The sequence below is a fragment of the Dysgonomonas mossii DSM 22836 genome (assembly GCF_000213575.1).
Lineage (GTDB): Bacteria > Bacteroidota > Bacteroidia > Bacteroidales > Dysgonomonadaceae > Dysgonomonas > Dysgonomonas mossii.
Genome location: NZ_GL892009.1, coordinates 1 through 57,671 on the forward strand (window position 1 = coordinate 1; position 57,671 = coordinate 57,671).

Below are 57,671 nucleotides of genomic sequence, written 5' to 3' on the forward strand. Positions count from 1 at the left end.
TTCCATCGAGTAGGTACTTAACAGGTTCTTTCCCTCTCTTTCGTATGTACCCATATAAAAGGTAATCATCCAAGATACGAATACTTCTGATTTTTGACCGTTCTCTGTATGAGAGTTCCTCCAATGAACGATTACAAGTGACTTCCTCCAAAAAGGCCTGACCTACATTAGGATTGTATAAATCAAGATTGTGCTTGGACATATAAGAACGAATTCCTACATTCCACAATACCTCATAATCAGTTATACTACCTGAACGATAACGGTTCTTTTGAAAGAACGAAATACAATTTTCTATCAGACTATCCAAGCCCATAGAATTTAGGTTACTATTTCTGTTCATAAATATGAATTGATAATTATTGGGCATTATTACCCAATTGCAATATATATATTATGCTGAGTTGTTATGCTAAGAAATTGTATTAAATCGCACTTAATTAAATGGTTATACATCAACCTTTAAAACAGCTTTCCATAATGTATAGCTACGCATAATGCTGTTTATGGATAGCTATCCATAAACAACAATCGTCAATGTTCTTTTCGGGTTTGGAGTATTGGAATGAGAACAATACATCTGTTTCTGCCCGTTGGTCTAAATATGCCTTTATATCGTTTTTGAAATGATTTGATGCTTTCATGTTTTTTGGTATTGTGGGGCAGGGTTACTGCCCCGTGTTACTACTTAATCCAATCCGAAATAATAAGCTAACCGTTGTTCCTGTGATTTCGGAAATATCCACCCTGCCAACTTCTTACCATTAAAGGTTAATCGGCTGTTGAAGCGTCCGCCCATTGCTTTGAGTTCGTCTTTAATTGCTTTCGTTTCTCCGAAAACTGCAACTGCTTTGGCTGAATATTCTACTACTGTGCAATTACCCGTACTTGTTCCCTGTGGATTGCTTGGGGGTGTGCTGTCGGTCTTACTGATATGTATATTATCTTCGTTCCCTGCGGTATAGGCAAATTCCTCTATTGTGTTTTCACGTTTCCAAACGCCTACTTTTTCAATTATCCAACCGCTATGCCTATATTCGCCTAAATAATACCCTGCACCCATAGAGTATTTTTCCCTATGTTCGTAATCTTCGTTAAACTCTGATAAATAGGTGGTTTCTTCGAAATTGGATGCGTGTTTACGCATTTCGGAAAAGATGTCCCTCTTATGTTTGGAAAAGCCTAAAATAACGGTGCGTTGGTTACTGCTTGCGTAATAGTCGGTTTGGCTGTCGCTTTCGTTCTGTTTCAGCCGTGCCACTATAACGCCTAAAGCATCTTCGGGAAATATATCGGCAAAGCGTTTACGCCCTATTACCTTAACTTCTTCTACTCTTATTCTCTCTTTTTCGGCTTCGTCCGCTTCCGCTTTGGCTTTTTCTTTCGCTTCCTGAAGGAGTATCGCCACTTCAAAACCGTCCATAAATTCAGGGTTTTCGCTGTCGTAATAGTAACCGATACCGAATTTTTCTTTCAATGGTCTGATTATGTCTGCCGTTTGAAAGATTTTTCCCCGTAGGTTAATCAGCTTGTAATGTACTCCCCAATCGTTTTTAACGATGTCATAGACTACATATCTGTCGTAGCTGTACCCCTCCATTTGGATAACCTGATTGACTTCTACTACTTGTTTAGCCCTGTCAATTTCCTTGTTTGCTCCTAATAAAAATACTTTGCTCATAACTCTAAATTTTAATGGGTTATAAAAAGGTCAGCATTGCGAGAATAAAGAGAATTATAGCACCCATGCCCACGAAGAAGGAGAGGATACCCCGTATAACAGGAAGAAAGAGATACAAGCCCACTAAAGCCCAAATAAACCCTGTTCCCCACACACAGAAGCCCAAAACCGCCAAAACGATTTTTAAAACCAATTTTATGCTAATTGGAAGGTAGGCTGTCGGTCGTTGTTTCCTATTTTTTTCTATATTTCTCATAATTTCTGACTTTTTTTTTATGCCGTATCGGAGCCGGTGAGGTGTGATCGAGTTTCAGGTGCCTTACTCACGTAGTGCTTTTTGGCAGCATCAAGATTTTTCAAAAAAATACACTCGCTTTCCTGTACCTGATAGGGGTACAGGTACATTTCTTTAAGAAAAGAGGCTATAATTATTGCCGGATAATTTCTTAAAATCTATCACAAAAGAGATTTTGAATCGAGGAAGATTTTTTTGAAAACACGTCTGATCTTGTGCAGCCAATAAACATGAGATAAATTCGCGCCTGATACTCGTTCACTCCGAGCCGCTTTCCGCATACATAGCTAAATGAGGAAGAAATTATATCGAGGGAAGTATAGAAAAAAGGAAATCGAGTTGTCTGCTATGCGTTTATCATCATAAAACGCAGAACTTTCCCCACAGAAAGGAAAGCTATATATATAAAAAGCCTGTACCAATATGATACAGGCTCCGTTTGGATTGTGATATATACTTTTTACTTGGCTCTGGTTTTACCGTAGTATTTGCTTCCATCGGGAGATAAGTAAAAATCGAATGTTTCTTCAACGGCTGTTCCACCGGGAGGAACCAATGAATATTTACATCTAACGATTACGGCAAGAACATCTGCCGGATTCCTACTATCATAACCTTTCAAGTTATCGGGAGTAAGATTTCTAAGCGAATCTATGCGATCACTCATAACAGCAATGTCAGTATTGTATTTTTCATGATTATGCTTTGTTGATTGATAAGACTTTAATTCTTTAGTCTTCTCAAGGGCAAGTGCAACACGATCAATGATAAGTTGTTTGTCTTTTCTGAACTCATCAGTTAAATAAGCAATACTGTCGGCAACCGTAACATTGCCGGTTTCGCTAATCTCCACAATTTTGAAGTTGAGATTTTCTTTTGTGTCGCTCCCTTTTAACAGGTTATCAGTAATGATTTTTTCGTAATTACTCGTTGATGAGTTGGAACCGCAGGAAACCATTAAAACAGCGATAAATAAATAAAATACGTGTTTCATATCTGAATGTATTAAACGTTTATTAATTCATTGAAATAGCCGGAAGTTCAGAATGCAGGTTATATACTATCAGAACTTCGGCTGTCTTTTTATTATCATTCCGGGTATATTCGGTTAGTGCTTTCATTACCCATTCTCGAAAAGCCCTTGCTTCAAAAGATGCTACACGGTAGCTGACAAATATCAGTGCTTCCAGATTATACAGTACCGTTTCGCATGGGTGCCCATTGCTCTCAAATTTATGTATTCGGGTAACATCTTCCTCATGGAGTAACCCGGATTTGAATATACTCCGAAAGTTGTTACCAATCGTATTGACGAATACATTTAATAAGTCGGCAATTTGATGTTTCGTTACCCATAGGGTGCAATTTACAAGTTTTGCTTCAACAATCAGTTGATTTTCATTGTTTTCTTTAATATTTATATATCCTCGTTCCATAATTATATTATTCTTCATTGTGTTGAACATTAAAACCAATACGTTTACGGGGTTTATTTTCCAGTTCTTTTTGTGATGCCAGTTCGGTAAGAGCCTGGTAAATATCACTGAACTGCATATTTGTTTCCACCATAAATTCCTCCAGTTTACGATTTAATTCCGCATATCCCAGTGCATATTGTCGTAAGGCGACAAAAGCTCTGATGATAGATATATTAACCTGAATGGCCAGCGTACTGTTAAGAACGCTTGAAAGTTGGGCTATACCTTGTTCTGTAAAACCAAAGGGTAAGTATTTTACGTGTTGTCCTTGACCTTGATTTTCTAAGGTGCCAAAATTGCACCTTAAAAAATCGTACTCATCTTTTGTGAGTTCTATCATAAAATCGGGTGGGAAGCGGTCTATGTTCCGCCGGACAGAACGTTTCAGGTTTTTTGTTTCAACCTGATATAACTCGGAGAGGTCATAATCTAACATGACACGCATACCCCGGATTTCATAAATCTTACTTTGAATAATCTGTAATTCCATGATAAATATATTTAATGGGTTAAACAGCGACCTGGGTTTTAGCTTTCATTGGTTTGAAAGTTAAATTATTCTCACTTTCAAAGGTGTTTGACCAGAGAGAGGATTTTTCTTCTTCCGAAAGGCTGTGCCACATGACGGATATTCGCTTTAATCTTTCGGGATCATCAGACAAAGTGCCGGGAAGATTAAATAAAGCCATTTTTTCACGTAGTGAAAGGCACTCAAAGAGTTGATCTAATTTAGATTTAGATTTGGTTCTCTTTTCTTCCAGTTTTTCAGCAAAAGAAGCCATATCATTGCTGACTTTAACATCAGTAATTCGTGCGTAAATTTGGGTAGTTTTGATATTAGTATGCCCTAACATCTTTGACACGCTTTCGATAGATACACCTTTTGTAAGCGTGAGAGTCGCAAACGTATGTCTTGCAAGATGATAGCTTAAATTTTTATCAATTCCACAGATTGTTCCGATTTCTTTGAGGTATTCATTCATCTTTTGATTACTCATTACCGGAAGTGCTTTATCATCTGGCAATTTACCCGAATATTTCTCTATAATTTGCTTTGGGATATCAAGTAAAGGCACATTATAATTTACGCCTGTTTTTTCTCGTTTGCCCATAATCCACAATCCGTCATCGAAAGAAGTACGAATATTTGACTGGCGCAAATTCTTTACATCTATGTATGCAAGTCCGCTAAAGCAACTGAAAATGAATATATCCCTTACTCGTTCAAGACGTTCGGAAGCGAATTTCTTACACATAATTATATCAATCTCCTGTTGTGTTAAGTAGCCACGATCCGTTTTTTTGAATCGTATCTTGAAATTGGCAAACGGGTCAATATGTATCCAACCGTTGTTTTTCGCCATGATAATAATGGTTCGGAAACGTTGTAGGAATTTTGCAGTCGTATTTTCTTTGCATTTACAGGTAGTCATCAGGTAAATCTCGAAATTATGCAGGAACATATGATTTACTTCTTTCAAAGAAATATCTGATACATTATAATACTCCTTGATGAAGCCAGCCATGCGTCTATAGGCAACTTCATATTTTTGGAGTGTTTCTTTAGATTTACTTATGCCGACTAATTTGGCAAGATCCTCATTGTGGCGTTGGAAAAGTTCGAGAACAGTTTGATGTTTTATTTCAAGACCGAGAAAGATATTTTTTACCCTTTCGGCATTTACATTGTTTTCACGGGTAAGTAATTCGTGATATACATTATAAACACTCGTTTTAATAGCTTCTAAAACAGAATTGATTTCAAGGGCTTCTTTTGTTTTGCCAATGATAGTAGAAGATTTCGTGTCCCATAATTCAGGTTTAATACTATATTTAGTATTAAAACGGCTTGCTTGTCCGTCAATCGTAATCCTCCCAAAAATAGGTATTGAACCATCTGATTTTTCTTTGTCTCTTTTCAAATAGAAAAGAATCTTAAATGTACTTTTCATAAACTCATTTTTTAATGTTACAAAATTACTTATAACTATCTGTAAATGAGTTTTATGCACACTGCCAAATGGCGACAACATACTGCCAATTTAGGACAAATCGTACCCCCTATAAAGTGATTTTTCGTACCCCCTGCACCTTTTTTAAAAAAGGGGTACGAATTGGGTTAGATGCTTTGTCTTTTTTTGTCTTTTTCTTGGCTTTCGACTAAGACAGGATAAAAAGAAAAAGTCCTCCATATTCACTGAATATGAAGGACTTGTCTTACTGTTGGCGCCTCTTGTCTTAGGCTCCCAGCGGTATGGACGGGACTCGAACCCGCGACCCCCTGCGTGACAGGCAGGTATTCTAACCAACTGAACTACCACACCATTTTGTTTTGCTTTTTTATTAGCAGCATTTCCTCTCAAATGCGATGCAAAGATAGGATAAGGATTTGAATCCTGCAATAGATTTACAAAGATTTTTTAGAATAAAATTTAACATCATTGTGTTTCAAAGGATTAAAAATAAAGAAAATTTATAGACTTAAGTATTCAATGAAAATTTAGAAGGAAAAATATAAATAAATAAAAAAGTTTAGGAGAATTGATGTCTAAAAAGCAATAGTTGATATCTACTAAATTTATAACTACACTAAATATTTTTTTGAAATATTTTATACTTTATTTTGATTTATAAAATATTTTGTCATATTTTTGCAAACAAATAAATCAAAAAGAAACTCATAATCCATATATCTAATCAAAATGAAAAGTAAAGATAAATTTTAATATCTTTAAATATTTTGATTATGGAAACTCTAATTTTAGGTAAAAAAGGTTGTCTGGCTATAGTATTATTTGCTTTCCTCTCTACTTTATCCGTAAAATCGCAATCAGTTAATATTGATTTCGGAGCCGATTTAGTAAGTTCCTATGTATGGCGGGGTTATAAGCAAGCCGGAGCCAGTTTTCAACCAACATTAAGTGCTAGTGTAAATGGATTCTCTCTAGGTGCATGGGCATCTACAGATTTTACTAGCGAAAATGGTAAAAAAGAAGTGGATTTTACTGCCGCATACGAAAATAGCGGATTTAAAATTGCTGTTACAGATTACTGGTGGGATGGAGAAGGTCAGTATCGGTATTTGAGTAGTCCCCACGGAAGTAACAATGGACATTACTTAGAAACATCATTAGGTTATACACTGCCCGAATCATTCCCATTAAATGTTACATGGAATACATTTATGCTAGGCAAAGGAAATAAGAAAGAAGATGGTAAAAACTCTTATTCTACTTACATCGAGTTGGCTTATCCATTTTCTGTTGCAGGAATAGATATGGGAATATCAACAGGATTCACGCCTTGGGAAAGTGCTGTTTATGGAACAAATGGATTCAATTTCACTTCTATATCTTTAAAAGCATCCAAAACTTTAAAAGTTACAGATTCATTTTCTTTACCGATATTCGGTCATATCATCTGCAACCCAAATCTTGAAGATATACATTTTGTATTTGGTATGTCTTTTAAGTAAGAACCTCCTTATTATAATAAATAAAACACTTTATCTTTTTTATATGAAAAAAATAGAAGCAATCGTTCGCAAATCAAAATTTAATGAAGTCCGCCGAGCATTACATGAAGCAGATATCGACTTTTTGTCATGGTGGGAAGTCAATGGACAGGGGAGTGCCCGTCAGGGTTTAATATTCAGAGGTATAGCATACGATGTAAATACAATAGAACGCATCTATATCGCTTTTGTTGTAAGAAATATAAATGTAGAAAAATCAATAAATGCCATTTTAGGCTCAGCTTTTACAGGTGAAAGCGGAGATGGTCGAATATTCGTATCTGCAATAGAGCAATCAATCCGTATACGCACCGGAGATCATGGTGACGAGGCCTTGTACGACAAGGATGAAGAGGATGAAGATAGTAAATAAAGATTAGGTTAAAAAAGCTTTAGGTAAAAAATAAAAATATGAAACATCGATTATTCAAATACGTCACTATTATATTGTTTATAGCTATGGTTTTACCCACGGCTGTATGGGCACAGGATTCTCTTACGACTGTTGCTGACTCTTTAAAAACAACAACGGCTATTCCCGTAGAAGCTGTTGCAGCAGCGACGGAAGAACCTACAGTTTTAAATTCAGGGAATACCGCATGGATAATAGTAGCCACTGTGCTTGTTATGATGATGACAATTCCGGGATTGGCATTATTTTATGGAGGTCTTGTTCGTCAAAAAAATATTTTGAGCATCCTTATGCAGTGTCTTATGGCTACCGGTATAATTAGTATTATTTGGGTGGCATTTGGCTACAGTTGGGTATTTGGTACGAGCTTTATGGATTCCGGAAGCCCTCTAGGTGAAGTTATCGGAGGATTTGATAAGGCATTTTTACATGGTATAAAATTAGACACATATATGAGCGGAGTTGGCATTCCTGAGATTTTGTTTGCCTTATTCCAGTGTATGTTTGCAGTTATCACTCCGGCTTTGATTATTGGGGCCTTTGCTGAAAGAATCAAGTTTTCGGGTTATGTGGTTTTTATCATCCTATGGTCAATCATCGTTTACAACCCAATGGCTCACTGGGTATGGGGCGGTGGATGGCTTATGAAAATGGGTGCCATTGACTTTGCCGGAGGAACTGTGGTACATATCAATGCAGGTATATCTGCTCTTGTTATGGCTATTATGTTAGGACGTCGAAAAGGATACAGAACAATAGGTCATCCATTTACACCACATAACATTCCATTTGTATTCATAGGTACATCTCTACTATGGCTCGGATGGTTTGGATTCAATGCTGGTAGTGGACTCGCCGCTGATGGATTGGCCGCGAATGCATTCCTTGTCACTCATTTAGCTACATCTGCAGCCGCTGTGATATGGATGGCTCTAGAATGGATTCTTTATAAAAAGCCAACTATTGTAGGATTTTGTACAGGTGCTGTTGCAGGGCTTGTAGCAATAACTCCCGCAGCAGGAACAGCTGATGTGCTCGGAGCTTTTGCCATAGGAGGAATTTCTGCTTTAGTATGCTTCTTTATGGTTGCTTATGTAAAACCCAAACTTAAATACGACGATTCTTTAGATGCTTTTGGTGTACACGGTATCGGTGGTATAGTTGGATCTATACTTACAGGGGTATTTGCCACACGAGCTATCACAGGCCCTGAGGGCGTTCAAGGAGCATTATACGGAGATTGGAATCAATTATGGATACAGGTTGTTGCAACTGGAGCTTCAGTTGTATACAGTGCTGTTCTAACATTCATACTATTCTTTATTGTTAATAAAACTATTGGACTGAGGGTAAGCAAAGATGATGAGTCTACCGGACTTGACATCTCTCAACATGGAGAAATTGCTTACAGCGAAGAAGAATAACTAGAAATCGCACTATTAAACACAGAAAATGTACCATGCAAAGATAATATCTTTGCATGGCATTTTTTTTCTATAAAGAGGGTAGGGGGGTGCTTCTTTACTCTGCACTCAGATCTACAACTTCAGCATCAGGTGCATTTTTAACAACAGATGCAATGCCGTTATCGCGGCTAGCTACACTTTCATATAATTCGCTCGTTCCTATAATCTGCCCATTTGTAGCTTTTAGATTAAAATATGGTTTGCCATTTTTTGATTCTAGTTTTTCAAAGCGAGATTCAACTTGGCTGTTTTTTCTTACAGATTCAATACCATTCTTGCAGTTTTCCTTTTTTGTGTATCCTTCACTACTTAATATAACTTGTCCATTACCTGCTTTAAGATTAAACTGGAATTCACCGTTCTTTCTCTTCGAAATCTCAAATTTTCCCATTTTGTTGTGTTTTAAAGGTTCATATTAAAGTAGAACACTAGTTTAATATAAAAAGTTTATTATCAATCTATATTCATCTATATAAATACTGATAAAAAAATAGCAGTAGAAAAAATCTACTGCTATATATACTTTCTATTTATAGAACTTTTTAATAGTCTTTTACTTCCCAACCCAAAGCACTTGCACCAAGTACGGCAGCATCACTTTCTTTAAGCTCAGACATTAACAGCTTAATTTTGTTACGGAATATAGGCAACATATTTTCTTCCATATGCTTGCGCACAGGATCAAAAATAAATTTGCTTGATTTGGTTAATCCTCCAAATAGTATAATAGCTTCGGGACTTGAGAATGCTACAAAGTCTGCAAACGCCTCTCCAAGCATCTGACCGGTAAATTCAAAAATTTCTTTTGCCAAAACATCACCCTTTACAGCAGCATCATACACGTCTTTTGATGTTATTTCCTTCGGATCAAGTTCTCTTAATAAACTTGGATCTTTTCTTGTTTCAAGAAACTCTCTCGCAGTGCGTGCTACACCGGTAGCAGAACTATATGTTTCAAGACAACCTTTCTTGCCACAGCCGCACATACGTCCATTACGTTGAATTGTAGTATGACCTAATTCGCCTGCAAATCCATCATGACCATATACCAACTGCCCATTTACTACGATACCGCTACCAACGCCGGTACCTAGTGTAATAACAATAAAATCTTTCATTCCACGAGCTGCTCCATAAGTCATTTCACCTATAGCCGCTGCATTCGCGTCATTGGTTAATGCAACAGGTACATTTAGTTTGTCTGTCAGCATTTGAGCCAATGGAATAACACCTTTCCATGGAAGATTAGGTGCAAATTCGATACAACCTGTAAAGTAATTTCCGTTTGGAGCTCCAACTCCAATACCTTTAATATTGCTTGATCCTCCAACCTGATCTATAATTTCTTGAACTCCGGCTGAGAGATTTGTTACATATTCGTTGATTTCTTTATAAGCACCAGTTTTGATAGAACCCTGATTAATGATGTGTCCACGTTTGTCTACAACACCAAAAACAGAATTGGTTCCACCAATATCAATCCCAATAGCATATGGTTTCTCCATGATTTATATTAATGTTAATTCAACAATGAAATTATTTCTATTAAAGTGTACAAATATAATGATTTCTAAGAAAATATTCGGTTATATATCTGCAATAATATGTGTTTCCTTATCATTTAGATATCTTTTGATAAATGTCTAAGACTTTATTCGCAGCAGCAAATGAGCTTATCTGAGAATTAAGTACTTGTTCTTCACATACCCCTAATTCCTTTTGTATGACAGTATTGTTATAAAAATTATTTTTTAAACGTTCGTTAATAGTTTCATACATCCAATAACGAGATTGATCGTTACGTTTATGCTCAAAATAACCATTTTCTTTGACAAATGCAATATATTCATCAATCATATTCCACACTTCATCTATACCTATCTCATAATATCCGGAATAAGTTAAAACTTTAGGCACCCATCCTGATTCCGGCAAAGGAAATAGATGTAAAGCATTCTTAAAATGTGATTGAGCTAAACGAGACTTCTCTATATTATTGCCATCAGCCTTGTTTATAACAATGCCGTCGGCCATCTCCATTATACCACGCTTGATACCTTGCAATTCATCTCCGGTTCCGGCTAATTGTATAAGTAAAAAGAAATCGACCATAGAGTGTACAGCTGTTTCGGACTGCCCAACACCAACTGTTTCTATTATAATACGGTCAAATCCAGCGGCTTCACAGAGTATAATCGTTTCTCTTGTCTTCCGAGCAACACCACCTAACGATCCGGCAGAAGGGGAGGGGCGTATAAACGCATTTTTTTCTACAGACAAACGTTCCATACGAGTCTTATCACCAAGTATACTTCCTTTAGTCAACTCACTCGATGGATCTATAGCAAGAACGGCTAGTTTATTATTTTTTTTCAGAATATGCATTCCAAATGCATCAATAGAAGTACTTTTTCCAGCTCCCGGTACACCTGTAATACCAATTCGGACAGAATCGCCTGTATATGGCAAACATTTCTCTATAACCTCTTGTGCTATTGACTGATGTTCAGGTTTAGAACTTTCAATAAGGGTGACTGCCTGTCCAAGAATAGATATATTTCCCTTGCGAATACCATCAACATATTCAGACACAGAATACGTTTTGCGTTTAAATTTCTTAAAACTATTTAGATAAGGATTGATAGTAGGTTGTTCTGAAGTGCCTTTATTTACACTTAATCCTTGAAATTGTTCATCGTTCTCAATATGATCCATAAATTCTATTTTTGAATGCTAGTGAATAGATTTTTATAAAATCTAGAATTATAATCAAAGATAACTAAAAAAGAGAGAGGCGATATAACTTGAGTTTGTAATAATAGATTTTAAATATATAATTAAACATAATAGTAATTATATAACAAAAGATAATATTATAAATTTGGGATAGGCTATCAATTGTTATATAATTTTTAAGATTTTATCTAAAGATAATAAGAGCAACATCAGAGTTTATTAAAACCTTTCTAGATATACTCGGTAAAAAAATTCTGCCAAAAAGATTGCGTCGTTTAGTGTTTAACATAACTATATTAATGTTTTCTTTCTTGATAAAATCATTGATCGAATCCGCCATGTTTGGACCATCGATAAGTTGATAGCTAACATTAAGCTCCGGATATTTATCGATAAAATATTTTTTCATTTCAGCAAGCTCAGCTTCAGACCATTTCTCATCTTTTTTGTTTATTACATTAACATGAGTAAGCGTAATTCTTACATTGGGATAAGGTTTTAATATATTAACCAAAAAATCAAAAGCATCCAGATCTCTTTTTTGAAAATTTGTAAGAAAAGCTATATTCTGAAAATCAAGATTACTAATCGTAAAGTTCTCTGGGATAGCCATCACAGGCACATTGGTCATCTCAATTATATCAGCCGTTACATTCCCTACTACATTCCTCCTATTATTACTTAACCCTTTCGTACCTAAAACGAGTAAGAATGGTTTATATTCTTCTACAAAGTTTTCTATTTCTTCACTAATAAGTCCTTCACGTAATGAATATGAATAATTTATAGGGGGAAATTCTTTTTGTGTAATTTTCTCATCTATTTCATTACAAAAATCAAGCATTCTCCGCCTGGCTACACTTAGTACATCACCTTCATCATCTTTATTTAAATTATCAGCAAATGGGAATGTTATCGGAAAGTGTACCCGATATACATGAAGTATTTTAACTTTAGCATTCGTTTGTTGTGCTATTGTAAATGCGGCACGACAAGCCTTTATTGAGTAACTGGAAAAATCTACAGCAACTAGAATGCGTTTCCGCCCGTCATCTATTTTTGAGATCTTCTCATCATCATATCTGAATAGTTTTTTATTTTCAATCACAGATATGGCATTCATCACATCTTCTTTATCTACACGTACAGCCAAACCCTGGCTTGTATCGTCAGTTTTTTGCGAAACATTCACAAGATGTGTGTTAATACCCCTTTCTTCCAAAACCTGCTTTAATATATAAGCTTTCTGAGGAGTGTGTATGGCTATTGTTACTAATTTATCTTCTTTCATGTCTTTAGCTATTTAAAGTTCGCTTCTAACAAATTTACAAAAAACTATCCACAATAGAAATGATAAACAGCCTCAATATTAACAAGAAGCAATAAAGTTTCACCTTATTTAAACTATATACTATAAAACAAAAGCGTCCGGAAGTTTTTAGTTCCGGACGCTTGATCTTATTTTATAGTATAAGTATTAATTATTGTTTATCTGATATACCTAACTCTTTCTGGACTGCTTCATATTCAGTCGATTTATCTATATTCAATAAACTTAAGTTGTAATATACATTTTGTAGTTTCATTAATGCAGGTTTGATATCTAAATCAAAATCAGCACCTCTGGCTTTCAACAAATCTCTATATTTTTCAAGATAAGGCAAAGATTTCTGGTAAAAGTCTGCAGTTTGCTTATCCAACTGTGCTTGTTCACTTCTACTATTTGTTTGACCTGCTTTTTCTTTTACATCTTGGGCTTGAAGTATATACAACACGCCTAAGCCTTCAAGAGCTTTTTCACAGTTAGCATCAGTAGCAATAGCTTGTAGATATGCAGGTTCTGCACTTGCATAATTTTTTTGCTCAGCATATAATGATGCTTTTACTCCCATCAATTCACAAGTATTGCTTGGATCGTTAGCTATTGCTTGATCCAAATAAGCCATAGCTTCAGATGTTTTACCTCCTCTGATGAATTCATTGATCAAGTTTGGTGTGAAATATTTATTACCAGGGAATTTCTTAGCACCATCATTCAATACTTGTACAAACGCAAGACTATCATTTACTTGTTGGTATTCACTTGCTAAAAGTTCATACGCATCACTTTCCTTATAAGTACTATTCTGAACGTACGGTTCAGCGATAATCTTCTTCAAAAGTTTGATAGAACGGTCATGATCTGCCGATTGGATAGAGCTAATAACAGCGTAATACTTGATAGTCTGATAAACACTATCTTGTGTATTGAAGTCACCTTTTGTATCTTCAAACATAGCTAAAGAAGGAAGCTCCCAATATCTTTCAAAAAAGTCAGCAGCTCTTTTAAAGTCTCTTTTCTCATTATAGTACACACCTCCATTTATATAGAATCTGTGTCCGTCTCTCATATTTTTAACGATATCTTTTCTGAACTTGTTCTTTACCTGTCCTTTTTCATTTGGTATCTGACCTAGTTCATCAGCTTTGATATATGGATCATACATATTGTAAAGTCCAATATACATCTTTTCTTCATTCCCTCCTTTACCGGTGATCTCTTTTTGCATTTCTAAAGTTCGTTCATCATCAAACGCTTTGTACTCGATATCACCTGCTATTTTCCAAGTCTCAGGATCATTCGCAGTTTCAGGATTGGTGAGTGCGGGTTTGATTAATTCTCTAGCTTCATCAACGTTCTTCATTGCGGATTTTGCATCTTTCACGGCTTTTTTCTGGGCAAAAGAGAATCCTGCAAATATGCATAATGTTATTACTAATAAACTTCGCTTCATAATTATTGTTTTAGTTCATATATCAGTTATTTATTTCCTCATTTTCATCCAGGCTTGAGTTATTCTGGGTATCTTCATCCAATTCTATTTCGGCAATTTCAATATCCTCTTCATCTTCGGAATCGACCTTACAAACAGATGCTATTTCATCATTTCGTTTTCCTAAATTTATGAGTCTAACACCCTGTGTAGCACGTCCCATAGTGCGAATATCTGAAACTTTTAGACGAATTGTAATACCTGACTTGTTAATTATCATTAAATCGTTATCATCAGTAACACTATTTATAGAAACAAGCTTACCGGTCTTATCTGTTATATTCAATGTTTTAACACCCTTACCTCCCCTACTGGTTATACGATATACAGGAATAATATTGCCATCTTCATCAAAAAGATCATTTCCTTCTTCGTCTTTATCATTCAGATTCGTACGCTTTCCATATCCCTGCTCGGAGACTACCATAATAGTATGGGTTTTCTGATCTTCTTTAGACATAGCTAACATTCCTATCACTTCGTCTTGCCCATCTTCATCAATACGCATACCTCTTACTCCGGTAGCAGTACGTCCCATCTCACGAACATCTGATTCATGGAAACGAATTGCGCGTCCATTACGATTTGCAATCAAAATTTCACTGTCTCCGTCAGTCATCAAAACTTCAATTACCCTGTCATCTTCACGGATAGTAATTGCATTGACACCATTCTGGCGAGGACGAGAATATGCTTCAAGTCTGGTTTTCTTGATAACCCCAGCTTGTGTACAGAATACAAGATAATGGCTATTGATGTAATCAGTATCACTAAATCCTCTGACACGAATAAATGCTGTAACCTTATCGTCCGATTCAATATTCAGCAAGTTTTGTATAGCCCTTCCTTTTGAGTTCTTGGATCCTTCCGGAATATCAAATACACGTAACCAAAAACATTTACCTTTTTGGGTAAATAATAATATATAGTTATGCATTGATGCCGGATAGATATGTTCAATAAAATCTGCGTCACGTGTTTCAGAACCTTTAGCTCCTACTCCACCTCTGTTTTGTGCACGAAACTCGGTAAGAGGTGTACGTTTGATATATCCGAAATGAGATACTGTTATGATCATCTCATCATTTGCATAGAAATCTTCAGGATTGAGTTCTTCAGATGCATATACAATCTCTGTACGACGAGCATCACCATATTTATTCTTTATTTCTATCAGTTCATCTTTGATTACCTGCATCCGAAGATCTTCGTTCGATAAGATTTCGTTCAGGTAAGCAATTAGTTTCTGTATTTCGTCATATTCATTACGAAGTTTATCTTGTTCAAGTCCGGTCAATTGACGCAAACGCATTTCAACGATTGCACGAGACTGTATCTCTGTCAGACTAAATCTATTCATTAAACTTTCAATAGCTTCCTGAGGCGATTTTGAAGCCCTTATAAGAGCTATCACTTCGTCTATATTGTCTGATGCAATAATTAAACCTTCCAGAATATGAGCACGCTCTTCGGCTTTACGCAAATCGTATGTAGTTCTGCGGATAACAACATCTATTCGGTGTTCAACGAATAATGATATCATATCCTTCAGATTCAATGTTCTGGGACGTCCCTTTACCAAAGCAATATTATTGACACTAAATGAAGATTGTAGAGCTGTAAGCTTATACAATTTATTTAGCACAACATTCGCATTAGCATCACGCTTTATATCTACAACAATACGCATTCCTTGGCGGTCAGACTCGTCGTTAACATTACTGATACCATCCAGCCTTTTTTCTCCGACCAGGTCAGCTATATGCTTGATTAATTCAGCTTTATTTACCAGATAAGGTATTTCGGTAATTACTATTTTTTCATGATTACCTTCTGTCTCTATTTCGGCACGACCGCGCATAACCACACGTCCTCGCCCTGTTTCAAAAGCATCTCTGACTCCTTGATAACCATATATAAACCCTCCTGATGGAAAATCAGGCGCTTTGATATATTGCATCAAACCATCGGTATCGATATCTCTATCGTCTATATACGCCACAATAGCATCAATAGACTCTGTCATATTGTGGGGAGCCATATTCGTAGCCATCCCAACAGCGATACCCGAAGCTCCATTTACAAGCAAATTAGGTATACGTGTTGGAAGCACTGTCGGCTCTTGCAACGTATCGTCGAAGTTTAATTGAAAATCAACAGTTTCCTTGTCAATATCTTTTAGCATCTCTTCGGCCAAACGACTTAACCTGGCCTCTGTATAACGCATGGCGGCGGGACTATCACCATCTACACTCCCCATATTACCCTGTCCATCTACCAAAAGGTAACGCATGCTCCATTCTTGGGCCATACGCACCATTGCAAAATAGACAGAAGAGTCTCCATGTGGGTGATACTTACCTAACACTTCCCCTACAATCCTTGCGGATTTCTTGTGCGGTTTGTTTGACGTATTACCTAGCTCACTCATTCCGTAAAGGATACGACGGTGAACAGGCTTAAATCCATCTCTTACATCGGGTAATGCACGGGATACAATTACTGACATAGAATAGTCGATATATGCCGACTTCATTTCGTCTTCAATATTGATCCTGATAATTCTGTCCTCTGTTTCTGCCATTATCTTAAGTTAAAATTTTTATTTTCAAATATTTGTAAAGTACATTTACACTTTGTTTTTCTGACAATTAAAAAACATGCTAAGATACAAATTTTGTTTGTATTAGAAAACATAATAACATAAAAAAAGCCCGACAGAAACTTACTTGTCGGGCTTTTCATTATTATAAATATATCAAGTATTTACTTCCGATTATTCATTTCTTCCATGACAGTTTTTATACTTTTTCCCACTGCCACAAAAACAAGGATCATTGCGCCCCGGCTTTTTGTCTACTTGTATAGGAGCTGTCACTCTAGGTCGTTCCTGGGCTGCTTGCCCTTGACCCGGAGCCGAAGCTCTTTGTTGTCCATCTTCTATATCATTACGTTCGGTACGGTAACGGCTATAGTCTGTCTTTTGTTCCGGTTCAGCCTGACGTACTTGTTCCGGTTCACGAACAGGTATCTGTCCACGCATAAGAATTGTTACAGCTTTACTATTTATGCTATTTAACATACTCTTAAACAGATTGAAAGACTCAAGTTTATAAATCAATAATGGGTCTTTTTGTTCATAGCTGGCATTCTGAACCGATTGGCGCAAATCGTCCATTTCACGAAGATGTTCTTTCCATTCTTCATCGATTGTATGAAGGACTATTGATTTTTCAAAAGATTTGATCACATCTTTAGATTGTGTTTCGTATGCCTCTTTCAGATTACAAGAGATATTATAAACACGTCTGCCATCTGAGATAGGAATAAGAATGTTCTCGAACTTATCACCTTGTTCTTCGTAAACCTGTTTGATTACCGGATTAGCAATTTCAGCTAAACGGTCCATCTTATGTTTGAAGTTCTGGATAGCCTTATCATATATCATATCGGTCAATGTATCAGGCTTGGTAGAACGGAATGTCGCTTCATCAACAGGTGGCTCTGTCGTAAACAAACGTAACATATCAACCGTCAATCCTTCATAATCAAGATTATCGGCATGCTGCTCTGTTAGACTTACAGCCGTATCATATATCATATTCACGATATCGATACCAATACGTTCTCCCATAAGAGCATGACGGCGACGTTTGTACACAACTTCACGTTGAGAATTCATCACATCATCATATTCCAACAAGCGTTTACGAATACCAAAGTTGTTTTCTTCTACTTTCTTCTGAGCTCTTTCTACAGACTTGCTAAGCATATTATGCTCAAGCATTTCTCCTTCTTTAAAGCCCATACGATCCATCATTCCGGCAATACGTTCCGATGCAAACAAACGCATCAAATCATCCTCTAACGAGATATAGAATACAGATGAACCCGGGTCACCCTGACGCCCTGCACGACCTCTCAACTGACGGTCAACGCGACGAGACTCATGCCTTTCTGTACCGATAATCGCCAACCCGCCTGCTTCTTTCACACTTGGCGCAAGCTTGATGTCAGTACCACGACCGGCCATGTTTGTTGCTATAGTAACAGCTCCCGGTTGTCCGGCAAGAGCTACAACTTCAGCTTCACGCTGGTGCAACTTAGCATTCAACACATTATGTTTTATCTTACGCATGGTAAGCATCTTACCCAGCAACTCAGAGATTTCGACAGATGTTGTACCCACAAGTACAGCACGGCCTTCTTCTACTAGTTTTTCTATTTCTTGTATAACCGCTGTATATTTTTCACGTTTTGTTTTATATATACGGTCATTCATATCTTTACGCGCAATCGGTCTATTGGTAGGAATTACAACCACATCTAATTTGTAGATGTTCCACAACTCACCTGCTTCCGTCTCAGCTGTACCGGTCATACCCGAAAGCTTGTGATACATACGGAAATAGTTCTGTAATGTAATAGTTGCAAATGTCTGTGTTGCAGCTTCTACTTTAACACGCTCTTTAGCCTCTATCGCTTGGTGCAATCCGTCCGAATAGCGGCGACCATCCATAATACGTCCTGTTTGCTCATCAACAATCATTACCTTATTATCGATAACCACATACTCATCATCTCTATCGAATAAAGCATAGGCTTTTAGCAACTGATTGACTGTATGTACTCGTTCCGACTTGATAGAATAGTTTTGCATCAACTCGTCTTTCTTTTCTGCTTTTTGGCTGTCAGTAAGCGATTGATTTTCTAAGTCAGATAATAAAGACCCGATATCAGGCAAAACAAAGAACAACGGGTCATCTGAATTACCTGTAAGCAAATCGATACCTTTATCTGTGAGCTCTATACTGTTATTTTTTTCATCTATAGTGAAATAAAGATCATCTGTAACGATATGCATATTACGCATTTGTTCGCTCATATAGTGCTCTTCAGTCTTCAACATAGATGCCTTTATACCAGGTTCACTAAGGAACTTGATAAGAGGTTTGTTCTTTGGTAACCCTTTGAATGAACGATATAACAACAACGATCCTTCTTCTTGCTCTTTCTTATCACTGGAAGCCATTTTTGCTTTTGCTTCAGCTAGTAATTTAGTACAAAGATCTCGTTGTGCTTTTACGATAATCTCTACACGTGGACGAAATTCTTCAAACAACTGTTGTTCACCCCTAGGTACAGGCCCGGAAATAATCAATGGAGTACGAGCATCGTCAATCAATACGGAGTCAACCTCGTCAACAATCGCATAGTTATGCTTGCGTTGAACAAGATCTGACGGATTGATTGCCATATTGTCACGTAGATAATCGAAACCAAACTCATTGTTTGTCCCGAAAGTAATATCTGCTTGATATGCTTTACGACGACCTTCTGAGTTAGGCTGATGTTTATCGATACAATCTACAGAAAGTCCGTTAAACATGTAAATTGGTCCCATCCACTCAGAGTCACGTTTTGCCAGATAATCATTCACCGTAACCACATGCACACCATTACCAGTAAGTGCATTAAGGAATACAGGCAAAGTACCTACCAGGGTTTTACCTTCCCCTGTTGCCATTTCGGCGATTTTACCTTTATGAAGCACAACACCACCAAACAACTGTACATCATAATGGATCATATTCCATTGTATTTCTGTACCTCCTGCTTGCCAGTGATTTTGATATATAGCTTTATCTCCCTCAATACGCACGAAATCATGATCTACAGCCAACTCTCTATCAAACTCTGTGGCTGTAACTATAATCTCTTCATTCTCCGTCAAACGGCGAGCGGTCTCTTTTACAATAGAAAAAGCTTCGGGAAGTACTTCATCTAGTACTTTTTCATACTTGTCTGTTATTTCTTTTTCCAGCTTATCTACTTCTACCCACACATCCTCACGTTGATCAATATCCAGTGATTCGATATTGGCTTTGAGTTCTGCTATTTTATTCTTTTCTGCTGCTACGTACTCCTGAACTTTTTGTCTGATCTCCATTGTCTTTGCACGTAATTCATCGTGTGACAGACGTTCGATAGAAGGATATACAGCTTTGATACGGTCTACATACGGATTGATTTCTTTTAAGTCTCTTTGAGACTTATTTCCGAATAATGATGTTAAAATGTCAGCGAATCCCATATATTTAGTTAGTTTATTTTCTTTTTATTTTGTTTGTTTTATTGTACTACCAAATTAACTCCGGTAAAGGCTCTTCTTTTGCTCCATTAGGAGACCTTATACGCATTATATATGTTACCGAAGGAGCTATTTCTGTAGCTTTAATCGTCCTTCTTATTCTGGCGGGCTTAATATTATTGCCAAAGAAAATTACAGGGCTCACAATCGCATTATTACGAGTCTGTTTTTCTTTAAATGAAGCATCTTGCTCGTTTACGATTTTATAGCCGGGCTGTAATTCGACAAATAGATCGCCAGAGTTCTCTTTAGTATAGCCATTCTTATAATATTCCATTACAGGATTCCACTGACCGTGCTGTATTTGATATGAAGTATATACTTCTTGCACGCCGGTAAATTCAGAAACAAACTCTGCCGCTTTTTCCTGTATTTCTTGTAATGATATATTTTTACTCTTTATCAGTTCTCTATTCAGATAAACCTGCCCTTTATAGAATTTATCAACCCATTGCCCATCTCTGCCATATATAGCCATTAGGTACATATTCAGCAATGCTTCGCAACGATTGACATAGAATTTATTTTCAGGGATATTTGAATTTGATAAAGCTGTGGACGTTGTATGTTCCGACGAATTATAATATCCGGTAGATGTGACAAAGATCAATGTATTTTTAAGACCCACAGTCATCTCTACTTCGTCTAACAACTTTTCTATTTCTTTGTCAAGGCAGCTATAAATATCTTGAATTTCGTATGAGTAATCAGAAACTCCCGGAAAGTTCCCTGCATAGAATGTCAAAGACAAAAAGTCAGGATTAGTGCGTTTTCCTAATTCTGCTTTAGAAAGCAAAGTCATAGCCGAAGACCTCACATTTTCATTTACAACAGGAATTTGTTTTGCTAAAATATAAGTCTGCTTATCTCCTCCCATAAAGTGCTGGAAAGACGATTCGCTTTGTTCATAAGGAAAAGCCTTATAGGTACTAACTTCCTTAGAAGGACGCCAATACATACTCCAAACCTTAGATGCAAAGTTTGTTGTACTACGATTATCCTGATCTACCGACCAATAAAAATCTTTATAATAAGTAGTTGAAGCCCATTTGCCGGTATAGTCATCTATCCAGAAAGCAGAATTGCCTCTTTTGCCGGATGATATCAAAGCTTGAGCTATTTGGGGTGCAAAGGAGTATACGTCAGATTTTCCTTGCGATGCCATCTTCAACTCATCTGTTATAGTAGAGGTTTTGATAGCCAAAGGAGAAACTTTATCCTGTGTATAGTTACCTAAGAAAGCTTCATCTGTAAATGTTGAGACCTCTTGCCTCTTAGCTACAATGTACTTTTTATTTCCTACGATACCATGATAAAAAGGTGAAGCACCTGTGTATATAGTGGCAATTGCAGAAGCATCGTCTAAATTAGGGAAATCAAATTTTATATTCTGATATACCAGTCCTTCATTTAAGAGACGTTTGAAGCCCCTTTCAGAAAATGAACCTTGAAAGAGTTCTAGATAATCACCTCTCAGCTGATCAATAGTTATTCCAATCACCAACTTCGGCACCTCGTGAACAGAAGTCTGTGCCTGAACAGATGTTATGGTTAATACTGCAACTAAAGAGGTTAGTATTCTTATCATTTTCGCCTAGGCAAGCTATAATCAGCTCTTTTCTTTAACTTTTTAAGTTGTAAAATATTCATCCCCGATCTTATACACAACGATAAGATGAATGGGATAAAGGCTATCTCTAATTGTTGTGGTATCAAACACCATGCCAAAAGAAAAGCCAAAAGTGCTACAAAGTTAATAAAATGATAACAACTTATGAATTTTGAAAGTGATTTTACAAAGAATAAACAAGCAACGATTAATTGAAGCGGATTTAACCACACTATATTCCAGTTTGGATTAACACATGGATGAATGGAAAAGAACATCAAAAAGAAAATTACACATCCTCCAATTCCTGCTACAATAAACAACAGTGTATCATAAATTTGTCCTAATGTAAACCACCTTTTTTTATAGACTAAGAAAGACAAGAGTATAGTAATCAACAACAAGATACAGCCGACATATAATGGTTGTATGTGATTTTCCGAAACTAATTCTTGCGGCATCAAGAGTTGCTGCTCTTTTAATACAAAGTTTCTGTATGTACCATCAGTATTTTTAATGCGAGCCCCTTCGTTGGCTTTCATCAAATAAGCCGGTAAAAAATCCTTTTGCTTGTCTGTGATTACCTTATCAGCATCTGCCCCAATTATGATATCTATACCGAATTTAGTCCATGGCTGTATTCCAACGCACTCCCACACTAGGTCTCGGTATGTTTGTTGCTTATCAGTTGGAGTATACTCTATTTCTCCCTGTACATATTTCTCTACGATATCACGAGGTCGAGTAGCACAGTTATCATAAAAGAAGTTATAAAGATATTCCCTGTTTTCGGGATTAGAGTTTTGAGCTAGAGCATCAAATATCTCTTGCTTTTCTTTCAAGGTCAAATTATAAACCTGCTCGGTAACTCCTACACCTCTTTGTCCATACTCTTCTATGTAATACTTGAAAGGTATAGAACCAACCATATAGTAAGTTTCTCCCTTGACAAACCTATATATGAAATTATCACTATTGAAGTCAAATAAGCCGTAGTTGAACACGACATCTAAATGTTGTGTTGTATCACAAACCCGAATAGCCGTATGCCCAAATAGAGCATATATCTCTTTTTCCCAAGCAGAACTAGTCAGTAAACTTATTTGAGCTGTATCACTAAGAGTTATGGGCGACCGGAATGCATTCTGCTGTGACCGTAATCCCTGCGAAAAGGATGCTATGATCAAAAAAACAATAAAGAATAGGTTTCGCATTGTATTATTAGCGGATTTTATTCACAAATATAAAACAATAAGCGATAGAATTTATTTATAAGTATATATATTTTATTTCAAGTTGTGAATTTTACTTAAAAACAGGAACTACACAAAGAACTTAATTCAGAAACAAGAGTTTATAAACGAATATAATTCTATATTTTTGTTTCTGTTAATTATAAAATTAGGTTACAATTATGAAAAAAGGTTTATTAGCCCTTGCGTTATTTTGTTTAATAAATTGTGTCTCTGCCCAGGATATACAATTAGTTCCTCCAACCAAAACAGGAGGAAAACCTTTGATGGAGGCCCTGAATGAACGTCAGTCTCATAGATCATTCGAATATAAAGAGATGCCGACTCAAACCCTATCCGATCTTCTTTGGGCTGCTTATGGTTTCAACAGAGAAGATAAACGGACAGTTCCTTCGTCCCAAAACCGTCAGGAAGTAGATGTATATGTAATGCTGAGCTCAGGTATATATATTTATGATGCTAAGGATAACATACTAAAGATGAAAGAGAAAGGCGATTTCAGAAAGGCACTCGGACAGCCAAACATTTCAGACAATGCCTCATTGACTCTAATCTATGTGGCAAATATGGATAAAGCATCTAACCGCGAAGCCGGATTTATCGATAGTGGGTTTATCGCTCAGAATGTATACTTGTATTGTGCCTCTGTAGGTTTAGGGTCTGTAGCAAGGGGATCATTTACTCGCCCTGATCTACACAATACATTGAAACTTACTGACAAACAGGAAATAACATTCGTTCAACCAGTAGGATATATTAAGTAAATATCATATTTACAATAATATAGAAGGGAAAGGCGTAAGTCTTTCTCTTCTTTGTTTACAGCCCGTTTATTTCCGATAATACCATACACGCAGTCTCTACATTTGGAATGCTCTGTATGCTCACCGAACGCCTTCCGTTCCTGTCTTTCAATTCGCACTTACGAGGATACTTTTGGATGTAATTGAGAAGTTTCTCAAATGCTTTAGACTGATAGTATGGTGATTCCGGATTTGTAACCAAGAACAAACTCATTCGTCCATTCTTTAAAACTACCTTTTCAATACCCAGTGTTTTGGCTATAGATCGAAGCTTAACCACTAGAATCAACTCTCGGCCTTCCGGCGGAATTTTCCCGAAACGGTCTTCGAGACGCTCTGTAAATTGCATTATATCCGACTCTTTCTCCATGTTATCGAGCTCTCTATAGAGTGTAATACGTTCAGAATCGTTTGGTATATAAAGAGCAGGGAACAAAAGTTCAAGATCACTTTCTATCTGAACATCATCTACAAAGTTCTCACCCGAGATCTTATTATCTTCATCAGCTTCATGATAGAGTTCTGCAAACTCATCGTTTTTCAGCTCATTAACTGCCTCTGTCAATATTTTCTGATATACTTCATATCCTAAATCTGCGATAAAACCACTTTGTTCTGCACCAAGTAAATTTCCGGCTCCACGTATATCTAAATCCTGCATAGCAATATGGAATCCATGCCCCAGTTCCGAGAAGTTCTCAATTGCTTGCAATCGTCTTCTAGCCTCAGGGGTGAGGGTATGCAACGGAGGTGCTAAAAGATATGCAAAAGCCTTCTTATTACTTCGTCCAACACGTCCACGCAATTGATGCAGATCGCTCAAGCCGAAATTCTGAGCATTGTTTATTATTATCGTATTTGCATTGGGGATATCAATACCCGACTCTACAATTGAGGTTGCCAGCAATACGTCATATTCTTGGTTTACAAAGTCTATAATAATTGATTCCAGCTTTGCAGGGTCCATCTGTCCATGCCCTACAGCAATGCGTGCATCGGGGACTTCTCGTTTTATTATATCTTCTAGTTCATGTATACTCTTTATCCGATTGTTGATAAAGAAAACCTGCCCATTACGGCTCATTTCAAACTCTATCGCTTCACGAATAATCAACGGATCGAAAGTATGTACTTCCGTCTGTATCGGATACCTGTTTGGTGGAGGGGTTGTAATTGCAGACAAGTCTCTTGCTCCCATTAACGAAAACTGTAATGTACGTGGAATAGGCGTAGCTGTCATCGTTAAAGTATCCACATTAGACTTCATTTGCTTCAATTTCTCTTTTACAGCAACACCAAACTTTTGCTCTTCGTCTATTATTAGCAAGCCTAAATCTTTAAACTGTATATCTTTGCCTACAATACGATGCGTACCAATCAGTATATCAACTTTTCCCTCCTTCAAATCGTTTATAACCTCTTTAATTTGTCCTGCCGACCGTGCCCTGCTGATATATTCTACACGGCAAGGAAAGTCTTTAAGCCTCTCTTTAAATGTTTGATAGTGCTGATAGGCTAAAACTGTTGTAGGAACCAATACTGCAACTTGCTTATTATCTGTTACGGCCTTAAATGCAGCCCGGATAGATACTTCTGTTTTTCCAAACCCAACATCGCCACAAATCAAGCGATCCATCGGTTTGCTGTTCTCCATATCAAGTTTTACATCCGCAGTCGCTTTTACCTGATCGGGAGTATCTTCATAAATAAATGAGGCTTCGAGCTCATGTTGTAAAAAAGAATCGGGAGCGAAGCTAAACCCTTCTTCTTGTCGGCGTTTGGCGTATAGCTGTATCAGGTCACGGGCAATGTCTTTTACTTTATTTTTGGTCTTCTCCTTAATCTTATTCCATGCCCCTGTACCTAACTTATTGATACGTGGCGGTTCGCCTTCCTTGCCTCTATATTTTGATATTTTATGTAAAGAGTGCAGGGAAACAAATATCACATCATTGTTCAAATAAATGAGTTTTATCAACTCCTGCATCTTACCATTCATATCAGACCGCACAAGTCCGCCAAATTGGCCTACACCATGATCGATATGTACGATATAATCTCCTATCTGAAACTGCTGAAGCTCCTTTAAAGACAGTGCAAACTTCCCAGAACGTACCCTATCGGATTTAAGGTTGTATTTATGATAACGGTCAAAAATCTGGTGATCGGTAAAACAACAGATCTTTAAAGTTTCATCAACAAACCCTTCGGATAGAGTCCTCTCCACAGGTGTAAAATTGATATTATCTCCCCTGTCTTCAAAAATAGACTTTAGCCGTTTCTGTTGCTTCTCACTGTCACTTAATATATATATAGTATAATCTTTATCGAGATACTTGTGAAGAGTTTCACTGATCAGATCAAAGTTTTTATGAAACGAAGGTTGTATATCTGTTTTGAATTCGACAACAGCTTCTGCCTGTATTTTATTCCCGAAATGAATATGCTTGAATCTCTTAACCAATGAATCATATTCATCTCTTAGCGTCAACTTATTTTGTAAATCTTTTTCATATTCAGGGTTATCCAAAATAGTAGAATCATTATAGACACTCTCTACTTTGTCGCTAGCCCATACAAAATCCTTGAATGCAATAACCGTATCCTTTGGAATCAGCTTCAGCAATGACTCCCTATCCATATTCGACTTTTGCATGTCAGGGATAATCTGTATCTGCTTTAGTTTCTCTTTCGACAACTGTGTTTCGATATCAAAAGTTCGTATAGTACTCACTTCGTCACCGAAAAAGTCGATACGATAAGGATATTCGCTCGAAAAAGAAAAAACGTCCAGTATACTTCCCCTGATAGCATACTGCCCGGGTTCATATACATAATCAACGTATTCAAATCCAAAACTATCCAACATCTCAGACACAAAATTACGATCGATCTCTTCATCCACCGACATCTGTATCGTATTCTTCTTCAGGATGTCTTTAGCCACAGCCTTTTCGGCTAATGCCTCCGGATAAGTTACAATTATCAGATTCTTGTCTTCAACTTGCAACTGTCCCATCACCTCCGTACGGAGAATTTCATTGGCAGCATCTATCTGTCCGTATTTTATCGCCCGTTTGTATGCTGAAGGAAAGAATAAAACTTTATCCGAGTCTAAAATCTGATTCAGGTCGTGATAAAAATACCCCGCACTTTCTAAGTCGTTTAGCACAAACAAATAGCAGCTATCTGTCTTATGAAACAAGGCTGTAGCAAACATAGACGCTGACGAACCCTTCAAACCTTTAACATAGATATCTTTATGTTTAGACAATAAATCTATTATTGCGGGTATATTTTTGTGAGTCTCAAAAATCTGTTGTAGTATGGATAATTTTAGCACTGTAAAAAATTTAATTGGGATGCAAAATTAATAAAATTATTGTTGTGTTGTATTTGCAACGTGTTTATAATATGGATATAATATATAAATTTTATCAATACCGAACATTTAATACCACATATCAAATCAATGTAAATATTACTCTCAAAAAGTGACAAAACGAACAAATAACAACATGCTATAAATAAACACATTACAGACAAAAGGTGACAAAAGTGACACTTTTATAAAGGTTTTATAGTGTCACTTTATATATACTCGAAAACCTCTATCATTAGACAATTTTCTACGAATATTGCAACATCAATTACAAGTGCTGAAGCCAATCTATTAAGAGGTATTTAATGACTAGTTTCCTAGTCAACTTAAAAAAAATGGGATAAAATTTGTTTTTAAAAAAAAGTTTATAACTTTGTGATCACTTTTATAGCGAAATAATGACAAATTGCTTTTTACATATCCTCAGTCTCATTGATATTCTCCTCGTCGGTCAGAATAAATGAGAAAGGTATGTATATTAAGTTAAGTATATAATAAGGAAATTAACATAGGCCTTTCTCATTCAATGGGAAAGGTTTTTTTTTAACTGTATGTATAATTGTTATGGGATTTGAATTAAGAAGTTCGACTAGTACACAAGGACGGCGTATGGCCGGGGCTAGAGCCCTATGGAGAGCCAATGGCATGAAAGAAGAACAAATGGGAAAACCTCTCATTGCTATCGTCAATTCATTTACTCAATTTGTCCCGGGACACGTACACCTTCATGATATAGGTCAGAAAGTAAAAGCAGAAATTGAAGCTTTGGGATGCTTTGCTGCCGAATTTAATACCATAGCTATAGACGATGGTATTGCCATGGGACACGATGGAATGTTATATTCTCTTCCATCACGAGACTTGATTGCAGATAGTGTAGAATATATGGTGAATGCTCACAAAGCAGATGCAATGGTATGTATCAGCAATTGTGACAAGATCACTCCCGGTATGCTGATGGCAGCAATGAGATTAAACATCCCAACTGTATTTGTATCCGGAGGACCAATGGAAGCAGGAGAGCTGGACAATAAACATCTCGACCTGATAGATGCGATGATAAAAGCTGCGGATGATACCGTTTCCGATAAAGAAGTAAACGCCATAGAACGCGCTGCATGTCCTACATGCGGATCTTGTTCGGGCATGTTTACAGCTAACTCGATGAACTGCCTGAACGAAGCCATAGGGCTTGCATTACCGGGCAATGGAACAATCGTTGCCACGCATGCAAACCGATCGAAATTATTCCAGGATGCTGCAAAACAGATTGTAAATAATGCTTATCGTTATTACAGAGACGGTGATGAATCGGTACTTCCCAGAAATATAGCTACCAAAACGGCTTTTCTGAATGCTATGACATTAGATATAGCAATGGGAGGTTCTACAAATACAATCCTTCACCTGTTAGCCATAGCACAAGAGGGCGAAGTAGACTTCACAATGGACGATATAGACAAACTGTCGCGCAAAACACCATGTTTGTGCAAAGTAGCTCCTAATACTCAAAAATATCATATACAAGATGTCAACCGTGCAGGAGGTATACTTGGTATTTTGAACGAATTGAATAAAGGTGGGTTGATTAATACTGCCGTTTCACGAATCGACGGACTTTCTCTTGCAGAAGCTATAGACAAATATGATATAACAAGAACTAATCCGGAAAAAGCCGCCGAGGATTTATATAAATCAGCACCCGGAAATAAGTTTAATCTTGTAATGGGGTCTCAAAACAGTAGCTACCCTACCCTCGATACCGACAGAGAAAACGGCTGTATCCGCAGTATGGAGCATGCATATACCAAAGACGGAGGATTGGCTATATTGAAAGGTAATATCGCATTGAATGGTTGCGTTGTAAAAACTGCGGGTGTAGATGAAAGTATATTCAAGTTTTCGGGAACAGCCAAAGTTTTTCACTCTCAGGATGCGGCATGTGAAGGAATACTAAAAGGAGACGTACAAGCCGGCGATGTTGTTGTCATCACATACGAAGGACCTAAAGGAGGACCGGGTATGCAAGAAATGCTCTACCCTACGTCATATATCAAATCTAAACATCTGGGTAAAGAATGCGCCCTTATTACAGACGGACGCTTCTCGGGCGGGACATCAGGTCTTTCTATTGGGCACGTTTCTCCCGAAGCTGCATCAGGTGGTGCGATTGGCTTAGTTAAAGATGGAGATATTATAGATATAGATATTCCTAACCGTTCTATCGATGTACGCATATCCGATGCAGAGCTGGAAGCACGCCGACAACAGGAATTAGCTAAAGGTAAAGATGCATTTAAGCCAAATCGTAGTCGTACGGTATCCAAAGCATTACGAGCCTATGCAAGCATGGTTAGTTCGGCCGATTTAGGTGGAATAAGAATCATTGAATAAAACAGCACAAAATAGAGACAAATATCATGGATGAAAATAAAATTACAGGAAGTGAAGCCCTTATTCAATCTTTGTTGAGTGAAGGTGTAGATACCATATTCGGGTATCCGGGCGGAGCCATAATGCCCGTATTTGACAGTTTATATCATTATAAAGATAAAATAAATCATATTCTTGTTCGTCACGAACAAGGTGCTACACATGCAGCACAAGGGTTTGCACGCACATCGGGTAAAGTTGGCGTTGCGCTGGTAACCTCGGGCCCTGGTGCAACCAATACTGTAACAGGAATTGCCGATGCAATGATAGATAGCACACCCATTGTTGTTATATCCGGGCAGGTTGCTTCTTCCTTACTTGGAAGCGACGCCTTTCAGGAAGCAGATGTAGTAGGTATTACACAGCCTGTGTGCAAATGGGCATATCAGATTCGCAGAGCCGAAGATATCCCATCGGCAGTAGCTCGGGCATTCTATATAGCATCAACAGGGAGACCAGGACCGGTAGTTCTGGATATAACCAAAGATGCACAGTTTGGGCAAATGGATAAATCAGAATACAAAAAAATAGACTTTATCCGTAGCTATCAGCCTAAACCGGAAGTAAAACTATCTGAAATAGAAGTAGCTGCTCAAATAATAAACAGTGCTAAAAAACCTCTAGCTCTTGTGGGACAGGGTGTTATTTTGGGCGGAGCAGAAAAAGAATTGCTTGCTTTTCTCGAAAAGGCTGGTATTCCTGCGGCATCTACTGTGTTGGGGCTATCTGCCATACCGTCCGATCATCCTTTACAGATTGGCATGCTAGGTATGCATGGCAACGTTGGACCTAATCAGAAAACAAACGAATGTGATGTACTTATTGGTATTGGTATGCGTTTCGACGACCGTGTAACGGGAGATCTTAAGACATACGCCAAACAGGCTAAAGTAATCCACTTTGATATCGATAAAGCTGAAATAAACAAGAATGTATCTGTCACAGCACGTGTACTCGGAGACGTAAAAGATACGCTACCAAAGGTGACAGAATTACTAATCCCAGCCACGCATAGCGATTGGCTTGGAGAGTTTAAAGCGTGTTACCAAAGAGAGTACGACGTTGTCATAGATAGCGAACTATATCCGACATCGGGACAGTTAAAAATGGGTGAAGTTATCAATAAAGTATCCGAAGCTACAAACAACGATGCTGTATTGGTTACGGATGTAGGTCAACATCAGATGATGGCTGTACGCTACTTCAAGTATAACCAAAGCCGTAGTGTGGTTACATCAGGAGGGCTCGGCACAATGGGCTTTGGGTTGCCTGCCGCCATCGGCGCAAAATACGGAACACCCGATCGTACAGTATGCCTTTTTGTTGGTGATGGAGGTATCCAAATGACCATACAGGAATTAGGTACGATAATGCAATATAATGTTGACGTTAAAATCATTATATTGAACAACCACTTCTTGGGAATGGTACGCCAGTGGCAAGAATTATTCTTTGATGAAAGATATTCTGAAACCAGGATGAATAACCCTGATTTTGTAAAAATAGCTGAAGCATACAATATTCCAGCAAAAAAGGTAGACGACCGCAATGAGCTGGATGGAGTAATAAAAGAAATGCTGGATCATAAAGGCGCCTATTTACTTGACGTACAAGTAGAGGTTAAAGGTATGGTTTACCCGATGGTTCCTGCCGGTACTTGCGTTACAAATATATTATTAGGGAACGAATAAGTTCATAATATTGATGAGATTCGTTAAATTTGAAACTGTCTAATATTACAGTTGTAAAAATAAATCTTATGCAAGATAAAACATTATATACGATAACTATATTTTCAGAGAATACCGTTGGTCTGTTGAGTCAGGTAACCAGTGTATTCGTTCGTCGTCAATTGAATATTGAGACTCTATCTGTTTCTGCTTCAGCCTTAGAAGGCATACATAAGTTTACCATCACAGTTTTTTGTGACGAAGATGTTGTAAAAAAGGTTGTACTTCAGATAGATAAGCGAGTAGATGTACTGAAAGCGTATTACAATACCGATGAAGAGCTTATTCATCAAGAAATAGCTCTCTATAAACTATCTACCCCCGATTTTCTTAAAATAGAATCGGTAGAAGAGCTTATCCGCAAACACAATGCGCATATTCTCGATATCAATGAAAACTGTGTTGTTTTGGAAAAAACCGGACACTATAAAGAGACTCAAGATCTATTTGAAGAACTGAGTAAAAGTATTGGGGTTCTTCAGTTTATACGTTCGGGGCGGATAGCAATTACAAAATCGAAAGTTGAGCGATTAAGCGACATGCTAGCGGAGTTAGATAAAAGGCATAAATCGCAAGACACAAATTAATATATCCATTCAAAACTATATTTAATGTTTTCTCCTATAGGAAGATACGAATTTACGATCGATGCATACTTAACCGATTTCAGAGGCAGAGCCACTTTGCCCATGATTGGAGGTTTTATGCTGCAAGCAGCAACGAAGCATGCCGATGAACGTGGGTTTGGATACTCGTCAATGACTTCTCAGCAACGAGTCTGGGTTTTGTCCCGAATGGCAATCGAGCTGTTCGAATATCCGAAAAACGACACTAGCATGATAATCAAGACGTGGATTGTTAGTGTAAACAGGTTGTTCACTGAGCGTCATTTTGCTTTCGAAGACTCTGACGGCAAAACAATAGGCTATGCGAGATCACTATGGGCTTCGATAGATCTTAAAACTCGCAAACCGACCAATCTGACAGAGCTGGATGGGTTGTCCGATTATATCTATACGGAAAAAGAATGTCCGATAGAAGGTTTGAGCAAAATATCAGCGATGAAGGATGAATATGAAAAAGCGGATGAGTTTATTGTAAAATATAGCGATGTGGATATCAATAAACACCTGAACAGTATGAAGTATATTGAACATTTTGTAGATGTGTTTGATATAGATATGTTCAAGGATAAAGAAATCACACGAATAGAAATAAATTATATATCCGAAGGGCGCTACGGCTCCAAGTTGGATATATTGAAAAGAGAAGAAGAAGATTCTAATTTTATTTTAGAAATGAAAGACGGAGAAACGAGTGTATGCTCGACCCGTATTATATGGAAACAATTTTGAACCTAAATATTTTATTTAATAAAAACAAATTATGGCAGAAATGAACTTTGGCGGGGTAGTAGAAAAAGTAGTTACCCGTGAAGAATTCCCTTTGGAAAAAGCAAGAGAAGTATTGAAAAATGAAACCATTGCTGTTATCGGTTATGGCGTACAAGGTCCGGGACAAGCATTAAACCTTAGAGATAATGGGTTTAACGTAATCGTAGGACAAAGAAAAGGTGGCAAAACATGGGAAAAAGCAATAGCAGACGGATGGGTTCCGGGCGAAACATTATTTGATATCGAAGAAGCTGCAGCCAAAGGTACTATCATACAATATTTATTGTCTGATGCTGCTCAGATAGAAGTGTGGCCACGTCTTAAACCTTACCTGACTGCCGGAAAAGCGCTTTACTTTTCTCATGGGTTTGGTATTACATATAAAGAACGTACAGGAATTATTCCTCCTGCCGACATCGATGTAATTCTTGTTGCTCCAAAAGGTTCAGGAACAAGTCTTCGTCGCATGTTCCTTGAAGGACGCGGTTTGAATTCAAGCTATGCTATCTTCCAAGATGCTACAGGTCGTGCATTCGAAAGAACTGTATCTCTGGGTATTGGCGTTGGTTCGGGATATTTGTTTGAAACAGATTTCAAACGTGAAGTATATTCTGACCTTACAGGAGAGCGTGGAACATTGATGGGTGCAATACAAGGTATCCTGCTTGCTCAATATGAAGTGCTACGTGAAAACGGTCACTCTCCATCTGAAGCATTTAACGAAACTGTAGAAGAGCTTACTCAATCTTTGATGCCACTGTTTGCTGAAAAAGGAATGGACTGGATGTATGCAAACTGTTCTACTACAGCACAACGTGGTGCACTAGATTGGATGGGGCCTTTCCATGATGCAACAAAACCTGTATTTGCGAAACTATATTCAGAAGTAGCAAACGGAAATGAAGCACAACGCTCTATTGATACCAACTCTAAATCTGACTATCGTGAGAAACTAGAGGAAGAATTAAAGGCTCTTCGTGAAAGCGAAATGTGGCGTACAGGTGCGGTAGTGAGAAAATTGAGACCAGAGAATAACTAATTATTGATTTTCAATATTATACGTATGAAGAGGCTGTTTTTATTCAGCCTCTTTTTATTTAGTAACTGATTATTAATCATCTAATGTTTTAAAATACTGAAGGTAGAAAAAGCTTTTTCAATACAGTCTTGGCAAAAGTAACTATTGTGAAAAAATAAAAAATCAGGATATAAAATGTTATTTATCAACATTTGAGAAAACAAGAGGAAATAAGAAGCCGTTAAAAAAGAGGTTAGTAATTGGATAATAATTAAATTTTAAGATTATGAATACCTCGGATTTTTTAAAAGACCCGCATTTGAGTAAAGAAACCAAAGAGTATCTGAAGGTTTTGAATTCCGGTGGAAAACCTGTTGAATCATTACCAGTATCCGATGCACGTAACGTATTGGCCGATACCCAAGCTGCAATAAAAGTAGATGTTAATGGTATTGAGGAAACAGAAAAAGTAATATTAGTCGATGAACGTGATATAAAACTATATATTGTACGGCCAGAGAAAGCTAAAGGAAAACTCCCTGTATTTATTTTTATACATGGTGGAGGCTGGGTTCTTGGAGATTATCAAACTCATAAACGCCTCGTTCGCGACTTAGTCATTGAGTCGGGGTATGCTTGTGTCTTTATTGAATATAGCCGTTCTCCCGAAGCCAAATATCCAATAGCATTGAATGAATGTTATGCCGCCACAAAGTGGGTTTCAGAACATGGCGATGAAATAAATATAGATGGAAAAAGGTTGGCTATTGTAGGAAATAGCGCAGGAGGAAATATGACTATCGGGACTTGCCTGAAGGCAAAAAGTAATAAAGGACCTGATATTAAATGTCAGATTCTATTGTGGCCATATTCAGACGCAGGTATAAATACAGAATCATTCAAAAAATATGGAGAAGAAAGATTCTTAACTAAATCTTTAATGATTTGGATGAGAGATAACTACTTATCAAACAAAGCCCAACACGATGATATTTATGTATCTCCTGTGCGTGCTACAATCAACCAGTTAAAAGGATTGCCTCCTACACTCATCGAAGTTGCCGAAAATGATATATTAAGGGATGCCGGAGAAGAATTAGGGCGCAAGCTTGATGAAGCCGGAGTTGATGTTACTACAGTAAGATTTAACGGAGTAATTCATGATTGGGGTCTATTGAATGGTTATGCAAATCTATCTTCGACCAGAAATATGATAATATTCACTGCAGCTATGCTTAAGAAATATTTAGAATAACCCTTATATAGTTAGTAAGAGAGTAAATAACTCTATATCATTTTTATTGTATAACAAAAACTTATTCTTATCTTTGCACCCGCTAATAAGAATTATGTATAATTAAAATTAACTAGAAAGAAATGGCTACAAAGATCCGTTTACAAAGACGAGGACGTAAAGGTTACCCTTTTTACCACATCGTCATTGCAGATAGCAGAGCTCCACGTGATGGAAAATTTATTGAAAAGGTTGGTTCTTACAATCCTAATACCAATCCTGCTACGATAACTATAAATTTCGACAGGGCTTTGTACTGGTTACAAGTTGGTGCTCAACCTACCGACACTACTCGTAACATCCTTTCTGAAGAAGGTGTTTTATTAAAGAAACACTTACTTGGTGGTGTTGCTAAAGGTGCATTTACTGAAGCTGATGCAGAAAAGAAATTTGAAGCATGGAAAGCTGAAAAAGAAAAAGGCACACAAGCAGCTATCAACAAGAACCAAACAAAAGCTCAGGCAGACGCAAAAGCGCGTTTAGACGCTGAAAAAGCGGCAAACAAAGCAAAAGCTGAAGCTGTAGCTCAGAAGAAAGCAGAAGAAAATGCAGCACAAGCAGAGGCAGCAGCTGAAGCAAGTGAGGAAGTAGTAGAAACACCTGCTGCTGAAACAGAAGCTCCTGCAGAAGAAAAAAGTGCTGAATAATTTGTTTTAAACAGCATAAAAAAGGCATCCGATCGGATGCCTTTTCTTTTTGGGGAGTATATTATTTCAATTCAACCTTATTTTATTTATTGCTTGCTTAATATAATAACCTGACTCGATCTTAAAACTGAGATTTATTGTATTTCGTTTCATCTCATTATATTGCTCTTTTGTAAGAGACAATAAGCGTGGTTTTATTTCTTGCAACGAATTTATCGAAAAACCAACCCCATGTTCTAAAACAAATGGAGCCATAGCAGCCTGATTCCAAATAATTACAGGCAAATGACAACGAATATATAATGATACCTTGTGCGGATTATTAAATTGCAGATAAGAACCAAAACTACCGGAACAAGTATCAATCGAATCACCATCCCAAACCAGTCCAAAATCGCCCGCAATAGTGCTGATCAAATCATCACTCTGAACAAAGCCTTTATAAACAAAGTTAGGATTCTTTAATTCCTGTTCTGTAGGTTCAAAACCTGTACCATAAAGATTGAAAATAAATGAATCTACATGCTTACCAAATTCATATAAGAATAAATTTTTGCGTCTACTAAGCCCTCCGGCATAATTAACAATATAATTTTGATCATCATCTGATCTAAATCTTGAAGTGTTCTTATATTTTGACAGATAATCCCAAATATCAAGAGTTACAATCTGTCCTTTGTAATTATTCTCTTCCAACCACTTCGCCATACTCTTATTTAAGGCTATAATGTAATCGGAATTATTTAGGAGTGCAATTTCTTTATCTACAGTAAGCTTCTGCCTTCTAAAAGTTCCTAAATCGTGAATAAGCGTAATGATTTTAGTACCTTTCAAATGAGCAATACCACAAATGAATGCATAATATTTTTTCATCGGATACTGAAGAAATAAAATACCTTTAGATGGCATTCGTATTACCGCTTTCAGTATCCCTGTAATATTTAAAACAAAATCAATGATTTTATTGTTACTTGCACTTTTTCTCCATCCTATATTTTTAAACCCGATACCTTGTAAAATTGACTCTACATCTGTTTTTGCTTTTCCTCCAGCACTCTCTATTGCTTTATAGTTCCTGGATATAAAAACTTTTTTCATAGATTTATGTTAATTCATTTTTACAAAGTTCATATAACTATCTAATCTTAAATTAGAAATATACCAACAATCAGATTATACTTGCAAAGCTCCTATAAGGTCTGTAATGGAATTTATATTATTCTTATCCAGATATTCTTTTATGCCATCTACAACCTTTACAGAAATTGTAGGGTCAATAAAGTTGTGTGTTCCTATCTGTATAGCAGAAGAGCCTGCAAGGATAAATTCAATGGCATCTTGCCACGATGATATTCCTCCCATACCTATCACGGGAATTTTTACAGCATTGTAAGTCTGCCAAACCATTCTAAGCGCAATAGGCTTCACACACGGACCGGATAATCCTCCCGTAACAGTAGATAGCACCGGACGTCTCTTATTTATATCTACAGCCATCCCTAGCAATGTATTGATCAGCGAAACAGCATCAGCACCTTCACCCTCTACAGCTTTTGCAATTTCTGTTATATCAGTCACATTAGGAGACAGCTTTACTATAAGGGTCTTATTCCATACTTCACGTACAGCTTTTGTTACATCAGCAGCCGAACAAGCAGAAGTACCGAATGCCATACCCCCTTCTTTTACATTTGGGCAGGAAATATTAAGCTCAATAGCCGGTATTTTTTCGAGGGCTACCAACTTTTGAGAACATTCCACATAGTCTTCGATCGTTGACCCTGAAACGTTCACAATGATGTTTGTATCAAAGTCTTTTATCTCGGGGTATATATTTGAAACAAAGTAATCTACGCCCTTATTTTGTAGTCCCACTGCATTAAGCATGCCTGATGGAGTTTCTGCCATACGGGGATAATCGTTCCCTTGTCTTTCGCGAATAGTAGTTCCTTTTACGAAAACACCACCAATTCGCCCCAAGTCCATAAAGTCAGAATATTCCTTTCCATACCCGAAAGTACCCGATGCTGTCATTACCGGGTTCTTTAAATGCAGGTTTCCTATATTTATTTTTAGTTTATCCATGTCAAATTTTCTATATTAAATACGGGCCCCTCTGTACATACACATACATTCCCTTCGCGCGTCTTCTCTACACAACACAAACATACTCCAAATCCGCATGCCATAAGGTTTTCGAGTGATACTTCACAATCTATTTTATTCATATTAGCATATTTGGCAACAGCCACCATCATAGGCTTAGGACCACAGGTATAAATTTGGGATATTTGAGTATTTTTTAATACAGAGTGATCTGTTACATACCCTTTTTCTCCGAAACTTCCATCTTCAGTGGTACAATACAGTTCACCATATTTTCTGAAATCATCCAATTGGAGTAAATCATTTTTTGATCTGGCCCCTAAGAGAAATTTAGGTTTAAAACCTGCTTCCTTGAGACGTGAGCCAAGGAATAACATAGGAGCAGTACCTACACCTCCGCCAATAAGAAGGAGTTCTTGCTCGGGATTAGAAGTAGGAACTGTAAATGTATTACCTAACGGCAATAGAAGGTTTACAATATCACCCTGTTTATACTCACACATTTTCTTAGTTCCATCACCTACAGCCTGAACAAGTAGCCATAATTCGTTTTTTTGCTTATCCACAAAGTTTACCGAAATAGGGCGTCTAAGGTAAGTCGAGGGAGATCCATCAACTCTCACTTCTACAAATTGCCCGGGATGCATTTCGGTTAAGGGAGCCTTATCTGTTGTGGTGAGCTTAATGAGGCTATAGTTTTGGTTTAGTTGCTCATTTTGAGTAACAACTAAATCCATCATTTTTTTCATTAACCTGTTATTTAGAGATAAATATTTCCTGAGTTATTTCGAGTACAAAGTTAATAAAGTTTGACTTTATAATAAAATTAGGAAAGACTTTAATTTATTCACAAGTTTTACTACCTTTATGTCAAACATATTACACCAATATAAACATATATTGTATGAAAACATTCCAAAAGAACACCATTATCGCTATTAGAATATCATTTTGAAATAAAAGGTTTATAATCTATTCTTCTTTTATTCATTGTGATTGTCCATATCCAGCATTTGTCTAACATACATCTAAACTTAAATAATTATGGAATTGCCTTTTGCCGAACCTTGGAAGATCAAAATGATCGAACCGATTCATAAAAGTACATTTGAAGAGCGTGAACAATGGCTGAAAAATGCCAAATACAATATGTTTAAGTTAAGATCGGAACAAGTGTATATAGACCTGATAACAGATTCAGGAACAGGTGCTATGAGCGACAGGCAATGGGCCGGCATGATGGTTGGAGACGAGAGCTATGCCGGAGCGTCTTCATATTACAAAATGAAAGATATGATAACGCATATTACAGGATTTGAATATGTTCTACCTACACATCAGGGACGTGCTGCTGAGAATGTTTTATTCTCTTGTCTAATCAAAGAAGGAGATGTATGTCCCGGTAATTCGCATTTTGATACAACAAAAGGTCATATAGAATCCAGAAAGGCCATTGCGTTAGATTGTACCATAGATGAAGCTAAAGACACTCAATTGGAAATCCCATTCAAAGGGAATGTTGATATTAAAAAACTTGAAGACGCTTTGAAAAAGTATGGAGATCGTACACCATTTATTATTATAACCATAACCAATAATACGGCAGGTGGACAGCCTGTATCTATGCAAAATTTGCAGGAAACCCGCATGATTGCTAATAAATACGCTAAAAAGGTAATATTTGACTCGGCCAGATTTGCAGAGAATGCATATTTTATCAAGAAACGAGAGAAAGGTTACGAAAACAAGACAATAAAAGAGATCTGCGATGAAATGTTCTCATATGCCGATGCTATGACTATGAGCGCCAAGAAAGATGCTATTGTAAATATGGGAGGATTCTTTGCTACAAACCTGAAAGAATGGTATGATGTAGCCAAAATAAAAGGTATTGCCTATGAGGGATATATCACCTATGGAGGTATGAGTGGACGAGATATGAACGCTTTGGCTATAGGTCTGGATGAAAATACAGAGTTTGAGAGTCTTGAAGGCAGAATAATGCAGGTTGAATACCTTGGTAAGAAGCTTGATGAATATAATATTCCATATCAACGTCCGGCAGGAGGACATGCAATCTTTGTAGATGCGTCGAAAGTATTACCAAACATACCTAAAGAACAATTTCCTGCACAAACATTAGCGGTAGAATTATATTTAGAAGCGGGTATCAGAAGTTGTGAAATAGGTTATCTATTAGCAGACCGAGACCCTGTAACCCGAAAAAACCGTTTCGATGGGCTCGATTTACTACGTTTAGCCATACCGAGGCGTGTTTATACCGATAATCACATGAATGTAATAGCAGTAGCTTTAAAGAATATATTCGATCGCAGGGAATCGATTACCAAAGGACTAACGATTACTTGGGAAGCTGATTTATTAAGACACTTTACAGTTGAACTTAAAAGGGTAAAATAGGAATATAATTATAGTATACAAGACAAATAAACCTCTCGGAATATAAGAATTCGAGAGGTTTTTTATTTTTTATAGGCAAATTTATCTTATACAAAAGTGTTCTTTGATATATTTTTGAATATATAAGAAGTTACATTAGTAATAAGTAGTAAAAGGGTCACCTTTGTTACTTTTTAAGGATAAATATATGTATACTAATTAATTATATTAAAAATACAATATAGAATAAATAGAAAAGTAGATCATTATAATGGCTTATCATCAGCATTAAATGTTTCAAAAGTATTATCCGAATAATATATAATTATTTTAGTTACTTTCCGCTCAGGTGCTTTTTGATATATAACAGATTGTTTTACAATGTCTTCTTCTACTTTTTGGGGTTTCTCAACTATTATTTCCTTGCGATATTCTGATTCAGACTTATCGGATGACTGAGATATTTCATTCTGAAAGAATAAATCGGGCTGGAGATTAGAATTTACCGGTATAGTCGTTGCAGCGAGATGTGATTTTTCTCTATTATCTGTTTTATACATTTTACCATTTCCGGTTAATAACCAATCCGAATCGATGTAATCCATTTTTGATAGTATACGAGATACAACATCCAAACTAGGATTATTACGTCCATTCAATATATGAGATATAACGGCACGCCCTAATTGCAACTTATCTGCAAAAGCTGATGGCGTTAAGTGCTCATTATCCATTATAAGCTTGATTCTATCCTTCATATTTTTGTATATTATCAAAACACAAATGTAAACTTAATATTTTACAAATGGAAAATGTTTTGATTTATATTTGTAAACTACATTTGGATACAATAATATACTTTTGTTATATAAACAGATGTATACAATTGAATATAGCATAAATAAACACTTTAGAATAAATATATAATAAACTAATTAATAAGTAAATAAATTAATAAAATACCTTATTTAGAGGCTGTATTATTGTATATAATGAATTATGGCTAATATATCTAAACTATTACTTTATTTTATTAATATAATAATCTGATATATATTATATTACATTAAAAAGGTTCAAGTATTTAGATATTTTACAATTGTTTATTCAATGATGTGTCGATAAGTTATATTCAAATGTATACGTTACTACATTTGATAATTTTTGTAATCATATGTAATAATATTAGCCTTTATAATCTATACAACATTTGTAAACACATGTGTAATTCACAAATGTTACAAGAAAGAAATACACAATGAAATACATCTTAATTAAAATGATACAATCATATCGCAGGAATAAATTAATTGAAGTATCTTTACGCTTATATAACAAAAATTTGTAATTCTATGAGGAAAATATCATTATTCGTGTTATTTTGTTTTCTCTGCGAGATTCACATATTTGCTTGCACAAATTTTTTAGTTGGCAAATATGCGTCTGTCGATGGGTCAACAATGATAACATATTCGGCAGATTCTTACGCTCTATTTGGAGAGTTGTATCATTGGCCTGCAAAAAAATACTCGCAAGGAGAAAAGCTAAAAGTATATGAATGGGACTCCGGAAAATATTTAGGGGAAATAGCACAAGCTAGCCAAACATATAATGTAGTTGGTAATATGAATGAGTATCAGGTAACAATAGGCGAAACAACTTTTGGAGGACGTGAAGAATTGGCTGATCCTGATGGTATCATCGACTACGGAAGTCTTATATATATCGCATTGCAACGCGCCAAGACAGCAAGAGAAGCTATTAAAATAATGACTGACCTTGTTGCTGAATATGGCTACTATAGCGGAGGAGAGTCATTCTCGATAGGTGATCCCAATGAAATATGGGTTTTAGAGATGATTGGCAAAGGTAAGGGAAACAAAGGAGCTGTTTGGGTAGCTGTACGTATACCTGACGATTGCATTTCGGCCCATGCAAACCAATCTCGTATACATCAATTCCCTCTAAAAGATCCCCAAAATTGCATTTACGCAAAAGATGTTATTTCTTTTGCCCGTGAGAAAGGTTATTATACTGGTAAAGATGAAGACTTTAGCTTTTCTAAGGCATATAATCCCCTAGATTTTGGAGGTCAGCGTTTTTGTGAAGCTCGAGTTTGGAGTTTCTTCAACAAATGCAATAAAGACATGGCAAAGTTTGTGACCTATGCACAAGGAAAAACTCAAGAACCAATGCCTCTTTATATCAAACCTGACAAGAAGTTATCTCTTGCTGATATACAAGGGATGATGAGAGACCACTATGAAGGAACGGAATTAGATTGGACTAACGATATCGGAGCCGGTCCTTTCAAATCTCCATACCGTTGGGCTCCACTGACTTGGAAAGTGGATTCTGTAGAATACTGTAACGAACGCCCTATTGCTACTCAACAATCAGGTTTTGTGTTCACATCTCAGATGCGTTCATGGCTACCAAATTCAATCGGTGGAGTATTATGGTTTGGAACAGATGATGCTTCTCAAACTGTGTTTACACCAATGTATTGTTCTGTAACAGAGGTACCTGAATGTTATCGTGAAGGTAATGGTGATTTGTATACATTCTCTTGGACATCAAGCTTTTGGATTCAGAATTGGGTGTCAAATATGGTATATAATAAATACGACTATATGCATCCTGATTTGAAAAAGGTTCAGGATGAATTAGAAGGAAAGTTCTTAACTGAACAAAATAGTACTGAAAAGGAGGCATTAGAATTATATAAGAAATCGCCGGAACAAGCAGTTCAATTCTTAACTAAATATAGTGAGACTCAAGCACAGTATGCCTTTGAAAGATGGAAAAAGCTAGGCGAGTTTTTAGTTATCAAATATATGGATGGTGTTGTCCGCAAAGAAAAAGACGGTGAGTTTATACGTAATGAACATGGAAAACCATCTTCGCCACAGCGAGTAGGATACCCTAAAGATTTCTATGAGCGGGTAGTGAAGGAAACCGGAGATAAATATAAAGTTCTTTATTAAATATTCAAGCCCCTCCTACAACGAGGGGCTATTTTATACATTCAGTACCTTATGTCCAAAGGATTTACATATAGTATTTTATTCCTTATAAGTATACTTATACTATTTGTTTTAAGTCTATTTCTAGGCTCTGTATCAATACCTGCGCAAGCTATCTTTCAAATATTGCAAGGAAATGAAGTTGATAAACAAGCTTGGACCTATATTATACTCGAATCTCGCTTACCTCAGGCCATCACGGCTCTATTTACAGGAGGAGCAATCGCTGTTTCGGGTTTGTTGCTGCAAACAGCATTTCGCAATCCTCTGGCTGATGCGGGAATATTAGGTATCAGTTCGGGAGCAAATATGGGAGTAGCGATAGTAATTCTTTTAATTGGAAATAGCTTCGGATCGGTAAATGGTTTTAATCTTTCTTATTCGATGACTATTGTTTTTGGTGCTTTTATAGGTGCAGCTATTATTTTAGCTATCATCATGGGGTTCGCATCTATTATCAAAAATAATGTTATGTTACTAATCATAGGTATAATGGTTGGCTATCTTACATCTTCTATTATATCTATTTTAAAATTTTGGAGTACTAGCGAAGATGCATATTCGTTTATGATATGGGGGATGGGAGATTTTTCGGGAGTATCAATGGAACAATTACCTTTTTACTGCATCGTTGTCTGTGTTAGCTTACTCCTTTCTATCCTACTAATCAAGCCTTTGAATGCTCTACTATTAGGAGAAAGATATGCCGCAAACTTAGGTGTAAATATAAAATTTATTCGCTTTCTCCTCCTACTCTGTGCAGGACTGATCACTGCAATAACTTGCGCTTTTTGTGGTCCTATAGCATTTATCGGATTAGCTGTTCCGCATATAGCCAGGTTAATTTTGGGAACATCAAACCATAAATCATTATTGCCTATTACCATACTAATTGGTTCGGCAATGGCTTTGCTTTGCAATTTGATATGCGTATTACCGGGGGCCAGTGGAGTACTACCATTAAATGCTATCACTCCTATTTTTGGAGCACCTGTAATAATATATGTAATTCTTAATCAGAAAAAAATACAATATTTTCATTAAGTTTACAAACTAATTCATTGAATATCAAATAGTTTACTTATGTAAACTAAATATTACTTACTTTTTTGAATACACTGTACTGATTACTTATGAATAATACAGAAGTAGTAATTAAGGCTCAAAATATTGGTATTGGTTATGCCAAATCTAAGCATAATAATATTCTTTATAACAACCTGTCGTTCAATTTATATAGAGGAGAACTTGTTTGTCTGATAGGTGCTAACGGTGCCGGAAAATCGACTCTGCTACGAACAATTAGTGCTTCACAGCCAGCACAAGGAGGCGATATACTTTTCGAGAATCAAAGTATTTCATCCTTATCTGAAAAAGAATTATCACAACGACTAGGCCTAGTTTTAACTGATAAAACTTCTGCCGGAGGCTTACTCGTCCGAGAACTTATTGAGCTGGGACGTTATCCTTATACCGGATTTTTTGGTCAATTATCAGAGAATGATAAATCCATTGTTCACAAATCAATGGAAGATGTAGGGATAGCACATAAGGCTAATTCTTATATAGCCGAATTGTCTGATGGCGAGCGACAAAAGGCTATGATAGCCAAAGCTTTATCACAAGAGTGCCCTGTCGTTTTGCTGGATGAACCTACAGCTTTTTTAGATATTGAAAGCCGTATAGAGATTATGAATTTGCTCCATAATCTGGCAATGAATCATAATAAGACAATATTATTGTCAACACATGATATTGATATGGCCTTGCTCCTAGCCGACCGGCTTTGGCTATTATCAAGAGAAAAAGGGTTGACTACGGGAGTAACTGAAGACATCGTATTGTCAGGTACATTAGATGATTTCTTTAAAAGAGACAATGTTGTATTCGACAGATATACAGGTAATTTCTTACCAAAAAGAGCTAATAATAGAAAGGTTTATCTTAGAGCTGAGGGAATATTACACCACTGGACAAAAAACATATTAGAAAGAAACGGATTTTCTTTAACAAAAGATTTGAATGATGCTATATTCCACATTGAAGCTCAATCGTCTGAACAAATAATAGTAGAATATAATACAATAAAAGTTGAAATTAGCAGCTACGAACAACTTGCTTCATTTTTGAGAAAACACAAGACTCTATAATTTCATCTACGTTTTCTTGCCATATCAATACGTAGGAATATAAATAGAAGAATTGTAAATCCCCATAAAGAAGAACCTCCATAGCTAAAGAAAGGCAAAGGGATTCCTATCACAGGGGTTAAGCCTGTTACCATTCCTATATTTATCATCACATGAAAGAGGAAAATACAAGCAACGCAATAGCCATAAACTCTTCCGAAAGTGCTTTTCTGACGCTCTGCCAAATAGAATAAACGTAGAATTAGTGCTAAAAATAATAAAAGGACAAATACCGATCCGGCAAAACCCTGTTCCTCTCCTACTGTGCAGAATATGAAGTCAGTATCTTGCTCGGGAACGTATTTTAATTTAGTCTGAGTACCATTCAAATATCCTTTTCCTAAAAGTCCTCCTGAGCCTATTGCAATCTTAGATTGGTTCACATTATACCCCGCTCCCATTAGGTCATCTTCCATCCCCAAAGTGACTTTTATACGCATCTGCTGGTGGGGCTGCATTACATCTGAAAAAAGGTAATCTATTGAGCTGACAAATATAAGGCTACTGATAGCAAAAACGGCTGTCAGAAAATATACCTTCGACCAATATTTTTTCGCCAAAGCCAAAAGATATACTACAAGTACACCAAGAGCGATTAGTGAAATAATACCAAAGTCAATATCGACATTCAGTAGCGAAATCAAAAATGGAATTCCAAATAACGCAAGCATTCCCAATATAATATTACGAGCTGCTACTTTATCTTGCCTATAACTTACCAGTAATGCGGCACAGATGAGTATTACCAGAATTATAGTAACAAACTCACCTGTAGATATTATCCCCATATCTGTATCCGAATATTTTAGACCAATTACAAAAAATGCAATGGCTGATATTCCCAAGAATAAAATAATTCCGGGTAATCCCTCTCTATATAACATCAAAATAAAGACTGTATATACAAGCGCGGAACCGGTTTCTTTCTGCATGATGATCAACAACATAGGAAGAAGGATGAGACCCGCTACTGTTATCAGATTTTTAGGGGTGAGTAATTTAAAGTTGTAGGTGCTCAGAAGCTTTGCCAAAGCTAATGCTACTGCAAATTTAGCAAACTCGGCAGGCTGTATTTGTACAGAATCGGTTATTTTGAGCCACGATCTAGACCCTCTAATGTCTGTGGATAGAAATATAGTAGCTATAAGAAGTAATATAAAAGCTATATAAATATAATAAGCCAATATATCGTATAAGTTGCTATCCAGCTTTAATATTATGAAACCCAGAACAATCGATGTACCAATCCAAACCAATTGCATACCGGCTCTACCCGATATATCAAACATGCTGGTAGTACTTCCGTATTGATAACTAGCTCCATATATACTGAGCCATCCGCACAATACCATAATCAGATATAATGCGATGGTAAACCAGTCTATACTGCTTTTTATATGCTCATCTTCTCTTCTGTACATTCCTTATTATTGATTATTTTCAGGATTTAATGAAAATGGCTCTATAGATGTTTCATCTCCAGCACCATCAGTATTTGATACCGCTGGCTGAGAAAACTCCTCATACTTCTTATTAGCCCTATTCCAATTAAAAAATGTTTGTGGCAAAATTGTCGTAGTGGCAATTCTCTCTTCAATATATTTATCAGAAGCAGGCACCTCTCCTTTCAGGTACTTTTGAAGCATCAAACGTCCAATAGGAACAGCAAATGTAGCGCCAAATCCTGCATTTTCAACAATAACACAAATAGCCACCTTGGGATTATCTTTAGGTGCGAAACCCATAAATAATGAGTGATCTTTACCATGTGGATTTTCTGCTGTACCAGTCTTACCACAAACTTCAATATCAGGTATATTAGCTCCTCTACATGTACCACCAGTAACAGCGAGAGCCATCCCCTCTACCACATACTCATAATACTCTTTTTTTATTCCGGTATAATGAGGGTGTGTATATATACTGTCTAAAGGCGTATCTTGTATCTGACGCACAACATGTGGCGCATAGTAGAACCCTCTGTTAGATATACTTGCGGCGAAGTTTGCTATTTGCAGAGGGGTAGCTGTTATTTCCCCCTGACCTATTGCTATAGAAATAACATTGGAAGCACTCCAATTCTCCCTTTTAAAAGCTCTGCTATAGAAATTGGCATTAGGAATAAAACCTCTCTTTTCTGAAGGTAAATCTACACCTAAGCGATAACCAAATCCCATATCTACCATATGATCTTTCCAAATATCAAAAGCTTCAACAGTGCTTTTATACTTTTTTCTGTTTCCTAACATTGCCGATAATCCATAACAGAAATATGAATTACAAGAAGTTGCAATAGCAGGAACTAATGACAGTGGTGAACCATGAGGGTGACATTTAGGACGACCGCCTAATGGAGGATACCCTCCTGCACAAGCATATAGCGTATTAGAAGTTATAATGTCTTCTTGCAGGAAAATCAATCCTTGTGTTGGCTTAAAAGTAGATCCGGGAGGATACATTCCTTGTATAGCCCTATTAAATAATGGTTTAAGAGGATTATCTTCCAGTTCTTTATAGCTCTTACTAAAGTTACGTCCCAACAGCATAGAAGGATCATAAGTCGGAGATGTAACCAAACATAATATCTCACCGGTTGAAGGTTCAATCATAACAACACATCCAACTTTATTTTGAAGAAGATACTCCCCGTATGCTTGTAAATCTATATCGACAGAAAGTGTGAGGTTTTTTCCTGATACAGGAGACTTATCAAACTTTCCGTTTTCATATCTACCTTGAATACGTCCATGAGCGTCTCTTAATAAAACCTCAATGCCTTTTTCTCCCCTAAGATAGTTTTCATAAGATGCTTCAAGTCCTGATTTTCCAGCATAATCACCTCTTACATAGTAAGAATCATTCTCCAATTGACTTCTGCTTACTTCTGCTACGTACCCGAGCAACAAGCCTGCATTATGATAGTTATACTGTCGTAATGTCCTATTCTGAATAAAGAAACCGGGAAATTTATATAGTTTTTCTTGCAACAAACCACTCTCTTGAGTTGTAAGTTGAGTCATAAACGTTTGCATTGTATATGACGAATATCCGGGATTCAAACGACGATCTTTTATGTCGTTCATGCGTTTATCAAACTGCTCCCTGGTTATATTCAATGACTTACAAAAGTCGAGGGTATCAAATGGCTGTACCTCACGAGGTATATATACTATATCATACGTAGGTTGGTTATATACAAGTATTCTATCTTTTCTATCAGAAATGACTCCTCGTGCAGGATATAATGTCCTGTTGAAGAATGCATTTCCATCTGCAAAATCCTTATATTCAGGATTAAGTACTTGTAAATTAAAAAGTTGAATTATATATATAAGAATTATGCCACAGGCTATCCCACCCAGTACATATTTTCTTTTAGATAAGTCTAAGATGTTTTTTGCCATGAGTTTTTCTTCTTAAAAGATAAACCTTCAAATGCAAACACCAATAATGATGTGAGTAAAGTAGACAATAGAATTCGTTGCAAAAGTATCTCCAAATTGAAATATGAAAAAGATTCAATCGAGATAAGTACAATGTGGTGAATCAGCGTCAGAAATATAGCATATCTTATAAATGCACCTCCTAATAAAGACAACCTCGGGGTTTGCTCATCATAATCGTCAACCATAAAGAACAACTTCTGCACAGGCCAACGAACAAGCCCCACAAAAGTAGAAGCTGCGGCATTTATTCCCGGCGTATTACAGAAAATATCAATAACAAATCCGATTAAGAAACTTAAAAAGATAACTACACTTTTATTAGAACGGATAGGCAGTTTTATTATAAAATATACATACGCAAAAGGGACTCCATATCCAAGAAATGAAATCCGATTTAGGACCAATACTTGTAATAATACAAGCAGGACAAACATTATTATATACTTTATATTACTGCTCTTGAACATTTTTTATTTTTTGCTCCAATTCTTTCCTCTCATCATCTTTTCCACTCAGTAAAAGAACTCTTTTCAATGATCCAAAATCTGTTGATAATTTGATCTTTAAAGAATAGAAATTATCATTCGTACCGCTTTTATAGTCTTCAATTACACCTACAAATATACCCTCGGGGAAGATATCAGAGAAACCACTCGTTACAATAGTATCACCTTTCTCAACCTTCTCATATTTAGGATATTCAGTAAGGCTTGCGTATCGAGGATCTCCTCCTTCCCAGACTAAAGTTCCTGCAGTATTAGAGTTTAATATCTTGCAACTAAATCTACTATGAGGATTTAATACTGGCTGAACTACAGCGTAATTTAGAGTAGCATCCCTAACAACACCTACTATCCCTTGTTGAGAAACTACACCCATATCAGTCACTACACCATCTTTCTTTCCTTTATTGATTATAATAAAGTTATAAATCTGGGATATAGTGTTATTTTCTACACGAGCTATAATATGCGGCTCTTTTTGCCTAGTGCCCAGAGAGTCGGTAATAAATGCATTTGTCTTTAGAGAGTCATTCTCAAGATCATAAATATAGTCCTTCAATTCTGCAATTTGAGACTGTAAATCCGCATTCTTTAGTAATAACTCCTCATTCTCCGACCTTAGTCCAAAATAAGACAGAACGTTTCCTGAAATAGTATAAACTCTTCCGGTAAACTCGTTGGAAGAGTTAAAAAATACACTCTTCTGGAACGAGTTGCTACTAAATATAAAATAAAAACAGATTATTTCAAGGAAAATAAACACAAACCAATGGCTATTTTTTCTTAAAAAATTGATTAGGTTATGCATTCTCTGTAATTATCTATATTAAAATAGTAATGATTCGCAATTGTTCTGAAATCACGTTTTTTCTTATCTCATCAAGAAGTTAAACTTCTCTATATTCTTTAGTGCTATGCCCGTACCTTTGGCAACAGCATGCAACGGATCTTCTGCTACATGAAATGCTATACCGATTCTATCAGAGAAACGTTTGCTCAAGCCTCTCAGCAATGCACCACCACCTGTAAGGTAAATACCATTGCGAACAATGTCAGCATACAACTCGGGAGGTGTTTGCTCTAAAGCGCTCAAGATAGCCGAATCCATTTTAGATATAGATTTATCAAGACAGTGAGCCATTTCCTGATATGATACCGGAATATCCATAGGCAAAGATGTCATTCTGTTAGGACCATGAACAATAAAGTCTTCGGGCACATCCTCGTCAGGTAATTCTGTCAAAGCAGCACCAACTGCTATTTTAATATTTTCTGCTGTGCGCTCTCCTACTTTGATATTATGTTGACGTCCCATATACTCCTGAATATCTTCAGTAAGGTCATCTCCCGCAATCTTTATTGATTTATTTGACACAATACCTCCAAGAGAAATTACAGCGATTTCTGTTGTACCACCGCCTATATCAACGATCATGTTTCCTTCCGGCGCTTCTACATCAAGGCCAATACCAAGTGCCGCAGCCATCGGCTCATATATCATATAAACATCGCGACCTCCGGCATGTTCTGCAGAGTCTCTGATCGCACGGGTTTCAACCTCAGTACTTCCGGATGGTATACAAATAACAATCCTTAATGACGGAGCAAATAAACGTCCTTTGTTATTGAACATTTTTATCAGTCCGCGAATCATTTGTTCCGCAGCCGTAAAGTCAGCAATCACACCATCTTTCAACGGTCTGATTGTTCTTATGTCCTCATGGGTTTTGCCATGCATCTGTCGGGCTTGTTCTCCAACAGCTATGACTTTCCCGGTTTTACGTTCCAATGCCACTACTGATGGCTGATCGACAACAATCTTGTCGTTATGTATGATGATGGTATTGGCAGTGCCAAGGTCCATCGCAATTTCCTGAGTAAAAGAGAATAATCCCATATTGATGTTATATTTGCTTATTTACAATTACATTTAATGTTTAAAATGACGCACTCCCGTCATAACCATAGATATATTGTGTTCGTTACAATATTCTACTGATAGGTTATCCTTTATAGAACCTCCCGGTTGAACCACAGCTGTAATACCTGCATTCCCTGCAATCTCGACACAGTCGGGAAAAGGGAAAAAAGCATCAGAAGCCATTACAGCACCATCAAGCTTAAAGCCAAACGCATCTGCTTTCTCTATAGCTTGCTTGAGAGCGTCAACACGAGAAGTCTGTCCTGTACCACCTGCACAAAGTTGCTTATTTTTAACCAGAATAATAGCATTCGACTTCGTATGTTTCACAAGCTTATTGGCAAATAGCAAATCTTCAGCTTCGGTTCCTTGCAATGGTCTATTTGTTACAAGTTTCAAATCTTCAGCAGCCTGTATACTTAGGTCTTTATCCTGAACCAAGACTCCATTCAGCAATGAACGGAATTGCTTAGTTCCTTCTAAAGGTTGTTTTTGAACCAGAATAATACGATTTTTCTTTTGCTCTAGTATTTCTAAAGCGTCTTTATCATATTCGGGAGCAATTACAATCTCAAAGAAGATGGTATTTATTTCTTCAGCAGCTACCTTATCTATTTTTCTATTGCTTATTATAATTCCACCGAAAGCGGAAACAGGATCTCCAGCCAATGCATCTTTCCATGCTTCAACTACTGTTTCTCTCGAAGCTATACCACAAGCATTATTATGTTTTAATATGGCTACAGTGGTTTCGTCAAACTCACTGATCAAACTTATTGCGGCTTCGATATCTAACAAGTTATTATAAGATATTTCACGTCCGTGCAATTGATCGAACATAGCGCTGAAATCTCCGTAAAAAGTTCCTTTCTGATGCGGATTTTCTCCATATCTGAGGTGCATTGCATCATCTTCTGCGTGGCGAAATGCCGATCCTTCATAATTATCCATGTAATTAAAGATCGCTGTATCGTATGAAGATGATACGGAGAACGCTTCTTTTGCAAAAAATTTACGATCTGTTAGATCCGACTTCCCTTCTTTTTCTTCCAAAAGACTCATCAAAGGTGCATATTGATTCTTTGAAGCTACAATTACTACATCTTTAAAGTTTTTTGCAGCGGCGCGAATCAATGATATGCCTCCAATATCTATTTTTTCAACTATGTCTTGTTCTCCTGCTCCTGAAGCAACAGTTTCTTCAAAAGGATATAAATCTACAATAACTAAATCAATCTCTTGTATATCGTATGCTTTTATTTGCTTCATATCTTCCGAAAGCTCTCTACGACAGAGTATACCTCCGAATATTTTAGGGTGCAATGTTTTAACTCGTCCTCCCAAAATAGAAGGGTATCCTGTTACATCTTCTACAGCATCACAAGCGAAGCCTAGCGACTCTATAAAATTTCTGGTTCCCCCTGTCGACACAAAGCGAACTCCCAGATTATCTAACTTTCTCAAAATTTCATCTAAGCCATCTTTATGATAAACTGAGACTAATGCGGTTCTAATTTTTTTCTCTAGAGACATGGTGTGTTAATATCCTTTTTTAGGGATACAAAGTTAAAAAAACTATTAGTATTACTTACCCTTTTTAGTATAATTTTTGAAGAATACATTTTGTTACATAAATCAACAAAATTTCAATATTGCGTTCACATTTTTTATATATTTACAAACAAATCTTAATTTACCTACTTAGCTTGTTAATAATGAAATTTGTCGTAATTGTAATCTTATATGTAATACCTCTTTTTGCTGTATCTCAAGATTTCAGAAGTGAATATATAAAGTATAAAACTTATAACCAAATCAGAGGTGACAAATTGATAAGAACGGATTCCGTTATACTACAAATCAACGAACGGATGGGCGATCATGATGCTGAGATACTTATCAACTACAGCAAAGGCGATAAAGTTTCTGTGGGAGATGCCTGGATAGAAGATACGCAGGGCAATATTGTAAGAAAATTAAAGAATAAAGAAATAACCGACAGAAGCTCTATTTCAAATATTTCTTTATACGAAGATGATTTTGTTAAAACTTTTGAACTGAAACACAATCAATATCCTTACAGAATTGTCTATTCGTTCAAAGTAATTTATTCTAAGTTTCTTAGTCTTGCCTCTCTCAATTATACAAATTCACGGACACCTATAATCTCAGGAGAACTTATCGCTGAAGCACCAATAGATCTGCCTATTACATTTAAACAAAGAAACACTGATCCTCCAGTTATAGATACTATAAACAATAATATCAGATATGTTTGGAAATATAATTATAGACCTCTTAAAACAAAAGAACTAAACGCTTCACCAAACAATACCGAAGCTCCCATAATACAGGCTGCTCCTATTAATTTCAAATATGGAGTAGAGGGCAACAAAGAGAATTGGAAATCTTTTGGAAACTGGGTATATAGATTAAATAGAGGCAGAGGTATCCTACCCGCACCAGAGCAAGCAAAGATAAACTCGTTACTCTCAGGCGTAACAGATGATAAAGAAAAGGCAAAAATCTTATATAAATATCTACAGGATTATACTCGCTACATAAACGTTAGCATCAATATAGGAGGAATGCAAACATATCCGGCCAGCTATGTTTGTACCAACAAATATGGAGATTGCAAAGCTCTGACCAACTACATGCAGGCAATGCTCAAATATGCCGGAATAAAATCATATTACACATTAATATTTGCAGGAGGACAAATCGTTGACGTAGATACGACTTTTCCCTCTCAAGTATTCAATCATGCTATTCTTACAATTCCTTTTGAAAAAGATACGGTTTACCTTGAGTGTACTTCAAAAAATACGCCATTCGGATACATGGGGACATTTACTCAAGCTCGCAAAGCTTTAATTATTGATGAGAATGACAGCCATTTTGTAAACATTCCACCTTTAAATCCAAACGATGTATTATGCAGCCGTTCGATTCTTGTTGATCTCAAAACGTCTAACATAAAACTTACGTCAACAGCTAGAGGCGACAATTATGAAAGTTTAATCTATCTGGCTTCCGATATTAATAAAAATACGATTGATAAATATATACGAAATACTATTTTGACAGGTTCATACGATCTCATTAATTTCAATTTAGACAAGGCAGCCTCTGACAATCCTTCTATAAAGCTGAATGCTGAGTGTCAGTTTCATAATTTATTAAAAAAATATGGGGACAACTTAATTATTGAGCCTTTTGCAATAGAAATCCCCTCTTATGAGGCTCCTGATCTACGAAAAAGTGACCTCCAACTAGACTACCCAAGTTTTTATAAAGATACTATTTGTTATTCTTTACCTGATGAGACAAAAGTAAAATTGCCGGAAGATTTAAATATGGAATCTGCTTATGGAAAATACTCTATAAGTTATAAACAAAGAAACAATGAAGTTTATATATACAAGTCGATACTGATTTCAGCCGGAAGATACAACCTTATTGAATATAAAGATTTCTATGATTTTATAACCACGGTAAAGAATAATGAACTAAAAAAAATATACCTACAGTACATATGAAAAAGACAATTACAGCTTCTATCCTATTTATAATATTTATTATAAACGGATACTCTCAGGTCAACTATTCGCAAGAATTCGGAAAAGTCACACAGTACGAAATGTCAATGTCACAGTATGAGCAAGACAAAGATGCCGAAGCTGTGGTTATATATGATTTGGGTGATTATTATTTCAGACCAGACGAAACTCGAGGCTTCTTGTTATCGATGGAACGTAAAGTAAAAATTAAAATACTGAAACAAGCAGGTACAAAATACGCAAACTTCGAAATACCTTACTATTCTGAAAATAGAGAATGGGAGTCTATCGAAAAAATTGAAGCCACAACATACAACATGGAAGGAGGACAATTAACAAAAACAATTCTCGATCCTAAAAATATATACGAAGAAAAAGTTAGCAATACACTAAGTATAAAAAAAGTAGTATTAGCTGATGTCCGCGAAGGTTCAGTAATCGAATACAAATATCTAATTACGACTCCTTACTTTTTTAACATGAGAAAATGGGATTTTCAAAAGAAAATCCCTGTCGTTTACAGCAAGCTAAAGTACAGAGCTATACCATACTATGAGTATACATATATACTAAGAAGAATAAATAAATTTGACGAATATAAAGCAACACCACTTAATGAGGATATTCGCTTTGGTAATTTAGTTTATAAAGAGATGCAATATGAGTTTGGATTAAAGAACCTTCCCGCATTTAAAGACGAAGAATATATCACTTCCGAACAAGATTATTTGATAAGTCTTTACTTCCAGCTATCTAAAATATATTATCCAAGAGGAGGTAGCAAAGAAATCATGACTACCTGGCCTGCTATGTGTGATGATTTCTTGAAAGATAATGATTTTGGAAAATACATAAAGAATAGTGAAAAAGAAGGTAAAAAAATATTGCCCACTTTAGATATCGCAAGTAAAACTCCTCTGGAACAAGTGGAGGCCATAACTAAATATGTAAAAGATAAATACAATTGGAATGGAAATTATGGCAAACTCAGTGAATATAGTGTTTCCGATTTTATGAAAAAACAAACCGGGAACGTTGCTAATATAAACCTATTTCTGACCGGACTACTCCGTTCTGCAGGACTAGAAGCATATCCTATAATATTAAGTACGAGGAAGAACGGATCAATAAGTTTATCTCATCCTTTTCAACAGTTCTTTAATTATACAATAGTACTAGTGAAAATTGGAGAAAGCACATATTACCTGGACGCCACAGAACCATTACTTTTCTATAGTGACCTACCTGAACGCTGCCTTAATGTAAATGGGCTGGTAGTGAAACCTAAATCCGAAGAATGGGTTAGTATCCGACAAAAAGAACTTTCCATTTCACAAAAAAATTTCATTCTAGATATTATTCCGGTAGAAAACAAAATGAACGTAAAAGCAAGATTTGCCGGGAAAGGACAAAAAGCATATAATTATCGTTCAACATATCTAGGGAAAGTAGAAAATTTGCAAAAAGAATTAAAAAGTAACAACAATATTGATATAAAAGGTAATATCAATATCGATGAAAATGATGAATTAGACAAACCTTTTGTTTTCTCTTTCGCATTTGATGCTTCTATCGAAAATTTATCGGATAAATTATTTATTCATCCATTTTGCAACCTATCCATCAGCGATAACCCTTTTAAGCAAACCAAGCGGACATTACCTGTTGATATGATATACATGCAAAGTGATTTTTATCGATCTGAAATAAATATTCCGAAGGGATACAAGATTAATTATTTACCATCACCTTATAATGTAGACGATATCCTGATCTCAATACAATATACAGTGCAAAAAGAGAATAATAAAATAATAATAAATGCAGGATATACGCTCAAACAGAATATATATCAGCCTCAAAACTATATCAGCCTCAAGATGTCTTTTGCTGAAGCAATAAAAAGGTTCTCTGAGATGGTTGTTCTTGAGAAAGAGTAACTCTTCAGAATATATATAAAACGAATAATATAGTATCTATTTTTAATAAGGGAGCAGAAGGAGTTAATCTTTCTGCTCCTTTATTAAAAATACTATATTAACGTATCAATTATACCAATACTAGATAATCATCATTGCACACAATTGAATCAGACACCATAGAAAAAAAACAATAACATTCTAATAAACAACAATATACATCACAAACAAAAAGATGTATGATACTAATAAATAATATTTATATATAAACAATTCAAAAAGATACAATAAAGTCCTATTTTTTTTATTCTTTTGTTGCTGTTTTTAAATAAGAAGTATAAAAGGGTCGGTTTTTATTGGAAAGTGAATCTTAATAATGTATATTGAGAAATTATCTATGTGTGCATAGTATTCCCCTTTCCCTCAACATGGTATAGTTAATTGTAGATAAACCGTATTAAAACTGGAGGAATTTTTATTTGGCTTTTG

At 36.3% G+C, this 57,671-nt stretch carries 43 protein-coding genes, 1 tRNA gene and 2 pseudogenes; 17 read left to right on the forward strand and 29 right to left on the reverse strand.

Translation table 11 applies throughout. The features are described 5' to 3' along the window. From HMPREF9456_RS12765 to HMPREF9456_RS12800, 9 genes and pseudogenes are all read right to left on the reverse strand, one after another. A pseudogene (locus HMPREF9456_RS12765) lies at nucleotides 1-343 on the reverse strand (site-specific integrase); the annotation flags it as partial. 145 nt (nucleotides 344-488) lie between these two features. Next, the gene (locus HMPREF9456_RS17080) at nucleotides 489-644 is read right to left on the reverse strand and encodes a Cas9 inhibitor AcrIIA9 family protein (RefSeq protein WP_081462092.1); all 156 of its coding nucleotides are present in this window, start codon (nucleotides 642-644) and stop codon (nucleotides 489-491) included. A 44-nt stretch (nucleotides 645-688) separates the two neighbouring features. Next, on the reverse strand, nucleotides 689-1,681 hold the full coding sequence (locus HMPREF9456_RS12770; protein WP_006843954.1) for a hypothetical protein: 993 nt from the start codon (nucleotides 1,679-1,681) through the stop codon (nucleotides 689-691). 19 nt (nucleotides 1,682-1,700) lie between these two features. Next, on the reverse strand, nucleotides 1,701-1,937 hold the full coding sequence (locus tag HMPREF9456_RS17085; RefSeq protein ID WP_080904117.1) for a hypothetical protein: 237 nt from the start codon (nucleotides 1,935-1,937) through the stop codon (nucleotides 1,701-1,703). A 499-nt stretch (nucleotides 1,938-2,436) separates the two neighbouring features. Then, a complete protein-coding gene (locus tag HMPREF9456_RS12780; protein ID WP_006843955.1) occupies nucleotides 2,437-2,970 on the reverse strand; it encodes a hypothetical protein in 534 nt (177 codons plus the stop codon). Between the two features lie 22 nt (nucleotides 2,971-2,992). Further along, nucleotides 2,993-3,430: a virulence RhuM family protein gene (locus HMPREF9456_RS12785; RefSeq protein WP_018074962.1), complete on the reverse strand. Its 438-nt coding sequence runs from the start codon at nucleotides 3,428-3,430 to the stop codon at nucleotides 2,993-2,995. After that, the gene (locus HMPREF9456_RS12790; RefSeq protein ID WP_006843957.1) at nucleotides 3,420-3,944 is read right to left on the reverse strand and encodes an ORF6N domain-containing protein; all 525 of its coding nucleotides are present in this window, start codon (nucleotides 3,942-3,944) and stop codon (nucleotides 3,420-3,422) included. The genes HMPREF9456_RS12785 and HMPREF9456_RS12790 overlap by 11 nt, the downstream gene beginning before the upstream one ends. 271 nt (nucleotides 3,945-4,215) lie before the next feature. Continuing rightward, nucleotides 4,216-5,406, reverse strand: a pseudogene (locus HMPREF9456_RS12795) (site-specific integrase); the annotation flags it as partial. 298 nt (nucleotides 5,407-5,704) lie between these two features. Next, nucleotides 5,705-5,778: transfer RNA gene (locus HMPREF9456_RS12800), tRNA-Asp, on the reverse strand. A 422-nt stretch (nucleotides 5,779-6,200) separates the two neighbouring features. Between HMPREF9456_RS12800 and HMPREF9456_RS12805 the strand changes: the two genes are divergently transcribed. The 3 genes from HMPREF9456_RS12805 to HMPREF9456_RS12815 are packed head-to-tail and all read left to right on the forward strand — an operon-like array spanning nucleotide 6,201 to nucleotide 8,804. Next, nucleotides 6,201-6,929, forward strand: a complete 729-nt coding sequence (locus HMPREF9456_RS12805; protein WP_006843959.1) for a TorF family putative porin — start codon at nucleotides 6,201-6,203, stop codon at nucleotides 6,927-6,929. A 43-nt stretch (nucleotides 6,930-6,972) separates the two neighbouring features. Beyond that, the gene (locus HMPREF9456_RS12810; RefSeq protein WP_006843960.1) at nucleotides 6,973-7,341 is read left to right on the forward strand and encodes a P-II family nitrogen regulator; all 369 of its coding nucleotides are present in this window, start codon (nucleotides 6,973-6,975) and stop codon (nucleotides 7,339-7,341) included. A 38-nt stretch (nucleotides 7,342-7,379) separates the two neighbouring features. Next, entirely contained in the window at nucleotides 7,380-8,804 is a 1,425-nt protein-coding gene (locus HMPREF9456_RS12815) for an ammonium transporter (RefSeq protein ID WP_006843961.1), read from the forward strand. Between the two features lie 97 nt (nucleotides 8,805-8,901). Here the strand turns inward: HMPREF9456_RS12815 and HMPREF9456_RS12820 are convergent, their stop codons facing one another. From HMPREF9456_RS12820 to HMPREF9456_RS12860, 9 genes are all read right to left on the reverse strand, one after another. Continuing rightward, a complete protein-coding gene (locus tag HMPREF9456_RS12820) occupies nucleotides 8,902-9,237 on the reverse strand; it encodes a YegP family protein (RefSeq protein WP_006843962.1) in 336 nt (111 codons plus the stop codon). A gap of 151 nt (nucleotides 9,238-9,388) precedes the next feature. Continuing rightward, the gene (locus HMPREF9456_RS12825) at nucleotides 9,389-10,351 is read right to left on the reverse strand and encodes an ROK family protein (RefSeq protein WP_006843963.1); all 963 of its coding nucleotides are present in this window, start codon (nucleotides 10,349-10,351) and stop codon (nucleotides 9,389-9,391) included. Between the two features lie 112 nt (nucleotides 10,352-10,463). After that, nucleotides 10,464-11,561, reverse strand: a complete 1,098-nt coding sequence (gene meaB / locus HMPREF9456_RS12830; protein WP_006843964.1) for a methylmalonyl Co-A mutase-associated GTPase MeaB — start codon at nucleotides 11,559-11,561, stop codon at nucleotides 10,464-10,466. Nucleotides 11,562-11,766: 205 nt separating this feature from the next. Further along, on the reverse strand, nucleotides 11,767-12,873 hold the full coding sequence (locus HMPREF9456_RS12835; protein WP_006843965.1) for a universal stress protein: 1,107 nt from the start codon (nucleotides 12,871-12,873) through the stop codon (nucleotides 11,767-11,769). Between the two features lie 190 nt (nucleotides 12,874-13,063). Continuing rightward, nucleotides 13,064-14,356, reverse strand: coding sequence for a tetratricopeptide repeat protein (locus HMPREF9456_RS12840; RefSeq protein WP_006843966.1), 1,293 nt, complete (start codon nucleotides 14,354-14,356; stop codon nucleotides 13,064-13,066). A gap of 22 nt (nucleotides 14,357-14,378) precedes the next feature. Beyond that, nucleotides 14,379-16,979, reverse strand: a complete 2,601-nt coding sequence (gene gyrA / locus HMPREF9456_RS12845) for a DNA gyrase subunit A (protein WP_006843967.1) — start codon at nucleotides 16,977-16,979, stop codon at nucleotides 14,379-14,381. Between the two features lie 192 nt (nucleotides 16,980-17,171). Beyond that, a complete protein-coding gene (secA, locus tag HMPREF9456_RS12850) occupies nucleotides 17,172-20,489 on the reverse strand; it encodes a preprotein translocase subunit SecA (RefSeq protein ID WP_006843968.1) in 3,318 nt (1,105 codons plus the stop codon). A 46-nt stretch (nucleotides 20,490-20,535) separates the two neighbouring features. Then, a complete protein-coding gene (locus tag HMPREF9456_RS12855; RefSeq protein ID WP_006843969.1) occupies nucleotides 20,536-22,134 on the reverse strand; it encodes an alkaline phosphatase family protein in 1,599 nt (532 codons plus the stop codon). Continuing rightward, nucleotides 22,131-23,369: a lipoprotein N-acyltransferase Lnb domain-containing protein gene (locus tag HMPREF9456_RS12860; protein ID WP_006843970.1), complete on the reverse strand. Its 1,239-nt coding sequence runs from the start codon at nucleotides 23,367-23,369 to the stop codon at nucleotides 22,131-22,133. Before HMPREF9456_RS12860 ends, HMPREF9456_RS12855 begins: the two co-directional genes overlap by 4 nt. A 200-nt stretch (nucleotides 23,370-23,569) precedes the next feature. Here HMPREF9456_RS12860 and HMPREF9456_RS12865 point away from each other — a divergent pair, with 200 nt between their 5' ends. After that, nucleotides 23,570-24,172 (forward strand): SagB/ThcOx family dehydrogenase, encoded by a 603-nt coding sequence (locus HMPREF9456_RS12865; protein ID WP_006843971.1) that lies wholly within the window; start codon nucleotides 23,570-23,572, stop codon nucleotides 24,170-24,172. 55 nt (nucleotides 24,173-24,227) lie between these two features. Here HMPREF9456_RS12865 and mfd read toward each other — a convergent pair whose 3' ends face one another. Further along, the gene (mfd, locus tag HMPREF9456_RS12870) at nucleotides 24,228-27,431 is read right to left on the reverse strand and encodes a transcription-repair coupling factor (RefSeq protein WP_018074959.1); all 3,204 of its coding nucleotides are present in this window, start codon (nucleotides 27,429-27,431) and stop codon (nucleotides 24,228-24,230) included. Between the two features lie 726 nt (nucleotides 27,432-28,157). Here mfd and ilvD point away from each other — a divergent pair. From ilvD to HMPREF9456_RS12905, 7 genes are all read left to right on the forward strand, one after another. Continuing rightward, a complete protein-coding gene (ilvD, locus tag HMPREF9456_RS12875; protein ID WP_006843973.1) occupies nucleotides 28,158-29,987 on the forward strand; it encodes a dihydroxy-acid dehydratase in 1,830 nt (609 codons plus the stop codon). Between the two features lie 26 nt (nucleotides 29,988-30,013). Next, nucleotides 30,014-31,717, forward strand: a complete 1,704-nt coding sequence (ilvB, locus tag HMPREF9456_RS12880; protein ID WP_006843974.1) for a biosynthetic-type acetolactate synthase large subunit — start codon at nucleotides 30,014-30,016, stop codon at nucleotides 31,715-31,717. A 68-nt stretch (nucleotides 31,718-31,785) separates the two neighbouring features. Beyond that, the gene (gene ilvN / locus HMPREF9456_RS12885) at nucleotides 31,786-32,343 is read left to right on the forward strand and encodes an acetolactate synthase small subunit (RefSeq protein WP_006843975.1); all 558 of its coding nucleotides are present in this window, start codon (nucleotides 31,786-31,788) and stop codon (nucleotides 32,341-32,343) included. Between the two features lie 24 nt (nucleotides 32,344-32,367). Beyond that, nucleotides 32,368-33,111: an acyl-[acyl-carrier-protein] thioesterase gene (locus HMPREF9456_RS12890; protein ID WP_006843976.1), complete on the forward strand. Its 744-nt coding sequence runs from the start codon at nucleotides 32,368-32,370 to the stop codon at nucleotides 33,109-33,111. A 31-nt stretch (nucleotides 33,112-33,142) separates the two neighbouring features. Next, a complete protein-coding gene (gene ilvC / locus HMPREF9456_RS12895) occupies nucleotides 33,143-34,189 on the forward strand; it encodes a ketol-acid reductoisomerase (protein ID WP_006843977.1) in 1,047 nt (348 codons plus the stop codon). A gap of 265 nt (nucleotides 34,190-34,454) precedes the next feature. Further along, a complete protein-coding gene (locus HMPREF9456_RS12900; protein ID WP_006843978.1) occupies nucleotides 34,455-35,423 on the forward strand; it encodes an alpha/beta hydrolase in 969 nt (322 codons plus the stop codon). 122 nt (nucleotides 35,424-35,545) lie between these two features. After that, nucleotides 35,546-36,109 carry a 30S ribosomal protein S16 gene (locus HMPREF9456_RS12905; RefSeq protein WP_006843979.1) on the forward strand — a complete coding sequence of 188 codons (564 nt, stop codon included), beginning with the start codon at nucleotides 35,546-35,548 and terminating at the stop codon, nucleotides 36,107-36,109. Between the two features lie 66 nt (nucleotides 36,110-36,175). Here the strand turns inward: HMPREF9456_RS12905 and HMPREF9456_RS12910 are convergent, their stop codons facing one another. The 3 genes from HMPREF9456_RS12910 to HMPREF9456_RS12920 form a co-directional block, all read right to left on the reverse strand. Beyond that, nucleotides 36,176-37,207, reverse strand: coding sequence for a glycosyltransferase (locus tag HMPREF9456_RS12910; protein WP_006843980.1), 1,032 nt, complete (start codon nucleotides 37,205-37,207; stop codon nucleotides 36,176-36,178). 75 nt (nucleotides 37,208-37,282) lie between these two features. Next, nucleotides 37,283-38,194 carry a dihydroorotate dehydrogenase gene (locus HMPREF9456_RS12915; RefSeq protein WP_006843981.1) on the reverse strand — a complete coding sequence of 304 codons (912 nt, stop codon included), beginning with the start codon at nucleotides 38,192-38,194 and terminating at the stop codon, nucleotides 37,283-37,285. Beyond that, nucleotides 38,182-38,964 (reverse strand): dihydroorotate dehydrogenase electron transfer subunit, encoded by a 783-nt coding sequence (locus HMPREF9456_RS12920; RefSeq protein WP_006843982.1) that lies wholly within the window; start codon nucleotides 38,962-38,964, stop codon nucleotides 38,182-38,184. The genes HMPREF9456_RS12915 and HMPREF9456_RS12920 overlap by 13 nt, the downstream gene beginning before the upstream one ends. A gap of 295 nt (nucleotides 38,965-39,259) precedes the next feature. On the opposite strand from HMPREF9456_RS12920, the gene HMPREF9456_RS12925 reads away from it, so the two are divergent. Then, the gene (locus tag HMPREF9456_RS12925; protein ID WP_006843983.1) at nucleotides 39,260-40,636 is read left to right on the forward strand and encodes a tryptophanase TnaA; all 1,377 of its coding nucleotides are present in this window, start codon (nucleotides 39,260-39,262) and stop codon (nucleotides 40,634-40,636) included. A gap of 245 nt (nucleotides 40,637-40,881) precedes the next feature. On the opposite strand, the gene HMPREF9456_RS12930 is transcribed toward HMPREF9456_RS12925, so the two are convergent. Then, the gene (locus tag HMPREF9456_RS12930) at nucleotides 40,882-41,373 is read right to left on the reverse strand and encodes a helix-turn-helix domain-containing protein (protein WP_006843984.1); all 492 of its coding nucleotides are present in this window, start codon (nucleotides 41,371-41,373) and stop codon (nucleotides 40,882-40,884) included. A gap of 594 nt (nucleotides 41,374-41,967) precedes the next feature. Between HMPREF9456_RS12930 and HMPREF9456_RS12935 the strand changes: the two genes are divergently transcribed. From HMPREF9456_RS12935 to HMPREF9456_RS12945, 3 genes are all read left to right on the forward strand, one after another. Continuing rightward, nucleotides 41,968-43,602, forward strand: coding sequence for a C69 family dipeptidase (locus HMPREF9456_RS12935; RefSeq protein WP_006843985.1), 1,635 nt, complete (start codon nucleotides 41,968-41,970; stop codon nucleotides 43,600-43,602). 51 nt (nucleotides 43,603-43,653) lie between these two features. Beyond that, nucleotides 43,654-44,685 (forward strand): iron ABC transporter permease, encoded by a 1,032-nt coding sequence (locus HMPREF9456_RS12940; RefSeq protein WP_006843986.1) that lies wholly within the window; start codon nucleotides 43,654-43,656, stop codon nucleotides 44,683-44,685. Nucleotides 44,686-44,774: 89 nt separating this feature from the next. Continuing rightward, nucleotides 44,775-45,791, forward strand: a complete 1,017-nt coding sequence (locus tag HMPREF9456_RS12945) for an ABC transporter ATP-binding protein (protein WP_006843987.1) — start codon at nucleotides 44,775-44,777, stop codon at nucleotides 45,789-45,791. Nucleotides 45,792-45,793: 2 nt separating this feature from the next. Here HMPREF9456_RS12945 and rodA read toward each other — a convergent pair whose 3' ends face one another. The 6 genes from rodA to purH all read right to left on the reverse strand — a co-directional run bounded on the left by rodA (nucleotide 45,794) and on the right by purH (nucleotide 53,233). Continuing rightward, nucleotides 45,794-47,251: a rod shape-determining protein RodA gene (gene rodA / locus HMPREF9456_RS12950; RefSeq protein ID WP_006843988.1), complete on the reverse strand. Its 1,458-nt coding sequence runs from the start codon at nucleotides 47,249-47,251 to the stop codon at nucleotides 45,794-45,796. Between the two features lie 6 nt (nucleotides 47,252-47,257). Then, nucleotides 47,258-49,234 (reverse strand): penicillin-binding protein 2, encoded by a 1,977-nt coding sequence (gene mrdA, locus HMPREF9456_RS12955; protein WP_006843989.1) that lies wholly within the window; start codon nucleotides 49,232-49,234, stop codon nucleotides 47,258-47,260. After that, nucleotides 49,216-49,710 carry a rod shape-determining protein MreD gene (gene mreD / locus HMPREF9456_RS12960; RefSeq protein ID WP_006843990.1) on the reverse strand — a complete coding sequence of 165 codons (495 nt, stop codon included), beginning with the start codon at nucleotides 49,708-49,710 and terminating at the stop codon, nucleotides 49,216-49,218. The genes mrdA and mreD overlap by 19 nt, the downstream gene beginning before the upstream one ends. A gap of 16 nt (nucleotides 49,711-49,726) precedes the next feature. Next, nucleotides 49,727-50,587 carry a rod shape-determining protein MreC gene (mreC, locus tag HMPREF9456_RS12965; RefSeq protein WP_006843991.1) on the reverse strand — a complete coding sequence of 287 codons (861 nt, stop codon included), beginning with the start codon at nucleotides 50,585-50,587 and terminating at the stop codon, nucleotides 49,727-49,729. A gap of 63 nt (nucleotides 50,588-50,650) precedes the next feature. Further along, nucleotides 50,651-51,676, reverse strand: a complete 1,026-nt coding sequence (locus tag HMPREF9456_RS12970) for a rod shape-determining protein (protein WP_006843992.1) — start codon at nucleotides 51,674-51,676, stop codon at nucleotides 50,651-50,653. 33 nt (nucleotides 51,677-51,709) lie between these two features. Then, the gene (purH, locus tag HMPREF9456_RS12975) at nucleotides 51,710-53,233 is read right to left on the reverse strand and encodes a bifunctional phosphoribosylaminoimidazolecarboxamide formyltransferase/IMP cyclohydrolase (RefSeq protein ID WP_006843993.1); all 1,524 of its coding nucleotides are present in this window, start codon (nucleotides 53,231-53,233) and stop codon (nucleotides 51,710-51,712) included. Between the two features lie 182 nt (nucleotides 53,234-53,415). On the opposite strand from purH, the gene HMPREF9456_RS12980 reads away from it, so the two are divergent. Continuing rightward, nucleotides 53,416-55,242 carry a DUF3857 domain-containing protein gene (locus tag HMPREF9456_RS12980; protein WP_006843994.1) on the forward strand — a complete coding sequence of 609 codons (1,827 nt, stop codon included), beginning with the start codon at nucleotides 53,416-53,418 and terminating at the stop codon, nucleotides 55,240-55,242. Further along, nucleotides 55,239-57,203, forward strand: coding sequence for a transglutaminase family protein (locus HMPREF9456_RS12985; protein ID WP_006843995.1), 1,965 nt, complete (start codon nucleotides 55,239-55,241; stop codon nucleotides 57,201-57,203). The genes HMPREF9456_RS12980 and HMPREF9456_RS12985 overlap by 4 nt, the downstream gene beginning before the upstream one ends. Nucleotides 57,204-57,671 lie beyond the last annotated feature (468 nt).

Coding starts and splice junctions, on each gene's coding strand:
- HMPREF9456_RS17080 (WP_081462092.1), bottom strand. CDS start 644: ATGAAAGCATCAAATCATTTCAAAAACGATATAAAGGCATATTTAGAC.
- HMPREF9456_RS12770 (WP_006843954.1), bottom strand. CDS start 1,681: ATGAGCAAAGTATTTTTATTAGGAGCAAACAAGGAAATTGACAGGGCT.
- HMPREF9456_RS17085 (WP_080904117.1), bottom strand. CDS start 1,937: ATGAGAAATATAGAAAAAAATAGGAAACAACGACCGACAGCCTACCTT.
- HMPREF9456_RS12780 (WP_006843955.1), bottom strand. CDS start 2,970: ATGAAACACGTATTTTATTTATTTATCGCTGTTTTAATGGTTTCCTGC.
- HMPREF9456_RS12785 (WP_018074962.1), bottom strand. CDS start 3,430: ATGAAGAATAATATAATTATGGAACGAGGATATATAAATATTAAAGAA.
- HMPREF9456_RS12790 (WP_006843957.1), bottom strand. CDS start 3,944: ATGGAATTACAGATTATTCAAAGTAAGATTTATGAAATCCGGGGTATG.
- HMPREF9456_RS12805 (WP_006843959.1), top strand. CDS start 6,201: ATGGAAACTCTAATTTTAGGTAAAAAAGGTTGTCTGGCTATAGTATTA.
- HMPREF9456_RS12810 (WP_006843960.1), top strand. CDS start 6,973: ATGAAAAAAATAGAAGCAATCGTTCGCAAATCAAAATTTAATGAAGTC.
- HMPREF9456_RS12815 (WP_006843961.1), top strand. CDS start 7,380: ATGAAACATCGATTATTCAAATACGTCACTATTATATTGTTTATAGCT.
- HMPREF9456_RS12820 (WP_006843962.1), bottom strand. CDS start 9,237: ATGGGAAAATTTGAGATTTCGAAGAGAAAGAACGGTGAATTCCAGTTT.
- HMPREF9456_RS12825 (WP_006843963.1), bottom strand. CDS start 10,351: ATGGAGAAACCATATGCTATTGGGATTGATATTGGTGGAACCAATTCT.
- meaB (WP_006843964.1), bottom strand. CDS start 11,561: ATGGATCATATTGAGAACGATGAACAATTTCAAGGATTAAGTGTAAAT.
- HMPREF9456_RS12835 (WP_006843965.1), bottom strand. CDS start 12,873: ATGAAAGAAGATAAATTAGTAACAATAGCCATACACACTCCTCAGAAA.
- HMPREF9456_RS12840 (WP_006843966.1), bottom strand. CDS start 14,356: ATGAAGCGAAGTTTATTAGTAATAACATTATGCATATTTGCAGGATTC.
- gyrA (WP_006843967.1), bottom strand. CDS start 16,979: ATGGCAGAAACAGAGGACAGAATTATCAGGATCAATATTGAAGACGAA.
- secA (WP_006843968.1), bottom strand. CDS start 20,489: ATGGGATTCGCTGACATTTTAACATCATTATTCGGAAATAAGTCTCAA.
- HMPREF9456_RS12855 (WP_006843969.1), bottom strand. CDS start 22,134: ATGATAAGAATACTAACCTCTTTAGTTGCAGTATTAACCATAACATCT.
- HMPREF9456_RS12860 (WP_006843970.1), bottom strand. CDS start 23,369: ATGCGAAACCTATTCTTTATTGTTTTTTTGATCATAGCATCCTTTTCG.
- HMPREF9456_RS12865 (WP_006843971.1), top strand. CDS start 23,570: ATGAAAAAAGGTTTATTAGCCCTTGCGTTATTTTGTTTAATAAATTGT.
- mfd (WP_018074959.1), bottom strand. CDS start 27,431: ATGTTTGCTACAGCCTTGTTTCATAAGACAGATAGCTGCTATTTGTTT.
- ilvD (WP_006843973.1), top strand. CDS start 28,158: ATGGGATTTGAATTAAGAAGTTCGACTAGTACACAAGGACGGCGTATG.
- ilvB (WP_006843974.1), top strand. CDS start 30,014: ATGGATGAAAATAAAATTACAGGAAGTGAAGCCCTTATTCAATCTTTG.
- ilvN (WP_006843975.1), top strand. CDS start 31,786: ATGCAAGATAAAACATTATATACGATAACTATATTTTCAGAGAATACC.
- HMPREF9456_RS12890 (WP_006843976.1), top strand. CDS start 32,368: ATGTTTTCTCCTATAGGAAGATACGAATTTACGATCGATGCATACTTA.
- ilvC (WP_006843977.1), top strand. CDS start 33,143: ATGGCAGAAATGAACTTTGGCGGGGTAGTAGAAAAAGTAGTTACCCGT.
- HMPREF9456_RS12900 (WP_006843978.1), top strand. CDS start 34,455: ATGAATACCTCGGATTTTTTAAAAGACCCGCATTTGAGTAAAGAAACC.
- HMPREF9456_RS12905 (WP_006843979.1), top strand. CDS start 35,546: ATGGCTACAAAGATCCGTTTACAAAGACGAGGACGTAAAGGTTACCCT.
- HMPREF9456_RS12910 (WP_006843980.1), bottom strand. CDS start 37,207: ATGAAAAAAGTTTTTATATCCAGGAACTATAAAGCAATAGAGAGTGCT.
- HMPREF9456_RS12915 (WP_006843981.1), bottom strand. CDS start 38,194: ATGGATAAACTAAAAATAAATATAGGAAACCTGCATTTAAAGAACCCG.
- HMPREF9456_RS12920 (WP_006843982.1), bottom strand. CDS start 38,964: ATGAAAAAAATGATGGATTTAGTTGTTACTCAAAATGAGCAACTAAAC.
- HMPREF9456_RS12925 (WP_006843983.1), top strand. CDS start 39,260: ATGGAATTGCCTTTTGCCGAACCTTGGAAGATCAAAATGATCGAACCG.
- HMPREF9456_RS12930 (WP_006843984.1), bottom strand. CDS start 41,373: ATGAAGGATAGAATCAAGCTTATAATGGATAATGAGCACTTAACGCCA.
- HMPREF9456_RS12935 (WP_006843985.1), top strand. CDS start 41,968: ATGAGGAAAATATCATTATTCGTGTTATTTTGTTTTCTCTGCGAGATT.
- HMPREF9456_RS12940 (WP_006843986.1), top strand. CDS start 43,654: ATGTCCAAAGGATTTACATATAGTATTTTATTCCTTATAAGTATACTT.
- HMPREF9456_RS12945 (WP_006843987.1), top strand. CDS start 44,775: ATGAATAATACAGAAGTAGTAATTAAGGCTCAAAATATTGGTATTGGT.
- rodA (WP_006843988.1), bottom strand. CDS start 47,251: ATGTACAGAAGAGAAGATGAGCATATAAAAAGCAGTATAGACTGGTTT.
- mrdA (WP_006843989.1), bottom strand. CDS start 49,234: ATGGCAAAAAACATCTTAGACTTATCTAAAAGAAAATATGTACTGGGT.
- mreD (WP_006843990.1), bottom strand. CDS start 49,710: ATGTTTGTCCTGCTTGTATTATTACAAGTATTGGTCCTAAATCGGATT.
- mreC (WP_006843991.1), bottom strand. CDS start 50,587: ATGCATAACCTAATCAATTTTTTAAGAAAAAATAGCCATTGGTTTGTG.
- HMPREF9456_RS12970 (WP_006843992.1), bottom strand. CDS start 51,676: ATGGGATTATTCTCTTTTACTCAGGAAATTGCGATGGACCTTGGCACT.
- purH (WP_006843993.1), bottom strand. CDS start 53,233: ATGTCTCTAGAGAAAAAAATTAGAACCGCATTAGTCTCAGTTTATCAT.
- HMPREF9456_RS12980 (WP_006843994.1), top strand. CDS start 53,416: ATGAAATTTGTCGTAATTGTAATCTTATATGTAATACCTCTTTTTGCT.
- HMPREF9456_RS12985 (WP_006843995.1), top strand. CDS start 55,239: ATGAAAAAGACAATTACAGCTTCTATCCTATTTATAATATTTATTATA.